The sequence below is a fragment of the Streptomyces sp. NPDC020917 genome, from assembly GCF_044333795.1.
GTDB lineage: Bacteria > Actinomycetota > Actinomycetes > Streptomycetales > Streptomycetaceae > Actinacidiphila.
Map to the genome: position 1 here is coordinate 1 of NZ_JBIRRR010000030.1, position 44,366 is coordinate 44,366.

Genomic DNA, 44,366 nt, shown 5'->3' on the forward strand with positions numbered 1-44,366 from the left:
TCCGTCGTCAGATCCTCAGCGAAGTGCCGATCACCCGTCGCATCCGGCACATACTTCACAGCCACAACGATCCTCAAGCTCACGCCAGCACTCCTTGTCCGAGCTGCGGTCCGATCCGCGCGGTGCTCAGCGAAGCACCGGGTGTCCGCGATGGTACTGAGTACCCTACCCGAAGGTACTCAGTGTCATTCGTTGGCGGTCGATGTGTCGTTCGCCACGCGGGCGCGGCGGACGCGCGCCACGGCATCGCGGGACATGTGAGGGCACTCAGTGCCTTGTCCTCCGACACTGAGTGCCTTATCTTCTCGGACGTCAGGTGTGTGCGGACGCATGACGGGAGAGACACCGTGCTTCAGACGCTTCAGCCCGAGGAGAAGACCGCCGAGCCGGGACAGGTGGGTCAGGACGCTCTGCGGTTCCGCCGCTGCGCGTGGTGCCGGTCGGCGACCGAGCACACCAGGACGCTGTGCCGCGTGTGCGGTTCGTCCGACCTGGACGAGGAGCGCAGCCAGGGGAGCGGGGCCATCGGCTGGACGACCGGGGTGGTGCACACGCAGGAACTGGTGCACCGGATCCGGCAGACCTGCGTCGTGACCCTCGACGAGGGCTTCACCGTGCCGGCGACCGTGGAGGCGCAGGCGATCGAGGCACTGCCCACCGGCACCCGGGTGCGGCTGGCCGGCCTGGTGCCCGGGGAGAAGGCAGCACTGTTCGTCCCCGCCTGACCGCCGGAGGCTGATTCCGGGGAGCATCCGACACCCGTTCCCGCTACGGTGAGGACGAGGCGGGGGAGCCGGCAGACGACGCGAGGAGAGCCATGCCGCCCGAGGCTGAGCCACCGGCCGCGCAGGGGTCGCCCGGCAGGGCCGCCTCCCCGGACGGGGTGGGCGCCATGGGTGCCCCGGCGGCCGGTCCGCGGCTCGCCGTGGTCGTGGTGTTCGTCCGCGACCTGGAGGAGTCCGCGGCGTTCTACTGCGGCCTGCTGCGCCTGTCCGTCGTCACCCGGGAGAGCACCGCGCTGGTGCTCTCCGGACCCGGCGGGGCGATGGTGCTGCGCTCCATCGGCCCGCGCGGTGAGCACGCGCTCGGCGCCGTCGGCGTCCAGTACTCCTGCTGGGCGGCGCCCGACCCGGCGGACCTGCGCCGCTGCGAGCGCTACCTCGACGAGCACGACGCCCTGGTGGAGACGAACACCGTCGACGACCGGACTGTGGTCGAGGGGCGCGACCCGGACGGGCTGCCGGTGATGGTGATGCACTCCCCGGACGGTGCGGACCTGTCCGGCGAGATCATGCGCCGCGTCTACGCCTGGTGACGCCCGGCGAGGGCGCCTGCACGGCGCGTGCCGACCGATGACGCCCGGGCCCGCGGTTCGTGAACTTCGGATGAAACCCGAACTCGCCTGAACAAGCGGGCACTTCCACGTTCCCGTGGGGTGTGCTGGGTGAGAACTGTGTGTCCGAGGGGGGACTTGAACCCCCACGCCCGATAAAGGGCACTAGCACCTCAAGCTAGCGCGTCTGCCATTCCGCCACCCGGACCGGGTGTGTCACCACGGCTGCGGGGTCGTGGCGACGAGGTAAACCATAGCAAAGATCCCGGCCCGTCGATCACGGTCAGTCGTGGGCGGGCCTTGGGCCCGGACGGGCGGCAGGAGAGGATGGGGAGATCAAGCAGCGGCACGGAGGAGGAGTCAGGGTGAGCGAGTCGAGGAGCGCGGCGGTCACGGGCGAGGACGAGGTCGTCGATCTGTGCAGCGAGCTGATCCGGATCGACACGAGCAATTACGGCGACCACTCCGGTCCCGGCGAGCGGGCGGCCGCCGAGTACGTCGCCGAGAAGCTCGCCGAGGTCGGGCTGCAGCCGGAGATCTTCGAGTCGCACCAGGGCCGGGCCTCGACCGTCGCCAGGATCGAGGGCGAGGACCGGTCCCGTCCGGCGCTGCTCATCCACGGGCACCTCGACGTGGTGCCGGCCAACGCCGACGACTGGACCCGGCACCCCTTCTCCGGCGAGGTCGCCGACGGCTGCGTGTGGGGCCGCGGCGCGGTCGACATGAAGGACATGGACGCCATGACGCTCGCCGTCGTCCGCGACCGGCTGCGCAGCGGCCGCAAGCCTCCGCGGGACGTCGTGCTCGCCTTCCTCGCCGACGAGGAGGCCGGCGGCACCTACGGTGCGCGTCACCTGGTGGACCGCCACCCCGGCCTGTTCGAGGGCGTCAGCGAGGCGATCGGCGAGGTCGGCGGCTTCTCCTTCACCGTCAACGAGAACCTGCGGCTGTACCTGATCGAGACGGCCGAGAAGGGCATGCACTGGATGCGGCTCACCGTGGACGGCACGGCCGGCCACGGCTCGATGACGAACAAGGACAACGCGATCACCGAGCTGTGCGAGGCGGTCGGCCGGCTCGGCCGCCACGAGTTCCCGGTGCGCGTCACCAAGTCCGTGCGCGGCTTCCTCGACGAGCTGTCCGACGCGTTCGGCGTCGAACTCGACCCGGAGGACATGGAGACCACCCTCACCAGGCTCGGCGGCATCGCCCGCATGATCGGCACCACCCTGCGCAACACCGCGGCCCCCACCATGCTCGGCGCCGGCTACAAGGTCAACGTCATCCCCGGGCAGGCCACCGCGCACGTCGACGGCCGCTTCCTGCCGGGCCACGAGGAGGAGTTCCTCGCCGACCTGGACCGGATCCTCGGCCCGCGGGTCAAGCGGGAGACGCTGCACTCCGACAAGGCGCTGGAGACCGACTTCGACGGCGCCCTGGTCGACGCGATGCAGTCGGCCCTCAAGGCCGAGGACCCGATCGCGCGGGCCGTGCCGTACATGCTCTCCGGCGGCACCGACGCCAAGTCCTTCGACGACCTCGGCATCCGCTGCTTCGGCTTCGCGCCGCTGCAGCTGCCGCCGGAGCTGGACTTCGCCGGCATGTTCCACGGCGTGGACGAGCGCGTGCCGGTCGACGGGCTGAAGTTCGGGGTGCGGGTGCTGGACCGCTTCCTGGACCAGTGCTGACCTGGACCGGTGCTGACCTGGGCCACCGCGGCCCCGGCCGCCCGCGGCCGGACGCCGGTCCCGGGTCGCGCCGGGGCCGGTATTCGGCCGTGTGTACCCCTGGCGTCGGGGGTTTCGCCGGTACGAGTGAATGATCGCGGGCGTTCGTAGCCCACTTCCCTCCCTCTCGTTACGACAGGTGTGGTCCGCGGCTGGGATCACATGTGTCCCACGAGGAGGAAGAAATGATCAAGAAGGTCGCCGCTGTCGCGGCTGCCACGGGTGGTCTCGTGCTCGCCGGTGCGGGGCTGGCCGTCGCCGACTCCGGCGCGCAGGGTGCCGCCGTCCAGTCCCCGGGCGTGCTCTCCGGCAACCTGATCGAGGTCCCGGTCAACGTGCCGGTGAACCTGTGCGGCGACACTGTCGACGTGATCGGCCTGCTGAACCCCGGGTTCGGCAACACCTGCGTGAACCAGTAGTTCCCCCGCCGGCCGCGGATCGGCCGGGTCGGGACGGCCCCCGGGCGCTCTTCGGCGCCCCGGGGCCGCTCGCCTTTTCCGGGGGACTGGCACAGGTGTGGCGGATGCTCCGGTTGATTCGAAAGCAGGATGAGGACATGCGACAGGTCGCAAGGAAGGGCCTGCTCACCGTGGTCGCCACCGGAGGGGCCCTCGTGGCCACCGGCGGACTGGCCCACGCCGACGCCGGAGCGGCGGGGACGGCGGCGGGTTCGCCCGGCGTCGCCTCGGGCAACTCCGTGCAGGTCCCGGTGCACGTGCCGGTGAACGTCTGCGGCAACTCGGTCGACGTGATCGGCCTGCTGAACCCCGCGTTCGGCAGCAGTTGCGCCAACGCCTCGTCGGGCGGCAGCGGTTCGGGTGGGCACGGCAGCGGTTCGTCCGCGGCCGGGCACACCGCCGGTTCGCCCGGCGTCGGCTCCGGCAATCTCGTGCAGCTGCCGGTGGACGCCCCGGTCAACGCCTGCGGGCTCTCCGTCGACGTGGCCGCGCTGCTGAACCCGGCACAGGGCAACGTCTGCGGCAACCACGAGGGCACCCCGGGCACTCCGGGGACCCCGGGCACGCCGGTCACCCCGAGCTCGCCCTCCACCCCGCCGAGCACGAGCACGAGCACGCCGGACAGCCCGCAGCCCAGCACCCCGGGCACGAACACGGTCGCCGAGACCGGGACCCGCACCACGGCCCTGGCCGAGACCGGCGCCGCCGGCCTCGGGCTGTCCGCCGCGCTCGCGGGCGCGCTGCTGCTCGGGGGCGCGGTGCTCTACCGTCGCGGGCACACCGCCGCCCGCCACTGACGGGCAGCGGCCCGACGGCACCGGCGGTGGCCCCTGCGGGCGCACCGCCGGATGCCCGACCGGACGGCCCGCGGCGGCCGTCCGGTCATCGTGCGCGGATCACCAGGTGGCCCGCACCTGGCGGATGATGCGGCGCCGCAGCCGCACCCGCCGGGTGCCGTCCGGATACAGCCGGACGCGGTCCAGCTCCCAGTGCCTGTACTCGGCTTCGTCGGTCAGCAGACGTGCCGCGTCCTTGCGGGAGACCTCCCGCGGCACGTACATCTCTCTGAATTCGTATTCCGGCATCGCATCTATTGTGCGGGCAACACCCCGGTGCGGATAGCGTCTGCCTCATGTCTGATGACGTGCAGCCCAGCGTGGCGGAGGTCCGTGCCGCCGTAGCGGCGGTCAAGGCCGCCCTCGACCGCCACCTCGAGGCGATCGAGAACCGTATCGGTGACGACGACCCCGCCGTGTACGAGGCGTTCGAGGCGCTGGCTTCGGCCGCGGAGAGCTATGACGAGTTGCTGTACGACACCTACGACGAGGTGACCCCGTTCGAGGTGCCCTCGGGCGAGGCGATGCCGGAGTACAGCGGACCGGCGGACCCGGAGGCGTTCAGCGTGCTGATCCGCCGCGACTACACCGTCGCCGAGCCGGACCGGCTGTTCGCCCAGGCCAGGCGGGCCGGCGACGGCGAGTCGGCCGCGGACGCCTCGGTCAGCGCCGCGATCGGCGTGGTCTTCGGCGAGTACGAGCCCGACGAAGTCGCCCAGCGGCACAAGGAGTTCGGCCTGGAGGAGGGCGACTCCACGCTCTGGGTGGCCGCGGTGGAGCCGGCCGAGCCGGGGGAGTGGCTCGACGCCCCCTTCGACGAGGTCGACCCGCAACTCGTGCTCTGCCGGTTCGACACGAGCGCGGTCTTCGACGACGAGGTGGGCGCCTTGGACGCGGACTAGGCCCGACTGCGCGACGAGGAGGACCCCGGCGCCGGGGCTCCGCGGCGGGACGCTGCACCCGCCGGCGGGCCCCGGCGCCGTCCTGCGGCGGGCCCCCGCGGGACACCGGCCGGAGGTACGCCCTACTCGTCCGCGGCCAGCTCCTTGAGGACCGGGACCAGGCGGGTCGTACGGGGCTTGGCCGCGGAGTCGGCGACCGCCGCGGCCAGCGCCTGGTCGGCCCCCTGGACCACCGAGAGATGGCGTTCGGCGCGGCTGAACGCGGTGTAGACCCAGGCGCGGCCGAGCAGGGGGCCCGCGTCGCCCGGGACGACCACGACCACCGCCGGCCAGCGCATCCCGGCGGCCTGGTGGCCGGTGACCGCCCAGCCGTGGCGGACCGCGCCCGCCACCTCGTCGCGCGGCACCAGCACCGGGCCGTGCGCGCAGTCCAGCCGCAGGCCGCCGGGCTCCGCGCCGGCCACCGTGCCCGGCAGCGCGCGGCCCGCGGCCGGCACGTACACCACCCGGTCACCGGGGTCGAAGCCGGCGAACCGTCCCGGGCCGGGGTTGAGCCGCTCCTTCAGCGCCGCGTTGAGCGCCCGGGTGCCGACCGGCCCGCCGTGCGCCACCGTGATCACCTGAACCTCGCCGGCCGGGACGCCGAACGCGCGGGGCACCGAGTCGGCCACCAGCTGGACCGCGCGGTGCACGGCCTCGCGCGGGTCGCGCACCGGCACCACCACGACCTCCTTGTCCGGGGCCTCCACGGCGGCGAGTTCGCCCACGCCGACGCACGAGACCAGCTCGCCGATCGGCCCCGGGTCCGGCGTGCGGGAGGCGACCCGCGGGCAGATCCGCGCGGTCAGCAGGTCGGCGAAGGCGCGGCCGGGACCCGCGGAGGGCAGGGTGTACGGGTCACCGCTGAGCACCAGCCGGGCGCCGTCCGGCAGCGCCTCGACGAGGTCGGCGGCCTCCACCACGGACAGCTGGGGCGCGTCGAGCACCGCGAGCAGGTCCAGCGCGAGAGCGGCGTCCGCGGCACGTCCCGGGCCCTGGCCGCCGTCCAGCAGGCCCTCCACGGTCACCGCCGCGTCCTCGCCCACCGTCTCGGCCAGTCGCCGGCGGCCGTTCTCGGTGTACGCGGCCGCGTACGCGCGCAGGCCGGCTCGCCGGGCGGCGGCCACCAGCGCCGCGGGTTCCGCGCGGGCCGCCTCCCCGCCGGTGTGCAGCACGAGGCCGCTGCCGGCCACCGCGCGGATCAGCTCGGCGGCGGACGGCGAGGGGGCCGCGCCGGCGGCCTCCTCCCAGTCGGGGCCGCCGGAACCGTCAGGGTCCAGCGAGCGCAGCAGCCGCACGCAGCCGTCGGCCAGGCTCTCCTCGGCCAGGGCGTACCGGTCGAGGCCGAGCAGCAGCGGCACGTCGGCCTCGGCGGCGAGGTCGGTGTCCCCGTCGTCCGCCGCCTCGTCGCCCTCGCCGTCGCCGGTGCCGGGGAGTTCCTTGGTGGTGTCCCGGAAGACCAGAACCTGGCCCTCCTCGACGGCCGTGGCCACCGCCGCCGCGGGATCCGGCAGGGAGTTGCGGGCCAGCTCCGACCTGAGCCGGTCGGCTTCGAGCGCGGTGTGCCCGGCGGTGGCCGCCCGCTCCATCAGGTGGCCGATCAGCGCGCGGGCCCGCCGTTCGTCCCCGGGGCCGGCCGCGCCGCCGAGCAGCGCGCGGGCGAAGGCGTCGGCGTGCTCCACCCGGACGCCGTCGAGCGCGAGCACACCCCACGGGTCGGCCCGCAGCGACTCCGCGGCGCCCTCGCCCAGGACGCGGACCGCGGCGACGGCCAGGGCGTCGGGCGCCCCGCCCTCGGCGAGGACCGCCCGGACCGCCTCGACGGCCGCCGGGTCCACCTCCGCGGCCGGCCGTCCCGCACGTGGGCGTTCGGCCGGGCGCGGGCGCGACGGGCCGTCACCGGCGCCCGGGGGCGCCTGCGCGGCGCCGTCCTTCGCGCCGTCCTCGTCCGGGTCCTCGCCGGCGCCCTGGGCCCCCTGCGCGCCGTCCGCGGTCTCTGCCGCCTCCGCCGCCTGGGTCTCCGCGATCTCCGCGGCCATCGCCTCGCGCCGCTTGCGCCGCGCCGCGGCGGCGTCGCCGCGGGGCGCGGGCGCCGAAGCGCTCTCGCCCCGCTCGATCGACCGGACCGCGGCCGCCAGCGCGGCCAGCCCTTCCGTCCCGCCGGATCCGCCCGGCCCGGAACTCCCGGAACCCGAACTCCCGGAACCCGAACTCCCGGAACGCGTGCTCCCGGAACCCGAGCCGCCGGAACCCGAGCCGCCGGAACCCGAACTCCCGGAACCCGAGCCGCCCGGTCCCGGGGCGCCGCCTCCAGAGCCGGAATCCGAGCCGGCGCGGGACTGCGCGGCCCCCGGGGCGGCGGCAGCCGCGGCAGGTGCGGAGGGGGGACGCGTGCCCTCCCCGGACGGGGGGATCGTGTCGGTCACAGCGAAAGCCTTCCGTGGAGCGGCCGGGCCGCGGCTCAGAGGGTGCTCCAGTCGTGGTCCGGGTAGCGGTGCAGCGGCGCCGAGACGTCGTCGAGCGCCAGATTGATCTCTTCCGGCAGACTAAGGGCCTCCACTGACAGTGCGGCCGTCAGCTGCGCGGCGTTGCGCGCGCCGAGGATCGGGGCGGCCACGCCGGGGCGGTCGCGGACCCAGGCCAGCGCGACGTGCAGCGGCGAGACGGCCAGGCCGTCGGCCGCTATGGCCAGCGCGTCCACGATCAGGCGGGCCGCCTCGTCGAGGTAGGGCGCCACGAAGGCGGCCATCTCCTCGGAGCCGCCGCGCGAGTCGGCCGGGGTGCCGTGCCGGTACTTGCCGGTCAGCACCCCGCGGCCGAGCGGCGATGAGGGCAGCAGGCCGACCCCGAGGTCGATCGCGGCCGGCAGCACCTCGCGCTCCACGCCCCGTTGCAGCAGCGAGTACTCCATCTGCGTGCTGGCCAGCGGGGTGCGGCCGGGCGTGGCGAGCTGCCAGGTCGCGGACTTGGCGAGCTGCCAGCCGCAGAAGTTGGACACGCCGACGTAGCGGGCGCGCCCGGAGCTGACCGCGATGTCCAGCGCCTGCATCGTCTCCTCCAGCGGGGTGCCGGGATCGAACGCGTGCACCTGCCACAGGTCCACGTAGTCCGTGCCGAGCCGCTGGAGCGACGCGTCGAGCGCGGACAGCAGGTGCCCGCGCGAGGTGTCGAACCGCCGGTCGGGGTCCGGGACGCTGCCCGCCTTGGTCGCGATGACCAGGTCGGAACGCGGCACCAGGTCCTCCACCAGCCGCCCGAGCAGGTACTCGGCACCTCCGTCGGCGTAGACGTCCGCGGTGTCGACGAGCGTGCCGCCCGCGTCCCAGAACGCCTTCAACTGGTCGGCCGCGTCGCGTTCGCCGGTGGTACGGCCCCAGGTGAGCGTGCCGAGCCCCAGCCGGGACACGCGCAACCCGGTACGGCCGAGGTGCCTTTGCTCCATGACCGCTGAGGTTAGTGCCCGCACTCGCCGAATGGGCGGCAGTGACGTACCTGACAGGAGCCGGGGCGCCGGGAGGACGCTACAGTCCGGAGGGACAACGACGTTACTGATCAGTACGAAGATGCATTCGAAGGGGAGCGCCATGCGGCTCGGGATCAACCTCGGCTACTGGGGTGCCGGGATGGACGCGGACAACCTTGCCGTCGCGCAGGAGGCCGACCGGCTGGGCTACGCGGTGTGCTGGGCGGCCGAGGCCTACGGCTCCGACGGCCCGACCGTGCTCTCCTGGGTCGCCGCCCAGACCGAGCGGATCGACGTCGGCTCGGCGATCTTCCAGATCCCGGCCCGCACCCCGGCGATGACCGCGATGACCGCGGCCACCCTCGACTCGCTGTCCGGCGGCCGGTTCCGGCTGGGCCTCGGCGTGTCGGGCCCGCAGGTCTCCGAGGGCTGGTACGGCGTCAAGTTCGACAAGCCGCTGTCCCGCACCCGCGAGTACGTGGAGATCGTCCGCAAGGCGATGTCCCGCGAGCGGCTCAGCTACCAGGGCGAGCACTGGACGCTGCCGCTGCCCGGCGGCCCCGGCAAACCGATCAAGCTCACCGTCCACCCGCAGCGCGAGCACATCCCGCTGTACATCGCCGCCATCGGCCCGAAGAACCTCGAGCAGACCGGCGAGATCGCCGACGGCGCGCTGCTGATCTTCCCCTCCGCCGGCCACCTGGAGGACACCGCGCTGCGCCACCTCCGGGCGGGCCGCGCCAAGGCCGGTCTGACGCTGGACGGCTTCGACGTCAGCCCCACGCTGCCGCTGGCGCTCGGCGACGACGTGTCCGCGCTCGCCGACATCTTCCGCCCCTACACCGCGCTGTACGTCGGCGGCATGGGCAGCCGCAAGCAGAACTTCTACAACCAGCTCGCCCAGCGCATGGGCTACGAGAAGCAGGCCGCGGAGATCCAGGACAAGTACCTGGCCGGCGACAAGGACGGCGCCGCCGCCGCGGTGCCCCTCGAACTCATCGACTCCACCTGCCTGCTGGGCCCGGTGGCCCGCATCGCGGACCGTATGCGGGAATACGCGGAGGCCGGCGTCACCACCCTCAACCTGAGCCCGGCCGGCTTCACGCTGGACGAGCGGGTGGCCGGGCTGCGCGCGGGCGTCGAGGCGCTGGAACTGGCCGGCCTGGCCTGACGACTCCGGATACCCGCCGTACGCATCCGCCTGACGGGACGTCGCACCGCGGGCGGCGGGCCGGCGGCCGGCTCAGCTGGGGACCAGGCGCCCCAGCAGCCGGCCGAAGTCGATCAGCCGCGCTATCTGCCCCGGCCCGCCGTCGTCCAGCGACTTGCTGAAGCGGAACGCCTCGGGGCGGAACTTCGCCGAGGTGACCGGCAGCGGCGAGTCCGGGTCGGCGGCCACCGCGCTCAGCTCGTGCGGCATCGCGGTGGCCAGCACCACGTACACCCCGCGGTCGATGCGCCGCCCCAGCTCGTCCCGCCCGACCAGGGTGCGCATGCCCACATGGCCGATCGAGTCGAGCGGCAGCACCTGCACCGAGGAGTCCAGCACGGTGCCGCCCGGCGCCTTCTCGTCGGCGAGCTCCTCGCTGTGCCACAGGATCAGCCGGCGCCCGTCGCACACCGCGGCCTCCTGCCACACCGAGGTGCCGGCCTCGGTCAGGTCCACCACGCGCTCCAGGGTGAAGCCGCGGACCCTGCGGTGGCCGAGCACGCCGCCGATGGCGTCCAGCGCGATGTCGGCGTGCAGGAAGTACGCGCCGGCGGCGTCCTCGATGCGGCGGAAGGGAGACCAGTCCGCCCCGGCGGCACCCGCCCCCGACACGGTCTGCGGACGGCTCCTCGTCGCCTTCCCGAACATCTCCACCCGCTTCGCGATCCCGACTCCCGGGCCCCCTCGGCCCCCACTGCACCTTACCCAGGGGGCCGGACAGTCAGGAGCACGCAGGAGCCGCCGGATCGCCGGAATTCGGCGGGGAATCCCGCGGCCGTGGTGGGGGCTCGGGGGGATCTTCCCCGCCACGGCCGTCATCCAGCACAACGCCCGCGCGCCCAAAGGGTTACGGTGGCGGACATGCCCACCGTCATCCTCGTCCGGCACGGCCGTTCGACCGCCAACGCCGAGGGAGTGCTGGCCGGCTGGAGCCCGGGTGTCGCCCTGGACGACACCGGCCGGGCCCAGGCCACCGCCCTCGCCGCCCGGCTCGCCGCCCTGCCGCTGGCCGCCGTCGTCAGCAGTCCCCTCCAGCGCTGCCAGGAGACCGTCAAACCGCTGCTGGACACCCGCCCCGAACTCACCCTGCACACCGACGAGCGGGTCGGCGAGTGCCACTACGGCGACTGGACCGGACGCAAGCTCAGCGAGCTGGCCGAGGAACCGCTGTGGGCCACCGTGCAGCGGCACCCGTCCGCGGCCGTCTTCCCCGGCGAGGAGGGCGAGTCGCTGCGCGCCATGCAGGCCCGCGCGGTCGACGCGGTCCGCGACTGGAACCGGCGGATCGAGGAGGAGAGCGGGCCCGACGCGGTCTATCTGGTGTGCTCGCACGGCGACATCATCAAGTCGCTGGCCGCCGACGCCCTCGGCATGCACCTCGACCTCTTCCAGCGGATCAGCACCGAGCCGTGCTCGGTCACCGTGATCCGCTACACCCCGCACCGCCCGTTCCTGTTGCGCCTCGGGGACACCGGGGACCTCAGCACCCTCGCCCCGGCTCCCGGTCCCGCCCAGGGCGCCGCGGACGACGCGGTGGTGGGGGGCTCCACCGGGACCCGGTGATCGGCTTCGCAGTAGGGTGGGTGACCGGTACAGCAGCCGATCGGACAAGCAAACGGAGCAAGGCGTGCCCCGTCAGGTCTTCTTCTTCGAACATCCCGACCGCTTCGTGGCCGGGACCGTCGGCCAGCCCGGCCAGCGGACGTTCTTCCTGCAGGCCACCGCGTCGGGGCGGACCACCAGCGTCGCCCTCGAGAAGACCCAGGTGGCCGCACTGGCGGAGCGCATCGACGAGCTGCTGGACGAGGTCGTGCGCCGCAGCGGAGGCAGCGCCCCGGTGCCGGCCGTCGCACCCTCGGAACTCTCCGACACCGCACCGCTGGACGTCCCCGTCGAGGAGGAGTTCCGCGTCGGCACCATGGCGCTCGCCTGGGACGGCGCCCACGAGCGGATGGTGATCGAGGCGCAGGCCCTGGTCGAACTCGTCGGCGACGACGAGGACGACCTGGAGGCGGCCGAGGAGGAGATGCTGCAGGACGAGGAGAACGGTCCGCCGCTGCTGCGGGTCATGCTCACCGGCGCCCAGGCCCGCTCCTTCGCCAAGCGCGCCCTCGACGTGGTCTCCGCGGGCCGCCCGCCGTGCCCGCTGTGCAGCCTGCCCCTGGACCCGGAAGGACACGTATGCCCCCGCCAGAACGGATACCGGAGGTCGGCCTGATCCCGGCGGCCCCGGGCCGTCCTGAGCCCGGCGGGCCCGGCGGGCCCGTCACCCCCGATGACACCGACGTCCTGCTGCACGGCGTGCTGACCGTGCGCGGCCAGGTCCGCGAGGCGTCCAACGCGGTGCTCTTCTGCGAGGCCGCCCTCGACGGGCGGAGCGTGGCGTGCGTGTACAAGCCGGTCGCCGGCGAGCGCCCGCTGTGGGACTTCCCCGACGGCACGCTGGCCCAGCGCGAGGTCGCCGCCTATCTGGTCTCCGAGGCCACCGGCTGGGGCCTGGTGCCGCCGACCGTGCTGCGCGACGGGCCGTACGGCCAGGGCATGGTCCAGCTGTGGATCGACGTCGCCGGGGACGGCGAGGGGGACGACGAAGGCGACGACGGGTCAGGAGCCGAGGGGTCAGGAGCCGAAGGGGACGGCAGCGGACCGGAGCCGCTGCTGGCGCTCACCGAGGACCTCGAACCCGCACCGGGCTGGAAGGCGGTGGTCGAGGCCGAGATCGGCGAGGGCCGCACCGCCCTGCTGGTGCACGCCGACGACGTACGCCTGCGCCGGCTGGCCGTGCTGGACGCGGTGATCAACAACGCCGACCGCAAGGGCGGGCACCTGCTGCCCGCGCCGGACGGCCGCCTGTTCGGCATCGACCACGGCGTGACCTTCCACACCGAGGACAAGCTCCGGACGCTGCTGTGGGGCTGGGCGGGCGAGCCGCTGCCCGCCGAGGCGGGCCCCGCGCTGGACGCGCTGGCCGCCGCGCTCGACGGGGACCTGGGGGAGCGGCTGGGGGAGTTGCTGACCGCCGCGGAGACCGGAGCCCTGCGCGAACGGGTCCGCCGGTTGCGCGCGGACGGTGTGCACCCGGAGCCCGGCGGCCAGTGGCCGTCGATCCCCTGGCCACCGGTGTGAGCCGGACGCCTCCGCCCCGTGCCCGGCCGCCCCGCCGGTCGGCCCCGCCGTTTTGACGCACGGCCGTCCGGTTAATCTCATGACATGCATGCCTGGCCCGCTTCCGACGTCCCCGCCCTTCCCGGCACCGGACGCCCCCTGAGTCTCCACGACACCTCGACCGGTGGACGGGTGACCTCCGACCCCGGCCCCGTGGCCCGGATCTACGTCTGCGGCATCACCCCGTACGACGCCACCCACATGGGGCACGCCGCCACCTACAACGCGTTCGACCTCGTCCAGCGCGTGTGGCTCGACACGAAGCGCCAGGTCCAGTACGTCCAGAACGTCACCGACGTCGACGACCCGCTGCTGGAGCGCGCGGTGGCCACCGGCGACGACTGGACCGCCCTCGCCGAGCGCGAGACCGCCCTGTTCCGCGAGGACATGACCGCGCTGCGGATGCTGCCGCCCGCGCACTACATCGGCGCGGTCGAGGCGATACCGGGCATCGTGCCGCTGATCGAGCGGCTGCGGGACGCCGGCGCCGCCTACGAGCTCGACGGCGACGTGTACTTCTCGGTGGACGCCGACCCGCACTTCGGCTCGGTGTCGCGGCTGGACGCGGCCGCCATGCGGGTGCTGTCCGCCGAGCGCGGCGGCGACCCGGACCGGCCGGGCAAGAAGGACCCGCTGGACCCGCTGCTGTGGCTGAGCGCCCGCGAGGGCGAGCCCAGCTGGGACGGCGGTTCGCTCGGCCCGGGGCGCCCCGGCTGGCACATCGAGTGCGTGGCGATCGCACTGGACCACCTCGGCATGGGCTTCGACGTCCAGGGCGGCGGATCCGACCTGGCGTTCCCGCACCACGAGATGGGCGCCTCGCACGCCCAGGTGCTCACCGCCGAGTACCCGTTCGCCAAGGCGTACGTGCACGCCGGGATGGTCGCCCTGGACGGCGAGAAGATGTCCAAGTCCAAGGGCAACCTGGTGTTCGTCTCCGCGCTGCGGCGCGCGGGCGTCGACCCGGCGGCGATCCGGCTGGCGCTGCTCGCCCACCACTACCGGGCGGACTGGGAGTGGACCGACGCGGTGCTCGCCGAGGCCGAGGAGCGGCTGGCCCGCTGGCGGGCGGCCGTCTCGCGCCCCGACGGGCCGCCCGCGGAAGGGCTGCTCGCCGAGGTCCGCGAGGCGCTCGCCGACGACCTGGACGCTCCCCGCGCCCTGCGTGCGATCGACGCCTGGGCCGCCGGCCAGGCCGCCGAGGGCGGCACGGACCCGGCTGCCCCGGGCCTCGTGTCCCGCCTGACCGACGCGCTCCTGGGCGTCGCCCTCTAGGTCCACCGCCCGGGCGGTCCTGCGGCGCTCGTCGCCGGACCGCCCGGGCCTGGGCCGTGTCCGACGATGAGCGCCGCAGGACCGTAAGCGCGGGGCAGGCGGGATGTGTCAGACGCGGCCTAGTCCTCCGCGTCGTCGTCCGGCGACGCGTCGGGGCCGTCGTCGTCGTCGGGCGCCGGGGTCTGGGGGAGTTCGCGGAAGCGGGGGACGCCGTCCTCGCCCTCGCTGGCGTAGCCGCCCGGCTGCGGGTCGCGGCGGCGCAGGTAGCGCTCGAACTCCTTGGCGATGGCCTCGCCGGACGCCTCGGGGAGTTCGGCGGTGTCGCGGGCCTCCTCCAGGGTCTGGACGTACTCCGCGACCTCGCTGTCCTCGGCGGCCAGCTGGTCGACGCCGACCTGCCAGGCGCGGGCGTCCTCGGGTAGCTCGCCCTGCGGGATGCGCAGGTCGAGCAGGTCCTCCAGGCGGTTCAGCAGGGCCAGCGTGGCCTTGGGGTTGGGCGGCTGCGAGACGTAGTGCGGGACCGCCGCCCACAGGCTCACCGCGGGGATGCCGGCGTGGGTGCACGCCTCCTGCAGGATGCCGACGATGCCGGTCGGGCCCTCGTAGCGGGACTCCTCCAGGTTCATCGACGTCGCCAGGTCCGGGTCGGAGGTGACGCCGGTGACCGGGACCGGCCGGGTGTGCGGGGTGTCGCCCAGCAGCGCGCCGAGCACCACGACCATCTCCACGCCCAGCTCGTGCGCGAACCCGAGGATCTCGTTGCAGAACGAGCGCCAGCGCATGCTCGGCTCGATGCCGCGCACCAGCACCAGGTCGCGCGGCTTGGGCGACTGGATGCGCACCACCGAGAGCCGCGTCGTCGGCCAGGTGATGCGCCGTACGCCGCCGTCCATCCACACCGTGGGCCGGTTGACCTGGAAGTCGTAGTAGTCCTCCGCGTCGAGTGCGGCGAACACCTCTCCCTTGAACTCCCGGTCCATGTGGCCGACCGCGGTGGAGGCTGCGTCCCCGGCATCGTTCCAGCCCTCGAACGCGGCCACCATGACCGGGTCGATCAGCTCGGGAACCCCCTCGAGCTCGATCACCCAGTGCCTCCTTCTCCCGGCCGGAGGGGGCGGCACCGCCCCCGCGCCGGCTGCTGTGCTGTTCCTGACGTGCGGCACAAGCCTACGGCGTACCGCCCTCAGTGCCCCAACCTCTGCGGTAGGCGGCCCAGTCGCCCGCCGTGCTGTGGAAGTCGACGTACAGCGACAGGCCGAACATGCGGCGGTCCCGGTCGTGGCGGGCCAGCGCGACCCGGGCGCCGCGGACCGCGGCGTCCACGGTCTCGGCGTAGGCGTGGTGGCCCATGTTGCTCGTGTGGTAGCCGGGGAGGCCGATGATCAGATCGGTGCTGCGCGGGGTGACGGCCAGGGCCAGCCCGGTCTGCTGGGCGACGTAGCCGCCGAACAGGGACTTCGCCGGCATCGCGGTGTCGTAGGCCATCACCGCGATCTGGTCGACCCGGCGGGCGACCTGCCCGAAGTACGCCTGGGCCCACCACTTGGGGTGGCTGAACGGCAGGTAGGCGACGGTGTGCAGGCCCGGCAGCGGGTCGATCTGCGGGACCGCGGCGGACAGCGGGACGCCGCGGTCCTCGGTCAGCCGGTGGACGGTGTCCAGCAGGGCCAGGAACCCCGCGTCGCCGCTCGGCACCGGCTCCACGTCCAGGTGCACGCCGTCGAACCCTGCGTCCAGGACCTGGGCGCAGGAGTCGTTCACCCGGGCCCGCACCGCGGGGTCGCCCAGGTGCAGCCCGGAGGTGCCGGAGCGGGCCACCTTGTCGCCCAGCCACGCCTGCACCCGCACGCCGGGCAGCACCCGGTGCACGTCGGCGATGAAGCGGGCGGCGGTGGGGTGGAGCGCGGGATCGAGGGTGCCGTCGTGGGCCAGCGGGCCGGTGTGGACGTAGAGGTCGCGGATGCCGGTGCCGGCCACCCGCGCGCGCAGTTCTGCCAGGTCGGCGGCGGTGCGGCGGCCGTCGACCCAGGCATGGCCGAGCCACACCGCGTCATGGCCGCGGGTGCGCCCGGCGGCCGCGGGACTGCCGGCGTACTGGGCCCGCAGCGCCGTGGCGGCGGCGCCCACCGCCAGCACCGCCAGCACCGTCGCGGCGATCACCGCACGGCGCAGGGCGCGCATCAGCCGGCGGCGGGACGGCGGGGTCCAGCGCCGGACGCTGCGGCCCACCCGATGAGACATCCGATCTGTAATCGACAAAATTCTGGCTTCCCCCTGGACGAACGGCAGGCCGCGCCGCTATACATCGGATCATCAAAAAAAGATCCGATGTCTTGCGACGGGAGTGTGCATGAGTCCGACCATCACCGAGGTCGACGTCTACGACATCCGCTTTCCGACCTCGGAGCAGCTCGACGGCTCGGACGCCATGAACCCCGACCCCGACTACTCGGCCGCCTATGTGGTGCTGCGTACCGACGCGCCCGGCGGCCTCGCGGGGTACGGCCTGTGCTTCACGATCGGGCGCGGCAACGACGTGGTCGCCGCCGCGATCCGAACACTGCGACCCTATGTGGTCGGGCGTGCGGTGGACAGTGTCACGGGCGATCTTGGCGCCTTCTACCGGCTGCTCACCCACGACTCCCAGCTGCGCTGGCTCGGCCCGGAGAAGGGCGTGATGCACATGGCCGCCGGCGCCGTGGTCAACGCCGCCTGGGACCTGGCCGCCCGCCAGGCCGGCCGCCCGGTCTGGGAGTTGCTCGCCGGCATGACCCCCGAGCAGATCGTCGACCTCGTCGACTTCCGCTACCTCAGCGACGCGCTCACCCGCGACGAGGCGCTGGAGATCCTGCGCCGCGCCGAGCCGGGAAGGGCCGAACGCGCCGCCCTGCTGCGCCGCGAGGGCTACCCGGCCTACACCACGGAGCCCGGCTGGCTCGGCTACTCCGACGAGAAGCTGACCCGGCTCGCCAAGGAGGCGGTCGCCGCCGGCTTCCGGCAGATCAAGCTGAAGGTCGGCGCCGACCTCGACGACGACCTGCGCCGGATGCGGCTGGCCCGCGAGGCGGTCGGCCCCGACATCCGGATCGCGGTCGACGCCAACCAGCGCTGGGACGTCCAGGAGGCCGTGGACTGGATGAACGCCCTCGCCCCGTACGACGTGTACTGGATCGAGGAGCCCACCAGCCCGGACGACGTGCTGGCCCACGCGGCGGTGCGCGCCGCCCAGCCGGTGCGGGTCGCCACCGGTGAACACGTCGCCAACCGCGTGGTGTTCAAGCAGCTGCTGCAGGCCGGCGCGGTGGACTTCGTGCAGATCGACGCGGCCCGGGTGGGCGGCGTCAACGAGAACGTCGCGATCCTGCTGCTGGCCGCGAAGTTCGGTGTCCCGGTCTGCCCGCACGCCGGCGGCGTCGGCCTGTGCGAGCTGGTCCAGCACCTGTCGATGTTCGACTTCGTCGCCGTCTCGGGGACCTGGGAGAACCGGGTCATCGAGTACGTCCCGCACCTGCACGAGCACTTCACCGACCCGGTCGTGATGGAGAACGGCGCCTACCGCGCGCCGGACGCCCCCGGTTTCTCCGTCCGGATGGTCCCCGAGTCCCTCGCCGACTACCGCTACCCCGACGGTCCGGTGTGGACCGCACGACAGGAGCTGCCCCGATGAGCACCCCCGCACCCGCCTCCGCCGCGCAGGACTTCGCCGGGCTCACCGCCCTGGTCACCGGCGGCGCCTCCGGCATCGGCGCGGCCACCGCCGCGCTGCTCACCGCTCGCGGCGCCCGGGTCGCGGTCCTCGACCGCGACGTGTCCGGCGCCCCCGAGGGCACCCTCCCGGTGGTCGCCGACGTCACCTCCGACGAGGCGGTACGGGCCGCGGTCGGCACCGCGGCCGACGAACTGGGCGGGCTGCACGTCCTGGTCGACAACGCCGGCATCGGCGCCATCGGCACCGTCGAGGACAACCCGGACGACGAGTGGCACCGGGTGCTCGACATCAACGTGATGGGTATGGTCCGCACCGCCCGCGCCGCGCTGCCGCACCTGCGCAAGTCCGCCCAGGACCGGCCGGGTTGCGCGTCCATCACGCTCACCTGCTCCATCGCCGCCACCGCCGGGCTGCCGCAGCGCGCCCTCTACAGCGCGAGCAAGGGCGCGGTGCTGGCACTGACCCTGGCGATGGCCGCCGACCACGTCCGCGAGGGCGTCCGCGTCAACTGCGTCAACCCCGGTACCGCGGACACCCCGTGGATCGGCCGGCTGCTCGGCCAGGCCGAGGACCCGGCCGCCGAACGTGCCGCGCTCGACGCCCGCCAGCCGCTGGGCCGGCTGGTCAGCGCCGACGAGGTGGCCGCGGCCATCGCCTACCTGGCGAGCCCGGCCGCGGCGAGCGTGACCGGCACCGCGCTCGCCGTCGACGGCGGCATGCAGGGACTCCGCCTGCGCCCCGCCGCCGACTGACCCACCCCCGCACCACCGCCCGCACTGCACCACCGCACCCCGCACCGCACCCCGCATCAGCAACCGCATCGCCCACCGAGCCACCCTCGAACCCGAAAGGCAGGTCTCGCTGATGAGACTGCGCACGACGACCGTCGCGGCCTGTGCCGCTCTGCTCGCGGTCACCGCTCTCGCCGGCTGCAACAGAGGCAGCGACGACAAGGCCGGCTCCTCCGGCAAGGTCGGCATCGACCTGCCGCGCTCCGACAGCGACTTCTGGAACTCCTACCAGAGCTACATCGAGAAGGGCGTCAAGGCCGGCGTCGTCTCCGCCCTGCCGCGCAGCAACTCGCAGAACGACATCGGCAAGCTCGTCGCGAACGTGCAGACCTTCGTCGACCAGGGCGCCAAGGCGATCGTGATGGCCCCGCAGGACACCGGCGCCATCGCCTCCACCCTGCAGAACCTGGCGAACAAGCACATCCCGGTGATCAGCGTCGACACCCGCCCGGACAAGGGATCCGTGTACATGGTGGTCCGCGCGGACAACCGGGCCTACGGCACCAAGGCCTGCGACTACCTGGGCCAGCAGCTCAAGGGCAAGGGCAAGGTCGTCGAGTTCGAGGGCGCGCTGGACTCCATCAACGGCCGCGACCGCTCCGAGGCGTTCGCGTCCTGCATGAAGAGCAAGTTCCCCGCCATCAAGGTCATCCCGCTGGCCACCGACTGGAAGGGCGACGTCGCCTCGGCCAAGCTGCAGACCACGCTCGCCTCCGACCCGGACATCAACGGCATCTACATGCAGGCCGGCGGCGTCTTCCTGCAGCCCACCCTGGCGCTGCTGCAGCAGAAGCACCTGCTCAAGCCGCCCGGCACCGCCGGACACATCACGATCATCTCCAACGACGGCATCCCCGAGGAGTTCAAGGCGATCAAGGCCGGGCAGATCGACGCCACCATCTCCCAGCCCGCCGACCTGTACGCGAAGTACGCGCTGTACTACGCCAAGGAGGCGCTCGCCGGGAAGACGTTCCAGCCCGGCCCGACCGACCACGACTCCACCATCATCAAGATCCCCAACGGCCTCGAGGACCAGCTGCCCGCCCCGCTGGTGACCAAGGACAACGTGGACGACCCCAACCTGTGGGCCAACCAGCTCGGGAAGAGCTGACCCGATGACCAACGGCACCAACGACCACGCCCCGCCGCCGGCGGTCCACGCCGAGGGCGTCGTGAAGCGGTTCGGGCCCACCGTCGCCCTCGACGGCGTGGGCATCACCGTGGCGGCCGGGGACTCGCACGCCCTCGTCGGGCGCAACGGCGCCGGCAAGTCCACCCTCGTCTCGGTGCTCACCGGGCTGCACGTCCCCGACGCCGGCCGGGTCTCGTTCCAGGGCGAGCCCGCGCCGGCCGCGGGGGACACCGCGGCCTGGCAGTCCAAGGTGGCCTGCGTCTACCAGAAGTCGATGGTCGTGCCCGACCTGACCGTGGCGGAGAACCTGTTCCTCGGCCGGCTCGGGCGCGGCCGGATCCGCTGGTCCGCGCTGCGCACGCAGGCGGCGGACCTGCTGGCCGAGTACGGGGTGGACGTCGACCCCGCGGCGCGGGCCGGCGATCTGACCGTGGAGCAGGGGCAGTTCGTCGAGATCGCGAGGGCCCTCTCGTTCGGCGCGCGGTTCATCATCCTCGACGAACCCACCGCGCAGCTCGACGCGGCCGGCATCGAACGGCTCTTCACCCGGCTGCGGGAACTGCAACGGCAGGGCGTGGCCTTCCTGTTCATCTCGCACCACCTGCAGGAGGTCTACGACCTGTGCAGCACCGTCACGGTCTACCGCGACGCCCGCCACGTGCTGACCGCGCCCGTCGCGGACCTCGGCAAGGCGGAGCTGGTGGCGGCCATGACGGGCGAGGACGCGGGCGGCCAGGCCGCGGCCGGCTGGCACGCCAAGGCGGTCCAGGACGGCGGCGGCGAGCCGGTGCTGCGGGCCGAGGCGCTGGCCCTGGACGGCATGTACGAGCCGATCGACCTCGCGGTGCGCGCCGGTGAGGTGGTGGGCCTGGCCGGGGCAACGGCCAGCGGCAACACCGCGCTCGGCGAGACCCTCGTCGGCCTGCGCAAGGCCACCTCGGGCCGCACCCTGGTCGCCGGCCGGCCGGTGCGGCCGGGCAGCGTCCCGCACGCCCTGGGCGCCGGGATCGGGTACGTCCCCGAGGACCGGCACCGTCAGGGCCTGGTGCTGGGCCGCAGCGTCGCGGAGAACGCCACGCTGTCCGTGACCGACCAGCTCGGCCCGTACGGCACCGTGCTGCCGTCCAGGACCCGGGAGTTCGCGAAGCGCATGATCGCGTCGCTGGACATCAAGACCTCGGGGCCCGGCCAGCCGGTCTCCGACCTGTCCGGCGGCAACCAGCAGAAGGTCGTCATCGCCCGGGCGCTGGCCCGCGAGCCGCGGGTCCTGGTGGCGATCAGGCCGACCGCGGGCGTGGACGTGAAGTCGAAGGACTCGCTGCTGTCCGTCGTGCGGGGCGTCGCCGAGCGCGGCGACGCGGCCGTCATCGTCTCCGACGAACTGGACGACCTGCGGGTCTGCGACCGGGTGGTCGCCCTGTTCCACGGGCGGGTGATCGCCGAGTTCGGCAGCGGATGGACCGACCGGGACCTGGTCTCGGCGATGGAGGGGCTGCCCACGGGCGGCGACAAGGGAGCCGAGGAATGAGCGAGACCAGTCAGCTGACCGCCGACCCGGCCGTGCCCCGCGCGGCCGGCCGCGCGGCACCGCGCATCCAGTTGAGCCGCTACCGGGACCTGTCCCTGCTGCCGGTGATCTTCGTCCTCGGCGTGATCGGCTTCATCGTCTCGCCGGCCTTCCTCACCTCCGACAACCTGATCGGGGTGCTCCAGCAGACCAGCGAACTGAGCCTGCTGGTGCTCGGCGAGGCGATGATCCTGATCTGCGGCCGGATGGACCTGTCGCTGGAGTCCACCATCGGCGTGGCCCCGGTGATCGCCATGTGGCTGGTGATGCCCAGCAGCGGCTCGGCCACCTACCACGGCATCGGGGTGCTGCCCGGCTGGATGTCGATCCCGGCCTGCCTGGCGGTCGGCCTGCTGATCGGCGCCTTCAACGGGTTCATGATCCTCAAGCTGCGGGTGAACGGCTTCATCGTCACCCTCGGCATGCTCACCATGCTGCGCGGCCTGCAGGACGGCATCTCGCAGGGCAAGTCCATCGTCGAGGTGCCCGCGTCGTTCTCCTACCTCGGCAAGGCGTCCTGGCTCGGGGCGCCCGCCGCGGTGTGGATCTGCCTGGTGCTGTTCGCGGTCGGCGGGCTGGCCCTGGGCTACCTGCGGCACGGCCGCGCGCTGTACGCGATCGGCGGCAACACCGAGGCGGCCAGGGCGGCAGGCATCCGGGTCGACCGGATCACCTGGATCGTGCTGGCCCTCGGCGGACTGCTCGCCGCCTTCGCCGGCGTGCTGTACGTCGGCCACTACGGGGCGGTGTCCTCCACGCAGGGCGACGGCTGGATCTTCCAGGTGTTCGCCGCCACGGTCATCGGCGGCGTCAGCCTCAACGGCGGGCGCGGCACGCTCTTCGGCGCGCTGACCGGCGTGATCGCCCTGCAACTGGTGGTGAACGTGACCACTCTGGGCGGAGTGCCGCCGCTGTGGGACAAGTTCCTCTACGGTGCCATCATCATCGTCGCCCTGATCATCTCCCGCTTCGCCAGCGGCGAGAAGCAGGACTGAGGCTCCCGGAGAAGGACGCCGGCCCTCCACCACCGCACGCAAGGAGACGACCGTTCCATGCCCGTACCGGCTCTGCCCCGGCTCGGCCTCGGCTGCGCCCCGCTCGGCAACCTCTACCGCGTGATCAGCGACGAGGAGGCCGAGGCCGCGGTGGCGGCCGCGTTCGACACCGGCGCCACGTACTTCGACATCGCACCGCACTACGGCCTCGGCCGTGCCGAGGAACGGCTGGGCCGCGCCCTGGCCGGCCGGGACCGGTCCTCGTACGTGCTGTCCACCAAGGTGGGACGCCGGCTGCGGGACCTGGCGCCCGGCGAGGAGGTCGACGAGCAGGGCTACGTCGACAACCCCCGGCGGGCCCGCGTCTGGGACTTCACCCCGGACGGGATCCGCGCCACGCTGGAGGGCTCGCTGAAGCGGCTCGGCGTGGACGCGGTCGACATCGTGTACCTGCACGACGTCGAGGACCACCTGGACGCCGTCCGCGGCGGCGGCTTCGCGGCGCTCGCCGACCTGCGCGACCAGGGCATGGTCAAGGCGGTGGGCTTCGGCATGAACTACAGCGGCGTCCTGGCCGAGCTCGTCACCGAGTTCGACGTGGACGTGGTGCTGTGCGCCGGCCGCTGGACGCTGCTGGAGCGCACCGCGCTGGACGACCTGCTGCCCGTGTGCGCGCAGCGCGGGACGCGGGTCGTGGCCGCCGGGGTCTACAACTCCGGCCTGCTGGCGGACCCCAGGCCCGGAACGCACTACAACTACCAGTCGGCGCCGCCGGAGCTGCTCCGCCGGGCCCAGGAACTGGCCGCGGTCTGCGGCGAGTTCGGGGTGCCGCTGCGGGCCGCGGCGCTGCGCTTCCCGTTCGGCCACCCGTCGGTCGTCGCGGCGGTCGTCGGCGCGGCCGGCGCGGCCGAAGTGCGGGACAACGCCGCGCTGTTCGGGCACGACATCCCGGACGCGATGTGGCACGCGCTGGTCGCCCGCGGACTGCTGGACGAGGACGTGCCCCTGCCGCTCGCGGCCACCGCGGGCAGTGCTGCGAAGGAGGAGTGACGCCGATGCGCATCGACGCCCACCACCATCTGTGGGACCTGGACCGGCGGCCGCAGCCGTGGCTGACCGGTCCGGCCCTGGACCCCATCGCCCGCACCTTCCGGCTCGACGAGCTGGCGCCGCTGCTGGCCGAGCACGGCATCGACGCCACGGTCGTCGTGCAGTCCAGCTCCTCGCTGCCGGAGACCCGCGAGCTGCTGGACATCGCCGCCGGCTCCGGCGGCCTGGTCGCCGGCGTGGTCGGCTGGGCCGACCTCACCGACCCCGGGCTGCCCGAGGTGCTCGCCTCGCTCACCGGCCCCCTGGTGGGGATCCGGCACCAGGTGCAGGACGAGCCCGACCCCGGCTGGCTCACCCGGCCCGAGGTGCACGCCGGGCTCAAGGCCGTCGCCGGCGCGGGGCTGGCCTACGACCTGCTGGTCACCCCGGCGCAGCTGGCGGCGGCCGTGGAGACCGTACGGGCGCTGCCGGAGGTGCGCTTCGTGCTCGACCACTGCGCCAAGCCGCCGATCGCGGCCGGCGGCTGGCAGCCGTGGGCGGGGCTGATCGCGGAGCTGGCCGCGCTGCCCAACGTCGGCTGCAAGCTGTCCGGCCTGGTCACCGAGGCGGACTGGGACCGGTGGCGGCCGCAGGACGTGCTGCCGTACGCCCGGCACGTGCTGGACGCGTTCGGCCCGGACCGGGTGATGTTCGGCTCCGACTGGCCGGTGGCGACCCTCGCCGGACGGTACGCCGACGTCTACGCGCTCGCCGAGCAGGCCGTCGCGTCGCTGGACCCGGCGGAGCGGGAGGCGGTGTTCGGCGGCACCGCGACCCGGCTGTACGGGCTGCCGGCCGGCGGTCCGGGAACACCGGAGGGTGGGTCATAATGGACAGGCAAGACATCGGAGGTCTGGCGCGGGCGCCACGAGACCTGGGACAGGGGAGGCGCTGATGGCGGTCACCGACGAGGCGATCGAGAAGATCAAGGAGATGATCGTCTCCGGGGCGCTGCGTCCCGGGGACCGGCTCCCCAAGGAGAGCGAGCTGGCCGCCGAGCTGGGCCTGTCGCGCAACTCGCTGCGCGAGGCCGTGCGGGCGCTGTCGCTCATCCGCATCCTCGACGTCCGCCAGGGCGACGGCACGTACGTCACCAGCCTGGACCCGCAACTGCTGCTGGAGGCACTGAGCTTCGTGGTGGACTTCCACCGCGACGACACCGTGCTGGAGTTCCTCGCCGTGCGCCGCATCCTGGAGCCGGCCGCGACCGCGATGGCGGCGATCCGCATCCCGGCCGAGGAGCTCGACGCGCTGGAGGGCAAGCTCGACGCCCTCGGCGAGCAGCCCTCCGTGGAGGAACTGGTCGCCTCCGACCTGGAGTTCCACCGCGGCATCGTGCAGGGCTCCGGCAACTCGGTGCTGTGCTCGCTGCTCGACGGCCTGTCCGGGCCCACCACCCGGGCCCGCGTGTGGCGCGGCCTGACCCAGGAGGACGCGGTCAGCCGCACCCTCTTGGAGCACCGGGCGATCCTCGCCGCCCTGCGGGACCGCGATGCCGAGGCGGCCCGCGCCTGGGCCACCGTCCACGTCGCCAGCGTCGAGCAGTGGCTGCGGTCCACCCTCTGACGTGCGCGCGCCCGAGGCCGCCCGCCGGGTCGGTGCGGCCCGGGCTCAGCCCGCGGCGTAGCGGCCGGGCGGTGAGCCGACCGCGGCGGTGAAGTCCCGTGTCAGGTGGGCCTGGTCGGCGTAGCCGAGGTCGGCGGCCAGCTGGGCCCAGTCGATGTCCGCGCCCTCGTCCGCGCGGGCGGCCACCTCGTGCAACCGGGCCCGGCGCAGCACCCACTTCGGCGACGCGCCCACGTACTCGGCGAACAGCCGCTGCAACTGCCGTACCGGCAGGTCCAGATCGCGGGCCAGCTCGTCGACGCGGAACAGCTGCGGGCTGGCGGTGATCCGCTCCACGAGCGCCGCGACCTGCGGCACCTGGGGGTCGGCCGCGGCCCGCGGCAGCAGGTCGAGCAGATAGGCGTCGGCGAGCCCGGCCATCTCCGCCAGGTCGTCCAGCCCCAGGATCCGGGCGTTCACCTCGCGGGCCGCGGGCCCGAAGACGTCCGCCGCCGGCACCGCGCGGTCGGCGAGCGCGGCCACCGGGCCGTCCGCGAACGGCCGGAACGCGCCCGGCCGGAACTTCACCCCGAACGCCTGGCCGCGGCCGTGCAGCACCCGGCGGAAGACGTCCCGCTGCACCCCGTACACCAGCGGCTCGGGCTCCTCGAAGACCAGGTGCACGTTGGGGTGCGCCAGCACCTTCTGCTCGTGGTCCGGCTTGCCGCGCAGGTCCCAGCGCGGGTTCCAGTAGAACTCCACGTACGGCGCGAGGCCGGGGGCGGGCTCGCTCCGCCGCAGCTCCAGCCGGGTCGCGGCCACGTCCGGCCGCAGCACGCCCCGTCCCATGTCGTGCCTGGTCATGCCGCCCACGATAGGGCCTGTCGTGTTTCTTCAAGACCCGCGCCGCGCGCCCGCCTAGGTTCGGTGCCATGACCTTCCACGAACACCTCGCCGCCGGCGCGGCGGAGGCCGCGAGGATCACCTCCGGCGTCACCGCCGGGCAGCTCGGCGACCCCACGCCCTGCCCGGAGTACGACACCCGGGCCCTGGCCAACCACCTCGTGGCGTACACCGGTATCGGCATGGAGCTGCGGGCCCGGCGCGAGCCGCACCCCGACGACCTGGCCACCCGCGACTTCACCACCGACCCGCAGTGGGCCGCCGGCTACGCCGCCCAACTCGACCGCTCGGTCGCCGCGTGGGCCGACCCGGCGGTCTGGGAGGGCGAGATCAACGGCATGGCCGCCGAGGCGATCGCCGGCCTGCTCTACCTCGAACTCGTGCTGCACGCCTGGGACCTGGCCCGGGCCACCGGCCAGGAGTACCGGCTGGACGACGCGGCCGCCGCGGCGCTGCTCGGCATGGTCCGCGAGCAGGCCGAGATGTACCGGCAGTACAAGGGGTTCGCCGAGCCCGTCGAGGTACCGGCCGGGGCGTCCGACCTCGACCTCGCGCTCGCCCTCTCCGGCCGCGACCCCCGCTGGACCGCCTGACAACCCACCGCGAGCTCCCGCGCCGGGCGCCGGGCCGGCCCCCCGTGACCGGCCCGGCACGTCCGCGCGCGGTGACCGCGGCGCTCACCTCACTGGTGGAGCAACCGGGCCGTGCGGTCGCGGACCTCCGGCGTGTCCAGACCGCGTACGGTCAAGGTGGTACGGCGGCGCAGGACGTCGTCGACGTCGTGGGCCCACTCGTGGTCGCGGGCGTAGACCACCTGCGCCCAGATCTCCGGGGCGTCGGGGTGGACCCGCTCGGCCAGTGCCGGGTCCTCGTTGGCCAGCCGGGCGATGTCGAAGGCCAGCGAGCCGTAGTGGGTGGCCAGATGGCGCGCGGTGTCGGCGGCCATCCGCGGCCCCGGCGCGACGCCGTCCACCAGCAGCCGGTGGGTCACCGCGTCCGGGCTGGCGAAGCCCGGCAGCGGTGCCCGGCGCGGCAGGTGCGACATGGGCTCCATGTCGTCGGCGAGCGGATGGCCGGGAAGCGCCGCCAGCTTGTTCATCACCGTGCGGCCGATGTGCCGGAACGTCGTCCACTTGCCGCCGGCCACCGACAGCATGCCGCCGCTGCCCTCGGTGACCACCGTCTCCCGCTTGGCCTTGGCGGTGTCGCCGGGCCCGCCCGGCAGCACCCGCAGCCCGGCGAAGGAGTAGGTGATCAGGTCGCGGGACAGCTGCGCGTCGCGGACCGAGAACGCCGCCTCGTCGAGGATCTGCGTGATGTCCGCCTCGGTGACCGCGACATCGGCCGGATCGCCCTCGTACGCCTCGTCGGTCGTGCCGAGCAGCAGCATGTCCTCCCAGGGGAGGGCGAAGGTGATGCGGTACTTGTCGATGGGCGTGGCGAGCGCCGCCCGCCACGGCGAGCTCCGCCGGAGCACCAGGTGGGCGCCCTTGGACAGCCGGATGGAGGGGGCGGCCGCCGGGTCCTCCATCCGCCGCAGGTGGTCGACCCACGGCCCGGTGGCGTTGAGCACCAGGCGGGCGTTCACGCCGAACTCGGTGCCGTCGGTGCGGTCCCGAAGCTCCGCCCCGGTGACCCGGCCGCGGGTGAAGCGCAGCCCGGTGACCTCGGCGTGGTTGAGCACGGTGGCGCCCGCGTCGACCGCGGCCCGCACCGTCATCAGCGCCATCCGGGCGTCGTTCATCTGCCCGTCCTCGTAGACCGCGACCGCGCGCAGGTCGTCGGTGCGCAGCTCCGGCACGTCGCGGGCGGCCCGCGCGGGGCTGATGACATGGCCGACGCCGTCGCGGAACGCCGACAGCGCCGAGTAGGCGAACACCCCCGCGCCGAGCTTGGCCGCGCCGTGCGGGCCGCCCTTGTAGACCGGCAGGTAGAAGGTGAGCGGCCGGGCCAGGTGCGGCGCGACGTCACGGGAGACGGCGCGCCGCTCCAGGTGGTTCTCGGCGACGAGCTTCACCGCGCCGGTCTGCAGGTAGCGCAGCCCGCCGTGCAGCAGCTTGGAGGAGGCCGACGAGGTGGCGCCGGCGAAGTCCCCGGCGTCGACCATGGCCACCCGCAGTCCCGCCTGGGCGGCGTGCCAGGCGGTGGTGATGCCGAGGATGCCGCCGCCGACGACCAGCAGGTCGTAGGTGGCGCGGCCGAGCAGGTCCCGGGTCTCGGCCCGTCCCGGGTTGGCGCCGGAGGTGGGATGCGTCCCCAGCGCGGGGACGCTCTGCAGGGTGGTCATGGTGTGTCTCAGTGCTCCTCGTCGATCCAGCCCATGGTCGCCTGGACGGCCTTGAGCCAGTGCTTGTACTCGCGGTCGCGCTTGGCCGCGTCCATCCGGGGCGTCCACTCGGCCGCCCGCTTCCAGTTGGCGCGCAGCGCGTCGGTGTCCGGCCAGAAGCCGACCGCCAGGCCGGCCGCGTAGGCGGCGCCCAGGCAGGTGGTCTCGGCGACCATCGGGCGCACCACCGGCGCGTCCAGGAAGTCGGCCAGCGTCTGCATCAGCAGGTTGTTGGACGTCATGCCGCCGTCGACCTTGAGCGCGGTCAGGTCGACGCCGGAGTCCTTGGTCATCGCGTCGGCGATCTCCCGGGTCTGCCAGGCGGTCGCCTCCAGCACGGCGCGCGCGATGTGCGCCTTGGTGACGTAGCGGGTCAGGCCGGCGATCACCCCGCGGGCGTCGTCGCGCCAGTAGGGGGCGAACAGGCCGGAGAAGGCCGGCACGAAGTACGCGCCGCCGTTGTCCTCCACGGTCAGCGCCAGCGTCTCGATCTCCGCGGCGGTGGAGATCAGTCCCATCTGGTCGCGCATCCACTGCACCAGCGAGCCGGTGACGGCGATGGACCCCTCCAGGGCGTACACCGGGGCGTCCTCGCCGATCCGGTAGCCGACGGTGGTGATCAGGCCGTTGTAGGAGTTGACCGGCGTGTCACCGGTGTTCATCAGCATGAAGGTGCCGGTGCCGTAGGTGGACTTGGCCTCGCCCTTGGCGAAGCAGGTCTGGCCGAACAGCGCGGCCTGCTGGTCGCCGAGCGCGGAGGCCACCGGGACGTCCACGAGGCCGCCGACGCTCGTGGTCCCGTACACCTCGGACGACGAGCGGATCTCCGGCAGCACCGCGGCGGGCACGCCGATCGAGGCGAGGATCTTCTCGTCCCAGTTCAGGGTGTGCAGGTTCATCAGCAGGGTGCGCGAGGCGTTGGTGACGTCGGTGACGTGCACCCCGCCGTTCACGCCGCCGGTGAGGTTCCAGATGACCCAGGAGTCCATGGTGCCGAAGAGGATGTCGCCGGCCTCGGCGCGCTCCCGCAGGCCCTCGACGTTGTCCAGCAGCCAGCGGATCTTGGGCCCGGCGAAGTACGACGCCAGCGGCAGGCCGGTCTCACGGCGGAAGCGGTCCTGGCCGACGTTGCGGCCCAGCTCGCGGCAGAGCGCGTCGGTGCGGGTGTCCTGCCAGACCAGCGCGTTGTGCACCGGCTCGCCGGTGTGCCGGTCCCACAGCAGCGTCGTCTCGCGCTGGTTGGTGATGCCGATCGCCTTGACGTCGGACGGGGTGAAGCCGGGGATGTCCTGGGCGGCCTTGCCGATCGCGCCGGCCACCACCTCCTGGACGTTCGTCCAGATCTCGGCCGCGTCGTGTTCCACCCAGCCCGGCTTGGGGAAGATCTGCTCGTGTTCCTTCTGGTCGACGGCCACGATCCGGCCGTCGCGGTCGAACACGATGCAGCGGCTGGACGTGGTGCCCTGGTCGATGGCGGCGATGAACGGGCCGCTGCCGTGCGAGCTGGTGGGGGTCGGGATGCTGTCGGTCACGGGGTGCTCCTCGGAAGTCTGCGGGTCCAGGCGGGTGCGGGGTGCCGGTGCGGCGGGGCCGGATCGCGGCGACGGGCGCGGCCGGGCACGGCCGGGCGGCTCAGGTGAAGCACAGCCGGTACAGTCCGCCGGCGATCGCGGCGCCGGCCAGCGGGCCGACCACGGGTATCCAGGCGTAGCCCCAGTCGGAGCCGCCCTTGTTCGGCAGCGGCAGCAGGCTGTGCACGATGCGCGGGCCGAGGTCGCGCGCCGGGTTGATCGCGTAGCCGGTGGGCCCGCCCAGCGACAGGCCGATGCCGACCACGAGCAGCGCGGTCAGCAGGATGCCCAGGCCGTTGAGGGCCAGGCCGTTCGTCATGCCCTGGGTGAGGATGAACAGCACCAGCACGGCGGTGGCGACGATCTCGGTGAGCAGGTTCTGCACCGTGTTGCGGATCTCCGGGCCGGTGGAGAAGACGCCCAGCACCGGGCCGCCGGGCAGCGACCCGTCGCCGGTGGACGGGCCGGCCGGGTCCGCGCCGTGGCCGGCCAGCACCTCGGAGTCCGTCAGGTGGGCCGTGAACTGCCCCATGTACACCACCCACACCAGGAACGCGCCGATCAGCGCGCCGGCGAACTGCCCGATCAGGTAGTAGGGCACGTGGCTCCACTGATTCGTCTTGATCGCGATCCCGAGGGTGACCGCCGGGTTGAGCTGGCCGCCCGAGTAGCCGTTGGCGATGTACGCGCCGCCGAGCACGCCGAATCCCCAGCCGAAGGTGATCGCGACCCAGCCCGCGTCTCTGGCCTTGGATTTCTTGAGCGTCACGGCGGCGCAGACGCCACCGCCCAGCAGGATGAGCACGGCGGTGCCGAAGAGCTCGCCTATGACGATGTGGCCGTTGGACACTGCGACTCCCTTGTCTTAGTCCAGATGGCGGCGACTCGGGTCCCGTCCGATGTTCGACATTGTCGACCGCTGGGCGAGAGTTTTGCCCCCTGGTGTGGTGGGGTCAAGAGGGGTGTGACCGAGAACTCCGCCGCGCGGGTCCCGATCCGGGGGGCCGGGCGCCGGTGGGGCGCGCGGCGGGAGCATCAGAACCTGCCCGCCCCCAGGTCCCGGGAGACCGCTCTGGCGCAGTCCCGCACCGCGGCCACCAGCCGCGATCTGACGCCGTCGGCGTCGCAGAGCCGCTCCACCGCGCCGGTGACGCCCACCGCGCCCACCGGCATCCGCCGCCGGTCGTACACCGGCGCCGCCACCGAGGCCACGCCGTCCCAGGTCTCCTCCAGGTCCGCGCCCCAGCCCCGGGCGCGCACCAGCGCCAGCTCCTGCTCGAAGCCGGCCGCGTCGGTGAGCGTGCGGGCGGTCAGCGCGGTCATCTCGGCCTCGGCCGCCTCGCTGTGCGCTACCGGGTCGAAGGCGGAGAGCACCTTGCCCAGCGCCGTGGAGTGCAGCGGCTGCATCGCCCCGACCTCCAGCACCTGCCGGCTGTCGTCGGGCCGGAAGACGTGGTGCACGATCAGCACGCCCTGCTGGTGCAGCACCCCCAGGTACGCCGCCTCGCCGCTGGACCTGGCCAGGTCGTCGGTCCACACCAGGGCGCGGGCCCGCAGCTCGTGGACGTCCAGATAGCTGTTGCCGAGCCGCAGCAGTTCGGCGCCGAGCTGGTACTTGCCCGACACCTGGTCCTGCTCCACGAAGCCCTCCTGCTGCAGCGTGCGCAGGATGCCGTGGGTGGTCCCCTTGGCCAGCCCCAGCGAGGACGCCACGTCGGACAGCCCGAGGCGGCGCTCGCCCCCGGCCAGCAGGCGCAGGATCGCGGCGGCACGCTCCAGGGACTGGATGGGGCCTGGCATCGCTCGCCCTCCCGAGAAGGTCCGTGGACGGCGGGCGCGGCGTCCTGCGCCGTGCCCCCGGTCGACATTGTCGACCCACATCATCGCAGAGCCGAGTCTGGCACCACCCGTCCGCCCCTCGGAATCCCTCGAAGCCCCGCGGGAAGGCCAGCTACCCTGGCGAGGTGCGCCCTCCTCGGCGGGCGGCCCCCGACGGGGCCACCGGCGGGGCGGACCGCATAGCCGACAGCCGTCGCACTCCAGGGAGCATCTCCATGGCCTCGCCGTCCCGTCCCTCCTCCGCGCCTGCCGCCAGCAACGCCCGAGCGGCCGCGCTGCGCGCCGCACTCGCCCGCCGCGTCGTCGTCGCCGACGGCGCGATGGGCACCATGCTGCAGGCGCAGGAGCCCACTCTGGACGACTTCCAGCAGCTCGAAGGCTGCAACGAGATCCTGAACGTCACCCGGCCCGACATCGTGCGGTCCGTCCACGAGGCGTACTTCGACGCTGGCGTGGACTGCGTGGAGACCAACACCTTCGGTGCCAACCACGCCGCGCTCAGCGAGTACGACAGCGCCGACCGGATCCACGAGCTGGCCGAGGCCGGCGCCCGGCTGGCCCGCGAGGTCGCCGACGGCTTCGCCGCCGACGGGCGCCCCCGCTGGGTGCTCGGCTCGATCGGCCCCGGCACCAAGCTGCCGACGCTCGGCCACATCGACTACGCGACCCTGCGCAACGGCTACGAGGCCAACGCCGCCGGCCTGATCGACGGTGGCGCGGACGCGCTGATCGTGGAGACCATGCAGGACCTGCTGCAGGTCAAGGCCGCGCTGATCGGCTCGCGCCGGGCGATGGCCGCCGCCGGCGTGGACCTGCCGCTGATCTGCTCGGTCGCGGTGGAGACCACCGGCACCATGCTGCTCGGCTCCGAGATCGGCGCCGCGCTGACTGCGCTGGAGCCGCTCGGCATCGACCTGATCGGCCTGAACTGCTCGACCGGCCCCGCCGAGATGAGCGAGCACCTGCGCTACCTGACCCGCCACTCGCGGATCCCGCTGACCTGCATGCCCAACGCCGGCCTTCCGGTGCTCACCAAGGACGGCGCCCACTACCCGCTGTCCCCGGGCGAGCTGGCCGACGCCCAGGAGGTCTTCACCCGCGAGTACGGGCTGTCGCTGGTCGGCGGCTGCTGCGGCAGCACCCCCGAGCACCTGCGGCAGATCGTCGAGCGGGTCGGCGGCCACGACCTGACCCCGCGCAACCCGCGCCCCGAGCCCGGCGCCGCATCCCTCTACCAGACCGTCCCGTTCCGCCAGGACACCTCGTACCTGGCGATCGGCGAGCGCACCAACGCCAACGGCTCGAAGAAGTTCCGCGAGGCGATGCTGGCCGGGCGCTGGGAGGACTGCGTCGAGCTGGCCCGCGACCAGATCCGCGAGGGCGCCCACCTGCTGGACCTGTGCGTGGACTACGTCGGCCGCGACGGCGTCGCCGACATGGCCGAGATCGCCGGCCGCTTCGCCACCGCCTCGACGCTGCCGATCGTGCTGGACTCCACCGAGGTGGACGTGCTGCGCGCGGGCCTGGAGAAGCTCGGCGGGCGCGCCGTGCTGAACTCCGTCAACTACGAGGACGGCGACGGCCCGGAGTCCCGGTTCGCCCGGGTCACCGAGCTGGCCGTCGAGCACGGCGCCGCCCTGATCGCGCTGACCATCGACGAGGAGGGGCAGGCGCGCACCGCGGAGAAGAAGGTGGAGATCGCCGAGCGGCTGATCGACGACCTGACCGGCAACTGGGGCATCCGCGAGTCCGACATCCTCATCGACTGCCTGACCTTCACCATCTGCACCGGCCAGGAGGAGTCCCGCAAGGACGGCGTCGCCACCATCGAGGCGATCCGGGAGCTCAAGCGCCGCCACCCCGACGTGCAGACCACTCTGGGCCTGTCCAACATCTCCTTCGGCCTGAACCCGGCCGCCCGCGTCGTCCTCAACTCGGTGTTCCTCGACGAGTGCGTCAAGGCGGGCCTGGACTCCGCGATCGTGCACGCCGCGAAGATCCTGCCGATCGCCCGCATCCCCGAGGAGCAGCGGCAGACCGCGTACGACCTGGTGTACGACCTGCGGCGCGAGGGATACGACCCGCTCCAGCACCTGATGGAGCTGTTCGAGGGCGTCGACTCCACGTCGGTCAAGGCGGGCAAGGCCGAGGAGCTGGCCGCGCTGCCGCTGGAGGAGCGCCTGCAACGGCGCATCATCGACGGTGAGAAGAACGGCCTGGAGGCCGACCTGGATGCCGCCATGGCCGACCGCCCGGCCCTGGACATCGTCAACGACACCCTGCTGGCCGGGATGAAGGTGGTCGGCGAGCTGTTCGGCTCCGGCCAGATGCAGCTGCCGTTCGTGCTGCAGTCCGCCGAGGTGATGAAGTCCGCCGTCGCCTACCTCGAACCGCACATGGAGAAGAGCGACGACAGCGGCAAGGGCACCATCGTGCTCGCCACCGTGCGCGGCGACGTGCACGACATCGGCAAGAACCTGGTGGACATCATCCTGTCCAACAACGGCTACAACGTGGTCAACCTGGGCATCAAGCAGCCGGTCTCGGCCATCCTGGACGCCGCGCAGGAGCACCGCGCCGACGTGATCGGCATGTCCGGGCTGCTGGTGAAGTCCACGGTGATCATGAAGGAGAACCTGGAGGAGCTCAACCAGCGCGGCCTGGCCGCCGCCTACCCGGTGATCCTCGGCGGAGCCGCGCTGACCCGCGCCTACGTGGAGCAGGACCTGCACGAGGTCTACGCCGGCGAGGTGCGCTACGCCCGCGACGCCTTCGAGGGCCTGCGGCTGATGGACGCGCTGATCGGCATCAAGCGCGGTGTGCCCGGTGCCAAGCTGCCCGAGCTGAAGGCCCGCCGGGTCCCGCAGCGCCCGCAGGCCGAGCCGGAGCCGGAGAGCGGCCAGGTCCGCTCGGACGTCGCCACCGACAACCCGGTGCCCACCCCGCCGTTCTGGGGCACCCGGGTGGTCAAGGGCATCCAGCTGGCCGACTACGCCTCCTGGCTGGACGAGGGCGCCCTGTTCAAGGGGCAGTGGGGCCTGAAGGAGGCCCGCGCCGGCGGGCCCTCCTACGAGGAGCTGGTGGAGACCGAGGGCCGGCCGCGGCTGCGCGGGCTGCTCACCCGCCTGCAGTCGGAGAACCTGCTGGAGGCGGCGGTCGTGCACGGGTACTTCCCGTGCGTGTCCAAGGGCGACGACCTGGTCGTGCTGCACGAGGACGGCACCGAGCGCACCCGGTTCACCTTCCCGCGGCAGCGCCGCGGGCGGCGGCTGTGCCTGGCCGACTACTTCCGGCCCGAGGAGTCCGGCGAGACCGACGTCGTCGGCTTCCAGGTGGTCACCGTCGGCAGCCGGATCTCGGACGCGGCCAACGAGCTGTTCGCCGCCGACTCCTACCGGGACTACCTGGAGCTGCACGGCCTGTCGGTGCAGCTGGCCGAGGCGCTCGCCGAGTACTGGCACGCCCGGGTGCGCGCCGAGCTGGGCTTCGCCGGCGAGGACCCCGACGACGTGGCGGACATGTTCGCGCTGAAGTACCGCGGCGCGCGCTTCTCGCTGGGCTACGGGGCCTGCCCCGACCTGGAGGACCGGGCGAAGATCGCCGACCTGCTGGAACCGGAGAGGATCGGCGTGAAGCTGTCCGAGGAGTTCCAGCTGCACCCCGAGCAGTCCACCGACGCCATCGTCATCCACCACCCCGAGGCCAAGTACTTCAACGCCCGTTAGACCGGGCGCCACCGGGCCGTTCCGCCACGTCCGGCGTTCCGTTGCCCGGCGACGTACACTGGCAGATCCGGCAGAGGCCGGTCGCCGTCCCGCATTCGCGGGGCGCCGCGACCGGCCTCTGTGCCCCCCGGAAGCGGGCACGTGTCCACCACGCCGGGCCTGGAGCACCGAGTCGAGGAGTGGGGCGTATGACCAGCAGCATCCCCGTCGCCGCAACCCGCATGGCGCAGGGTCCGGTACCCCATGCGGTGCTGCTGGACCTGGACGGCACCCTGGTGGACACCGAGGGGCTGTGGTGGGCGGCGGAGAGCGAGGTCTTCGCCGGCCTCGGGCACGTGCTGGACGAGGCGCACCGCTCCGTCGTCGTCGGCGGCCCGATGGCCCGCAGCCTCGGCCACCTGATCGAGGTGACCGGCGCCGCCGTCTCCGCCGCGGAACTGACCCCCGCGGTGAACCTGCGCTTCGAGCAGCTGATCGCCCGCGGCGCCCCGCTGATGCCCGGCGCCCGCCGGCTGCTCACCGAGCTGACCGCGCACGGCATCCCCACCGCGCTGGTCTCCGCCTCGCACCGCAGGACGATCGACGCGATGCTCGCCTGGCTGGGCGCCGAGCACTTCGCCTTCACCGTGGCCGGCGACGAGGTGCCCCGCACCAAGCCGCACCCCGACCCGTACCTGACCGCCGCGGCACGGCTCGGGGCCGACCCGGCGGCGTGCGTGGTCGTCGAGGACACCCTCACCGGAGTCGCCTCCGCGGAGGCCGCGGGCTGCCGCGTGGTGGCCGTCCCGTCGGTGGTCCCGATCGAGCCGGCGCCCGGCCGGACGGTGCTGCGTTCGCTCGAGGAGTTGAGCATCCCTTTTCTGCGCTCTTTGAACACGGCCCTTCACTGAGCGTCGCCATCGGGGAATTCCCAGGCGTCTCTGCACGAACTTTGGTATCCCGTTGGTGCTGATCACACGCAATCTCGGTATCGTCGCCGAAGCGTGCGCGCGGAGTGTGCTGGAATACCTGCGGTGACCCCGCGGCAAGGCGGTCCGGCCGCCCGAGCGCGTCAGCCATCCCGGCTTCGGCCTGCCCCGGACTCGGGTGCGTGGACGGCCTGTTCGGCTGCGTGACGTCACCACGGGGGTCCACCGGCACATGTGCAGTAGCAAGAGGAGAACAACGACGATGAATCGCAGGCTTCTGGTGCTGCCCGCCCTGCTGGGCGTACTGACACCCCTGGTGAGCGGGTGCGGCAGCTCCGGCGGAGGGAGCGGCGACAGTGGCAAACCCATCGTCGTTGGCACCACCGACAGCATCGAGATGACCAAGGACAACCCTGCTCCGCTCGATCCGGCCACCTCGTACGACAGCGCGACCTGGAACATCTTCTACAACACCTTCCAGATGCTGCTGAGCTACCCCCGCAGCAGCACCACGCCGTCCCCCGACGCGGCCTCCGAGTGCCACTACACGGACACCTCCACGCTGACGTACCAGTGCACCCTGCGGGACAATCTGAAGTTCTCCAACGGTGACAAGATCACGTCCGCGGATGTGAAGTTCTCCATCGACCGGATGCAGAAGATCAACTGGCCCACCGGCCCGGCGTCCCTGATATCCGGCGTCAAAGCGGTGAACACCCCCGACGACCGGACCGTCGTCTTCCAGCTCAAGGCTCCTGACGCCACGTTCCCCGCGAAGCTGGCGACCCCGGCCGCCGCGATCATGGACAGCAAGGTCTACGACATGAGCAAGCCGTACGACGGCTACAAGCTCATAGGCTCCGGCCCCTACGTCCTCAAGTCGTACTCCGCGACCAAGGAGGGCACCTTCCAGAAGGGCGAGTTCGTCAAGAACTCGAACTACCAGGGCGCGCTCAAGCTGAACAACAGCAAGGTCGACCTGCGGATGTTCGAGGACTCCAAGAAGATGGAGACCGCCCTGAAGGCCGGCCAGCTGGACGTGATGTCCCGCCAGCTCGACCCGGACCAGATCAAGGAACTCCAGGCGAGCACCGACCCCGACATCAAGCTCACCGAGGCGCCGGGCGGCGAGGCCCGCTACCTGTTCCTCAACACCTCCTCGGTCGACCTGAAGACCAAGGCCGTCCGTCAGGCGATGGCCATGGTCCTGGACCGCCAGGCCATCACCAAGAACGTCTACAAGCGCACCGCCGACCCGCTGTACTCGGTCGTGCCGCAGGGCATCTCGGGCCACGTCAACTCGTTCTTCAACGTCTACGGGAACCCGAACACCAGCGCCGCCAAGCAGAAGCTGAAGAGCGCCGGCATCACCAGCAAGGTCCCGCTGACCATCAACTTCCGCCGCGACAACGGCGGCACGATGAACCAGCCCGAGGCCGAGGCGATCGCCCAGCAGCTCAACGCCACCGGGCTGTTCGACGTCACCACCAAGAGCGAGCAGTGGAACGCCTTCCTGAAGGCGGCCTCCGAGCGCAAGTACGAGATCTTCGCGATCAGCTGGCTCCCGGACTTCCCCGACCCGGACAACTACATCGCGCCGTTCTTCGACAAGGACAACTTCCTCAACCTGCCGTACCAGAGCACCGAGATCCAGAACACGATCCTGCCCGCGACCCGCGGCATGGCGGCCCGCAGCACCGCCAGCACGGACTTCAAGACGGCGCAGGACATCATCGCCCAGGACGTCCCGATGCTCCCCCTGTGGCAGGGCAAGCAGTACATCGCCGCACGCAGCGACATCACCGGTGTCGAGTGGGCGCTGAACTCCTCGACCACCACGCAGTTCTGGGAGTTGGGCCGTGGCGTTAACGGGTGACCCGAGCGCAAGGAGAGCGTCGAGGATGAACCGCAAGCTGCTCGTCATGCCGGCCCTGCTGGGCCTGGCGACACTGCCGCTGGCCGGATGCGGATCCGGCGGCGGCAGTGGGGGCGGCGGCCGGCCGATCGTGGTCGGCACGACGGACGTGTTCCAGATGTCGAAGGACGACCCGGCGCCGTTCGATCCGGCGACCGGGTACGACATCGAGAGCTGGAACATCTTCAGCAACACCTACCAGACGCTGCTGCGGCTGCCGCGCAGCGGCACCGACCCGCAGCCCGAGGCCGCCAAGGAGTGCCACTTCTCGGACAGCCAGGGCGAGCAGTACCGGTGCACGCTGCGCAGCGGCCTCACGTTCTCCAACGGTCGCAAGATCACCTCGCAGGACGTCAAGTTCTCCATCGACCGGGTACGGCGGATCAACGATCCCAACGGCCCGGCGAACCTGCTGAGCAACGTGGACACGGTGGAGACGCCCGATCCCTCGACGGTCGTCTTCCACCTGTCCGGGCCGGACTCCACCTTCCCGTTCAAGCTCGCCACCCCGGCAGCCGACATCGTCGACAGCCACGAGTACGGCGCCGCCAAGGCGCACCCGGGCTACTCGGTGGTGGGGTCCGGCCCCTACACGCTCTCGTCGTTCACCCCGGGCAAGAGCGCGGTCTTCAGCCGGAACTCCCGCTACAAGGGCTCCCTGAAGATCAACAACAGCAAGATCGAGCTGCGGTTCTTCACCTCCTCGGCCTCGATGATGAAGGCGCTCCAGGCCGGCAGCATCGACGTGATGAGCCGGACGATGTCCCCGGCGCAGATCAACGACCTGGCCGACGGGGCCGATCCGGAGGTCAAGCTCACCGAGGCGCCCGGCACCGAGATCCGCTACCTGGTCTTCAACACCGCAGACCCCACGGTCGGGAAGCTCGCGGTCCGCAAGGCCGTCGCCGACCTCGTGGACCGGCAGACCCTCACCCACGACGTGTACCAGCGGACCACGACGCCGCTGTACTCGCTGGTCCCGCAGGGCATCACCGGGCACAACAACGCGTTCTTCAACGACTACGGCGACCAGCCGAACCCGGCCGCCGCCCGCCGCGTCCTGGCCCAGGCCGGCATCGACACCCCGGTGCCGCTGACGCTGTCGTACACCACGAACCACTACGGCGAGGCGACCGCGCCGGAGTTCGCCATGCTCAAGGACGAGCTGGAGTCCGGCGGCCTGTTCCGGGTCACCCTCCAGGGCACGGCCGACTGGAACGCCTACAAGACCGCGTACCGGGCGCACAAGCTCCAGGTGTTCGGCATGGGCTGGTTCCCCGACTTCCCCGACCCGGACAACTACATCGCCCCGTTCTTCGGCAACGACGACTTCCTGAACCTGGCGTACGTCAACCCGCAGATACGGGACCAGATCATCCCCGGCACCCGGCAGAAGACCGCCCGCAGCGGCGCGGTGGCCGACTTCGAGCAGGCCCAGCAGGACATCGCGCGCGACGTCCCGATCGTGCCGCTGTGGCAGGGCAAGCAGTACATCGCCGCGCGCAGCGACATCACCGGCACCGAGTGGGCGCTCAACGCCTCCTCGACCACCCAGTTCTGGGAACTGGGCCGCGGGGTGTCCACCAACTGACCGCGCACCGGGCGGTCCCGCGCGGGGCCGCCCGGTCAGGTCCCGCTCAGTTCGCGCCGGGCCGCACCAGTCCGCTCTCGTAGGCGTACACCGCGGCCTGCACCCGGTCGCGCAGCGCCAGCTTGGTCAGCACGTGGCCGACGTGGGTCTTGACGGTGGTCTCGCTGACGAACAGCTCGGCGGCGATCTCCGCGTTCGACAGTCCGCGGGCCACCAGCTTGAGCACCTCGACCTCGCGCTCGGTCAGCGCGTTCAGCGGCTGCGGCACCGCCTCCTCGCCCGACGGGAGCCGGCCGGCGTACTTGTCCAGCAGCCGGCGCGTGATGCTCGGCGCCAGCATCGCCTCGCCCGCGGCCACCACCCGGATCGCCTGCACCAGCTCCGCGGCCGGCGCGTCCTTGAGCAGGAAGCCGCTGGCCCCGGCGCGCAGCGCCTCCACCACGTACTCGTCCAGGTCGAAGGTGGTGAGCACCAGCACCTTGGCCGGGCCCGAGCGGTCGGGGCCGGTGATCTGCCGGGTGGCCTCCACCCCGTCCATCCTCGGCATCCGGATGTCCATCAGCACCACGTCGGGCTGCAGCGCCCGTACCTGGTCGAGCGCCTGCTGGCCGTCGCCGGCCTCGCCCACCACGGCCAGATCGGACTCCGCCTCCAGGATCATCCGGAATCCGGTGCGCAACAGGGGCTGATCGTCCACCAGCAGGACGCGAATGGCCACGGGTACTCCTTTGCTAGACCGAGTCATTCTTGCCCACGACAGGCAGCAGACCCGGTTTTTCCGCCAGCGGGTACGGCGGGGGAGTCCCCCCGAATTCGGGACAGAACGCCTGGTGGTCGCACCAGGCGCAGAGCGGGCCGCGGCGCGGGCGCCACTCGCCGCTGGCCGTCGCCTCGCTGATCGCCTCCCACAGCGCCTGCAACTTGCGCTCGGTGCGCAGCAGGTCGGTCTCGCTGGGGTCGTACGTCAGCAGGTCCCCGCTGCCGAGGTAGACCAGCTGAAGCCGGCGCGGCACCACGCCGCGCAGCCGCCACAGCACCAGGGCGTAGAACTTCATCTGGAACAGCGGTTCGTCTGCGTACTCGGGCCGCGGCGCCTTGCCGGTCTTGTAGTCCACCACCCGCAGGTCGCCGGTGGCGGGGGCGACGTCCAGCCGGTCCACGTAGCCGCGCAGCACCAGCCCTGACGCCAGCTGCGTCTCCACGTACAGCTCGCGCTCGGCGGGCTCCAGGCGGGTCGGGTCCTCCAGCGTGAACCAGCGGTCCACCAGGTGCTCGGCGCTCTGCAGCCAGTCCGCCAGCGCCGCCGGGTCGGCGGCGCCCTCGACCGCGCCGAACAGCTCGTCCAGCTCCGGCCTGGCCTCCCGCAGCCGCTCCCACTCGCCGGCCACCATCGACCGGGCCCGGTCCGCGGTCCGGTCGGCCGCGGGCGCGTCGAAGAGCCGCTCCAGCACGGCGTGCACCACGGTGCCGCGGGTCGCCGCCTGGCTGGGCTTCTCCGGCAGCCGGTCGATCACCCGCAGCCGGTACAGCAGCGGGCAGCGCATGAAGTCCGAGGCCCGCGACGGCGACAGCGAGGACGGCGGCCGCGGCGGCGTCCGCCGGACCGCACCGGCGGCCGTCTCGCCGGCCTCGCCGGCCGCCGTGGCATCGCCGGCGGCCGTCTCGCCGGCCGATGCAGCCGCCTCGGGTTCCTCGGCGGCGTCCGGCGGCGTGCTCTGGGCAGGGATCTCCATGGCACCCGACCCTATTGCCTGCCACTGACAGCGCAGCGGGCCGGGCGGTGCCCCCGTGTCGTTCGATGGGCAGGGCAATAGCATGGTCGGAGAGCCCCTCGTGCCGCATGATCGGTACGGGGGACTGCATCGATCGAGGGGAACCAGTGAGCGAGAGCGGTCGGCCGCCGTCGGACAACAGCAGCCCCCCGGCCCGGGACGGCGAGGGTGCCTCCGGCGCGGCCCGGGAGCCGGGCGGCGGCATCCTGATGGGGCGCTTCTTCGGCGTGCCGATCTACGTGGCACCCAGCTGGTTCCTGGTCGCCGCGCTGATCACCTGGGTCTTCGGCGGCCAGCTGGACACCGTGCTGCCCGAGCTGGGCCGGGTCCGCTACCTGGTGTCGCTGTTCTTCGCGATCGCCTTCTACGCCTCGGTGCTCGTGCACGAGCTGGCGCACACCGTCGCCGCGCTGCGCTTCAAGCTGCCGGTCCGCCGGATCCAGCTGCAGTTCTTCGGCGGCGTCTCGGAGATCGAGAAGGAGTCCGACACCCCGGGCCGCGAGTTCGTGCTGGCCTTCGTCGGGCCGCTGCTCTCCCTGGTGCTCGCGGCCGTCTTCTACGGGGCGATGCAGTTCGTCGACTCCGGCACGGTGCCCGGCGTGCTGCTGGCCGGCCTGATGGTCAGCAACCTCATCGTGGCCATCTTCAACTTCCTGCCGGGGCTGCCGCTGGACGGCGGCCGGATGCTGCGGGCCGTGGTGTGGAAGATCAGCGGCAAGGCCATGACCGGCACCGTGGCCGCCGCCTGGGTGGGCCGCGCCCTGGCGCTGGCCGTGCTGATCGGCCTCCCGCTGCTGTCCTACCGCGGCGGCATCAACGGCGGCAGCAGCGGCTCCGACTCGCTGACCGACGCGCTGCTGGCGGCGATCCTCGCCGCGATCATCTGGACCGGCGCCGGCAACAGCCTGCGGATGGCCCGGCTCCGCGAGCGCCTGCCCGGGCTCCAGGCCCGCACCCTGACCCGCCGCGCGGTGCCGGTCGCCTCCGACACCCCGCTGTCCGAGGCGCTGCGCCGCGCCAACGAGGCCGGCGCCCGCGCCCTGGTGGTGGTCGACGGCCGCGGCGACCCGACGGCCCTGGTCCGGGAGTCCGCGATCGTCACCGTCCCCGAGCACCGCAGGCCCTGGGTCGCCGTCAGCGGCCTCGCGCAGGACCTCACGCCCGGCATGCGGGTCTCCGCGGAGCTGGCGGGCGAGGACCTGCTGGACCGGCTGCGGGCGACGCCGTCCACCGAGTACCTGGTCGTCGAACCGACCGGCGAGATCTACGGGGTGCTGTCCACCGCCGACGTCGAGCGGGCGTTCCTGGCCGCGATGTCCCGGGCGTCCTGACCGGGCGGATCGAGCCACTAGACTCGACGCATGTCCGAACCGACCGGTGCCGCCCGCCGTCGCGGGCCCTTCAAAGTCGGGGACCAGGTCCAGCTCACCGACCCCAAGGGACGCCACTACACCTTCACGCTCGAAGCCGGGAAGCAGTTCCACACCCACAAGGGCGCCTTCCCCCACGACGAGCTGATCGGTGCCCCCGAGGGCAGTGTGGTCCGAACCACGGGAAACGTCGCCTACCTTGCGCTGCGCCCCCTGCTCCCCGACTACGTCCTGTCCATGCCCCGCGGCGCCGCCGTGGTCTACCCCAAGGACGCGGGGCAGATCCTGGCGATGGCCGACATCTTCCCCGGCGCGCGCGTCGTCGAGGCGGGCGTGGGCTCGGGGTCGCTCAGCAGCTTCCTGCTGCGGGCGATCGGCGACCACGGCATGCTGCACAGCTACGAGCGCCGCGCCGACTTCGCCGAGATCGCCACGCAGAACGTCGAGCGCTACTTCGGCGGCCTGCACCCGGCCTGGCAGCTCACCGTCGGCGACCTCCAGGACCACCTCTCCGACACCGACGTCGACCGGGTCATCCTCGACATGCTCGCGCCCTGGGAGTGCCTGGAGGCGGTCTCCAAGGCCCTGGTGCCCGGCGGCATCCTCTGCGCCTACGTGGCGACCACCACGCAGCTGGCGCGCACCGTCGAGGCGATCCGCGAGCACGGCACCTTCAACGAGCCGGCCGCCTGGGAGACCATGGTCCGCACCTGGCACGTGGAGGGCCTCGCCGTCCGCCCGGACCACCGCATGATCGGCCACACCGGCTTCCTGCTCACCGCCCGGCGCCTGGCCGACGGCGTGGAGCCGCCACTGCGCCGCCGCAGGCCCGCGAAGGGCGCCTACGGCGAGGACTACACCGGTCCCGGCAGCGGCAGCGGGGGCTCCGCCGCCGAGAGCTGACCGCGAAGCGCTCGCAAGGGGACGATTCCGGCCAACTTCACCGCGCCGCCACCGGGTTGCCGTCCCACGGCCACCGTGGCGGCCGTCCGGCCCACTGCGGGCGCACGGTCGCGTACCGGCCACGGGACCGCCTGGAGCGCGGCCTGAGCCGCGCTGGAGCCCGGCTCGAAACGAGGGGCGGGGGGGGGCCGCCCGCCCGCCCCCCCCCCCCCCCCGCCGCCGCGGGGGGGGCCGGGGGCCCCCCCCGGGCCCCCCCCCCCGAGGCGCCCCCCGGGGGCGCGGCGGGGGGCGCCCCCCCCCGCCCGCC

39 protein-coding genes, 1 tRNA gene and 1 pseudogene are annotated in these 44,366 nt (G+C 72.9%); 26 read left to right on the forward strand and 15 right to left on the reverse strand.

Going from position 1 to position 44,366, the window contains the following annotated elements; genetic code table 11:
* Positions 1 to 83: pseudogene (locus ACH4TG_RS38400) on the reverse strand (electron transfer flavoprotein subunit beta); the annotation flags it as partial.
* A 264-nt stretch (positions 84 to 347) separates the two neighbouring features.
* Here ACH4TG_RS38400 and ACH4TG_RS38405 point away from each other — a divergent pair.
* Together ACH4TG_RS38405 and ACH4TG_RS38410 are read left to right on the forward strand one after the other, a co-directional pair.
* On the forward strand, positions 348 to 725 hold the full coding sequence (locus ACH4TG_RS38405) for a hypothetical protein (protein ID WP_398247511.1): 378 nt from the start codon (positions 348 to 350) through the stop codon (positions 723 to 725).
* A gap of 92 nt (positions 726 to 817) precedes the next feature.
* On the forward strand, positions 818 to 1,315 hold the full coding sequence (locus tag ACH4TG_RS38410) for a VOC family protein (protein ID WP_398247512.1): 498 nt from the start codon (positions 818 to 820) through the stop codon (positions 1,313 to 1,315).
* Positions 1,316 to 1,456: 141 nt separating this feature from the next.
* Here the strand turns inward: ACH4TG_RS38410 and ACH4TG_RS38415 are convergent.
* A tRNA-Leu gene (locus ACH4TG_RS38415) sits at positions 1,457 to 1,541 on the reverse strand.
* 157 nt (positions 1,542 to 1,698) lie between these two features.
* On the opposite strand from ACH4TG_RS38415, the gene ACH4TG_RS38420 reads away from it, so the two are divergent.
* The 3 genes from ACH4TG_RS38420 to ACH4TG_RS38430 all read left to right on the forward strand — a co-directional run bounded on the left by ACH4TG_RS38420 (position 1,699) and on the right by ACH4TG_RS38430 (position 4,315).
* Positions 1,699 to 3,021, forward strand: a complete 1,323-nt coding sequence (locus ACH4TG_RS38420; protein ID WP_398247514.1) for a M20/M25/M40 family metallo-hydrolase — start codon at positions 1,699 to 1,701, stop codon at positions 3,019 to 3,021.
* 224 nt (positions 3,022 to 3,245) lie between these two features.
* Positions 3,246 to 3,479 (forward strand): chaplin, encoded by a 234-nt coding sequence (locus ACH4TG_RS38425; protein ID WP_398247516.1) that lies wholly within the window; start codon positions 3,246 to 3,248, stop codon positions 3,477 to 3,479.
* 137 nt (positions 3,480 to 3,616) lie between these two features.
* The gene (locus ACH4TG_RS38430) at positions 3,617 to 4,315 is read left to right on the forward strand and encodes a chaplin (RefSeq protein ID WP_398247518.1); all 699 of its coding nucleotides are present in this window, start codon (positions 3,617 to 3,619) and stop codon (positions 4,313 to 4,315) included.
* A 99-nt stretch (positions 4,316 to 4,414) separates the two neighbouring features.
* Here ACH4TG_RS38430 and ACH4TG_RS38435 read toward each other — a convergent pair whose 3' ends face one another.
* The gene (locus tag ACH4TG_RS38435; protein WP_398247520.1) at positions 4,415 to 4,603 is read right to left on the reverse strand and encodes a DUF5703 family protein; all 189 of its coding nucleotides are present in this window, start codon (positions 4,601 to 4,603) and stop codon (positions 4,415 to 4,417) included.
* A 47-nt stretch (positions 4,604 to 4,650) separates the two neighbouring features.
* On the opposite strand from ACH4TG_RS38435, the gene ACH4TG_RS38440 reads away from it, so the two are divergent.
* Positions 4,651 to 5,256 carry a hypothetical protein gene (locus ACH4TG_RS38440; RefSeq protein ID WP_398247522.1) on the forward strand — a complete coding sequence of 202 codons (606 nt, stop codon included), beginning with the start codon at positions 4,651 to 4,653 and terminating at the stop codon, positions 5,254 to 5,256.
* 122 nt (positions 5,257 to 5,378) lie between these two features.
* Here ACH4TG_RS38440 and ACH4TG_RS38445 read toward each other — a convergent pair whose 3' ends face one another.
* Both ACH4TG_RS38445 and ACH4TG_RS38450 read right to left on the reverse strand, forming a co-directional pair.
* Positions 5,379 to 7,721: a helix-hairpin-helix domain-containing protein gene (locus ACH4TG_RS38445; protein WP_398247524.1), complete on the reverse strand. Its 2,343-nt coding sequence runs from the start codon at positions 7,719 to 7,721 to the stop codon at positions 5,379 to 5,381.
* A 35-nt stretch (positions 7,722 to 7,756) separates the two neighbouring features.
* Complete coding sequence (locus ACH4TG_RS38450; protein ID WP_398247526.1) at positions 7,757 to 8,737, reverse strand: aldo/keto reductase; 981 nt, start codon at positions 8,735 to 8,737, stop codon at positions 7,757 to 7,759.
* 142 nt (positions 8,738 to 8,879) lie between these two features.
* Here ACH4TG_RS38450 and ACH4TG_RS38455 point away from each other — a divergent pair, with 142 nt between their 5' ends.
* The gene (locus ACH4TG_RS38455; RefSeq protein WP_398247528.1) at positions 8,880 to 9,929 is read left to right on the forward strand and encodes an LLM class F420-dependent oxidoreductase; all 1,050 of its coding nucleotides are present in this window, start codon (positions 8,880 to 8,882) and stop codon (positions 9,927 to 9,929) included.
* Between the two features lie 72 nt (positions 9,930 to 10,001).
* Here the strand turns inward: ACH4TG_RS38455 and ACH4TG_RS38460 are convergent, their stop codons facing one another.
* Positions 10,002 to 10,616 (reverse strand): hypothetical protein, encoded by a 615-nt coding sequence (locus ACH4TG_RS38460; RefSeq protein ID WP_398247642.1) that lies wholly within the window; start codon positions 10,614 to 10,616, stop codon positions 10,002 to 10,004.
* Between the two features lie 213 nt (positions 10,617 to 10,829).
* Here ACH4TG_RS38460 and ACH4TG_RS38465 point away from each other — a divergent pair, with 213 nt between their 5' ends.
* The 4 genes from ACH4TG_RS38465 to mshC all read left to right on the forward strand — a co-directional run bounded on the left by ACH4TG_RS38465 (position 10,830) and on the right by mshC (position 14,408).
* Positions 10,830 to 11,531 carry a histidine phosphatase family protein gene (locus ACH4TG_RS38465; RefSeq protein ID WP_398247529.1) on the forward strand — a complete coding sequence of 234 codons (702 nt, stop codon included), beginning with the start codon at positions 10,830 to 10,832 and terminating at the stop codon, positions 11,529 to 11,531.
* Between the two features lie 64 nt (positions 11,532 to 11,595).
* Positions 11,596 to 12,186, forward strand: coding sequence for a DUF3090 domain-containing protein (locus tag ACH4TG_RS38470; protein WP_398247530.1), 591 nt, complete (start codon positions 11,596 to 11,598; stop codon positions 12,184 to 12,186).
* Positions 12,150 to 13,094 carry an SCO1664 family protein gene (locus tag ACH4TG_RS38475; protein WP_398247532.1) on the forward strand — a complete coding sequence of 315 codons (945 nt, stop codon included), beginning with the start codon at positions 12,150 to 12,152 and terminating at the stop codon, positions 13,092 to 13,094. The genes ACH4TG_RS38470 and ACH4TG_RS38475 overlap by 37 nt, the downstream gene beginning before the upstream one ends.
* An 84-nt stretch (positions 13,095 to 13,178) precedes the next feature.
* Complete coding sequence (mshC, locus tag ACH4TG_RS38480; RefSeq protein WP_398247534.1) at positions 13,179 to 14,408, forward strand: cysteine--1-D-myo-inosityl 2-amino-2-deoxy-alpha-D-glucopyranoside ligase; 1,230 nt, start codon at positions 13,179 to 13,181, stop codon at positions 14,406 to 14,408.
* A gap of 119 nt (positions 14,409 to 14,527) precedes the next feature.
* Here mshC and ACH4TG_RS38485 read toward each other — a convergent pair whose 3' ends face one another.
* Both ACH4TG_RS38485 and ACH4TG_RS38490 read right to left on the reverse strand, forming a co-directional pair.
* Positions 14,528 to 15,493: a PAC2 family protein gene (locus tag ACH4TG_RS38485; RefSeq protein WP_398247536.1), complete on the reverse strand. Its 966-nt coding sequence runs from the start codon at positions 15,491 to 15,493 to the stop codon at positions 14,528 to 14,530.
* A gap of 82 nt (positions 15,494 to 15,575) precedes the next feature.
* The gene (locus ACH4TG_RS38490) at positions 15,576 to 16,649 is read right to left on the reverse strand and encodes a hypothetical protein (protein WP_398247538.1); all 1,074 of its coding nucleotides are present in this window, start codon (positions 16,647 to 16,649) and stop codon (positions 15,576 to 15,578) included.
* Between the two features lie 109 nt (positions 16,650 to 16,758).
* On the opposite strand from ACH4TG_RS38490, the gene ACH4TG_RS38495 reads away from it, so the two are divergent.
* From ACH4TG_RS38495 to ACH4TG_RS38530, 8 genes are all read left to right on the forward strand, one after another.
* Positions 16,759 to 18,075 (forward strand): L-fuconate dehydratase, encoded by a 1,317-nt coding sequence (locus ACH4TG_RS38495; RefSeq protein WP_398247540.1) that lies wholly within the window; start codon positions 16,759 to 16,761, stop codon positions 18,073 to 18,075.
* A complete protein-coding gene (locus tag ACH4TG_RS38500; RefSeq protein ID WP_398247542.1) occupies positions 18,072 to 18,869 on the forward strand; it encodes an SDR family NAD(P)-dependent oxidoreductase in 798 nt (265 codons plus the stop codon). The genes ACH4TG_RS38495 and ACH4TG_RS38500 overlap by 4 nt, the downstream gene beginning before the upstream one ends.
* Positions 18,870 to 18,981: 112 nt before the next feature.
* Complete coding sequence (locus ACH4TG_RS38505; protein WP_398247544.1) at positions 18,982 to 20,019, forward strand: sugar ABC transporter substrate-binding protein; 1,038 nt, start codon at positions 18,982 to 18,984, stop codon at positions 20,017 to 20,019.
* Between the two features lie 4 nt (positions 20,020 to 20,023).
* Positions 20,024 to 21,568, forward strand: coding sequence for a sugar ABC transporter ATP-binding protein (locus ACH4TG_RS38510; protein ID WP_398247546.1), 1,545 nt, complete (start codon positions 20,024 to 20,026; stop codon positions 21,566 to 21,568).
* The gene (locus tag ACH4TG_RS38515; protein WP_398247548.1) at positions 21,565 to 22,602 is read left to right on the forward strand and encodes an ABC transporter permease; all 1,038 of its coding nucleotides are present in this window, start codon (positions 21,565 to 21,567) and stop codon (positions 22,600 to 22,602) included. Before ACH4TG_RS38510 ends, ACH4TG_RS38515 begins: the two co-directional genes overlap by 4 nt.
* Before the next feature lie 57 nt (positions 22,603 to 22,659).
* Positions 22,660 to 23,652 carry an aldo/keto reductase gene (locus tag ACH4TG_RS38520; protein WP_398247550.1) on the forward strand — a complete coding sequence of 331 codons (993 nt, stop codon included), beginning with the start codon at positions 22,660 to 22,662 and terminating at the stop codon, positions 23,650 to 23,652.
* 5 nt (positions 23,653 to 23,657) lie between these two features.
* Positions 23,658 to 24,521, forward strand: coding sequence for an amidohydrolase family protein (locus ACH4TG_RS38525; protein ID WP_398247552.1), 864 nt, complete (start codon positions 23,658 to 23,660; stop codon positions 24,519 to 24,521).
* Between the two features lie 64 nt (positions 24,522 to 24,585).
* On the forward strand, positions 24,586 to 25,257 hold the full coding sequence (locus ACH4TG_RS38530; protein ID WP_398247554.1) for a FadR/GntR family transcriptional regulator: 672 nt from the start codon (positions 24,586 to 24,588) through the stop codon (positions 25,255 to 25,257).
* Between the two features lie 45 nt (positions 25,258 to 25,302).
* On the opposite strand, the gene ACH4TG_RS38535 is transcribed toward ACH4TG_RS38530, so the two are convergent.
* A complete protein-coding gene (locus ACH4TG_RS38535; protein WP_398247555.1) occupies positions 25,303 to 26,100 on the reverse strand; it encodes a DUF6597 domain-containing transcriptional factor in 798 nt (265 codons plus the stop codon).
* Positions 26,101 to 26,168: 68 nt separating this feature from the next.
* Between ACH4TG_RS38535 and ACH4TG_RS38540 the strand changes: the two genes are divergently transcribed.
* Positions 26,169 to 26,732, forward strand: a complete 564-nt coding sequence (locus ACH4TG_RS38540; RefSeq protein WP_398247557.1) for a TIGR03086 family metal-binding protein — start codon at positions 26,169 to 26,171, stop codon at positions 26,730 to 26,732.
* Positions 26,733 to 26,821: 89 nt separating this feature from the next.
* Here the strand turns inward: ACH4TG_RS38540 and ACH4TG_RS38545 are convergent, their stop codons facing one another.
* From ACH4TG_RS38545 to ACH4TG_RS38560, 4 genes are all read right to left on the reverse strand, one after another.
* Positions 26,822 to 28,426, reverse strand: coding sequence for an FAD-dependent oxidoreductase (locus ACH4TG_RS38545; protein WP_398247559.1), 1,605 nt, complete (start codon positions 28,424 to 28,426; stop codon positions 26,822 to 26,824).
* Positions 28,427 to 28,434: 8 nt separating this feature from the next.
* On the reverse strand, positions 28,435 to 29,997 hold the full coding sequence (glpK, locus tag ACH4TG_RS38550) for a glycerol kinase GlpK (protein WP_398247561.1): 1,563 nt from the start codon (positions 29,995 to 29,997) through the stop codon (positions 28,435 to 28,437).
* 100 nt (positions 29,998 to 30,097) lie between these two features.
* Positions 30,098 to 30,886 (reverse strand): MIP/aquaporin family protein, encoded by a 789-nt coding sequence (locus ACH4TG_RS38555; protein WP_398247563.1) that lies wholly within the window; start codon positions 30,884 to 30,886, stop codon positions 30,098 to 30,100.
* Positions 30,887 to 31,071: 185 nt separating this feature from the next.
* Complete coding sequence (locus ACH4TG_RS38560; protein ID WP_398247565.1) at positions 31,072 to 31,836, reverse strand: IclR family transcriptional regulator; 765 nt, start codon at positions 31,834 to 31,836, stop codon at positions 31,072 to 31,074.
* A gap of 254 nt (positions 31,837 to 32,090) precedes the next feature.
* Here ACH4TG_RS38560 and metH point away from each other — a divergent pair, with 254 nt between their 5' ends.
* The 4 genes from metH (at position 32,091) to ACH4TG_RS38580 (ending at position 40,014) form a co-directional block, all read left to right on the forward strand.
* Positions 32,091 to 35,600: a methionine synthase gene (metH, locus tag ACH4TG_RS38565; protein WP_398247567.1), complete on the forward strand. Its 3,510-nt coding sequence runs from the start codon at positions 32,091 to 32,093 to the stop codon at positions 35,598 to 35,600.
* Between the two features lie 188 nt (positions 35,601 to 35,788).
* Entirely contained in the window at positions 35,789 to 36,490 is a 702-nt protein-coding gene (locus ACH4TG_RS38570; protein ID WP_398247569.1) for an HAD family hydrolase, read from the forward strand.
* A gap of 280 nt (positions 36,491 to 36,770) precedes the next feature.
* Positions 36,771 to 38,384 carry an ABC transporter substrate-binding protein gene (locus ACH4TG_RS38575; protein WP_398247571.1) on the forward strand — a complete coding sequence of 538 codons (1,614 nt, stop codon included), beginning with the start codon at positions 36,771 to 36,773 and terminating at the stop codon, positions 38,382 to 38,384.
* 25 nt (positions 38,385 to 38,409) lie between these two features.
* Positions 38,410 to 40,014, forward strand: a complete 1,605-nt coding sequence (locus tag ACH4TG_RS38580) for an ABC transporter substrate-binding protein (protein ID WP_398247573.1) — start codon at positions 38,410 to 38,412, stop codon at positions 40,012 to 40,014.
* Positions 40,015 to 40,060: 46 nt separating this feature from the next.
* Here ACH4TG_RS38580 and ACH4TG_RS38585 read toward each other — a convergent pair whose 3' ends face one another.
* Complete coding sequence (locus ACH4TG_RS38585; protein ID WP_398247575.1) at positions 40,061 to 40,732, reverse strand: response regulator; 672 nt, start codon at positions 40,730 to 40,732, stop codon at positions 40,061 to 40,063.
* 13 nt (positions 40,733 to 40,745) lie between these two features.
* A complete protein-coding gene (locus ACH4TG_RS38590; RefSeq protein WP_398247577.1) occupies positions 40,746 to 41,747 on the reverse strand; it encodes a RecB family exonuclease in 1,002 nt (333 codons plus the stop codon).
* Positions 41,748 to 41,854: 107 nt separating this feature from the next.
* Here ACH4TG_RS38590 and ACH4TG_RS38595 point away from each other — a divergent pair, with 107 nt between their 5' ends.
* On the forward strand, positions 41,855 to 43,117 hold the full coding sequence (locus ACH4TG_RS38595) for a site-2 protease family protein (RefSeq protein WP_398247579.1): 1,263 nt from the start codon (positions 41,855 to 41,857) through the stop codon (positions 43,115 to 43,117).
* 30 nt (positions 43,118 to 43,147) lie between these two features.
* On the forward strand, positions 43,148 to 44,059 hold the full coding sequence (locus ACH4TG_RS38600) for a tRNA (adenine-N1)-methyltransferase (protein ID WP_398247580.1): 912 nt from the start codon (positions 43,148 to 43,150) through the stop codon (positions 44,057 to 44,059).
* The last annotated feature ends 307 nt before the right edge of the window (positions 44,060 to 44,366 follow it).

Excerpts from the sequence above, each read along its gene's own strand:
- ACH4TG_RS38560 (WP_398247565.1), bottom strand. The coding sequence starts at position 31,836 with ATGCCAGGCCCCATCCAGTCCCTGGAGCGTGCCGCCGCGATCCTGCGC.
- ACH4TG_RS38430 (WP_398247518.1), top strand. The coding sequence starts at position 3,617 with ATGCGACAGGTCGCAAGGAAGGGCCTGCTCACCGTGGTCGCCACCGGA.
- ACH4TG_RS38450 (WP_398247526.1), bottom strand. The coding sequence starts at position 8,737 with ATGGAGCAAAGGCACCTCGGCCGTACCGGGTTGCGCGTGTCCCGGCTG.
- ACH4TG_RS38515 (WP_398247548.1), top strand. The coding sequence starts at position 21,565 with ATGAGCGAGACCAGTCAGCTGACCGCCGACCCGGCCGTGCCCCGCGCG.
- ACH4TG_RS38500 (WP_398247542.1), top strand. The coding sequence starts at position 18,072 with ATGAGCACCCCCGCACCCGCCTCCGCCGCGCAGGACTTCGCCGGGCTC.
- ACH4TG_RS38440 (WP_398247522.1), top strand. The coding sequence starts at position 4,651 with ATGTCTGATGACGTGCAGCCCAGCGTGGCGGAGGTCCGTGCCGCCGTA.
- ACH4TG_RS38525 (WP_398247552.1), top strand. The coding sequence starts at position 23,658 with ATGCGCATCGACGCCCACCACCATCTGTGGGACCTGGACCGGCGGCCG.
- ACH4TG_RS38465 (WP_398247529.1), top strand. The coding sequence starts at position 10,830 with ATGCCCACCGTCATCCTCGTCCGGCACGGCCGTTCGACCGCCAACGCC.
- ACH4TG_RS38410 (WP_398247512.1), top strand. The coding sequence starts at position 818 with ATGCCGCCCGAGGCTGAGCCACCGGCCGCGCAGGGGTCGCCCGGCAGG.
- ACH4TG_RS38535 (WP_398247555.1), bottom strand. The coding sequence starts at position 26,100 with ATGACCAGGCACGACATGGGACGGGGCGTGCTGCGGCCGGACGTGGCC.
- ACH4TG_RS38530 (WP_398247554.1), top strand. The coding sequence starts at position 24,586 with ATGGCGGTCACCGACGAGGCGATCGAGAAGATCAAGGAGATGATCGTC.
- ACH4TG_RS38455 (WP_398247528.1), top strand. The coding sequence starts at position 8,880 with ATGCGGCTCGGGATCAACCTCGGCTACTGGGGTGCCGGGATGGACGCG.
- ACH4TG_RS38505 (WP_398247544.1), top strand. The coding sequence starts at position 18,982 with ATGAGACTGCGCACGACGACCGTCGCGGCCTGTGCCGCTCTGCTCGCG.
- ACH4TG_RS38575 (WP_398247571.1), top strand. The coding sequence starts at position 36,771 with ATGAATCGCAGGCTTCTGGTGCTGCCCGCCCTGCTGGGCGTACTGACA.
- ACH4TG_RS38510 (WP_398247546.1), top strand. The coding sequence starts at position 20,024 with ATGACCAACGGCACCAACGACCACGCCCCGCCGCCGGCGGTCCACGCC.
- ACH4TG_RS38425 (WP_398247516.1), top strand. The coding sequence starts at position 3,246 with ATGATCAAGAAGGTCGCCGCTGTCGCGGCTGCCACGGGTGGTCTCGTG.
- ACH4TG_RS38490 (WP_398247538.1), bottom strand. The coding sequence starts at position 16,649 with ATGTCTCATCGGGTGGGCCGCAGCGTCCGGCGCTGGACCCCGCCGTCC.
- mshC (WP_398247534.1), top strand. The coding sequence starts at position 13,179 with ATGCATGCCTGGCCCGCTTCCGACGTCCCCGCCCTTCCCGGCACCGGA.
- ACH4TG_RS38545 (WP_398247559.1), bottom strand. The coding sequence starts at position 28,426 with ATGACCACCCTGCAGAGCGTCCCCGCGCTGGGGACGCATCCCACCTCC.
- metH (WP_398247567.1), top strand. The coding sequence starts at position 32,091 with ATGGCCTCGCCGTCCCGTCCCTCCTCCGCGCCTGCCGCCAGCAACGCC.
- ACH4TG_RS38520 (WP_398247550.1), top strand. The coding sequence starts at position 22,660 with ATGCCCGTACCGGCTCTGCCCCGGCTCGGCCTCGGCTGCGCCCCGCTC.
- ACH4TG_RS38460 (WP_398247642.1), bottom strand. The coding sequence starts at position 10,616 with ATGTTCGGGAAGGCGACGAGGAGCCGTCCGCAGACCGTGTCGGGGGCG.
- ACH4TG_RS38600 (WP_398247580.1), top strand. The coding sequence starts at position 43,148 with ATGTCCGAACCGACCGGTGCCGCCCGCCGTCGCGGGCCCTTCAAAGTC.
- ACH4TG_RS38570 (WP_398247569.1), top strand. The coding sequence starts at position 35,789 with ATGACCAGCAGCATCCCCGTCGCCGCAACCCGCATGGCGCAGGGTCCG.
- ACH4TG_RS38475 (WP_398247532.1), top strand. The coding sequence starts at position 12,150 with ATGCCCCCGCCAGAACGGATACCGGAGGTCGGCCTGATCCCGGCGGCC.
- ACH4TG_RS38540 (WP_398247557.1), top strand. The coding sequence starts at position 26,169 with ATGACCTTCCACGAACACCTCGCCGCCGGCGCGGCGGAGGCCGCGAGG.
- ACH4TG_RS38580 (WP_398247573.1), top strand. The coding sequence starts at position 38,410 with ATGAACCGCAAGCTGCTCGTCATGCCGGCCCTGCTGGGCCTGGCGACA.
- ACH4TG_RS38435 (WP_398247520.1), bottom strand. The coding sequence starts at position 4,603 with ATGCCGGAATACGAATTCAGAGAGATGTACGTGCCGCGGGAGGTCTCC.
- ACH4TG_RS38595 (WP_398247579.1), top strand. The coding sequence starts at position 41,855 with ATGATCGGTACGGGGGACTGCATCGATCGAGGGGAACCAGTGAGCGAG.
- ACH4TG_RS38495 (WP_398247540.1), top strand. The coding sequence starts at position 16,759 with ATGAGTCCGACCATCACCGAGGTCGACGTCTACGACATCCGCTTTCCG.
- ACH4TG_RS38590 (WP_398247577.1), bottom strand. The coding sequence starts at position 41,747 with ATGGAGATCCCTGCCCAGAGCACGCCGCCGGACGCCGCCGAGGAACCC.